This is a genomic window from Ensifer sp. Root954 (assembly GCF_001429005.1).
Taxonomy (GTDB): domain Bacteria; phylum Pseudomonadota; class Alphaproteobacteria; order Rhizobiales; family Rhizobiaceae; genus Ensifer; species Ensifer adhaerens.
Genome location: NZ_LMJM01000043.1, coordinates 1 through 44,573, shown reverse-complemented (window position 1 = coordinate 44,573; position 44,573 = coordinate 1). Strand labels below are relative to the sequence as shown.

The following is a 44,573-nucleotide window of genomic DNA, read 5'->3' as shown; positions in this document are numbered from 1 at the left end:
CTCCTTCAGGTAGCGGCGCATCGAGGTGTAGTCGGTGCCATCAGGCGTGCCGAGATTGACCAGGAGAACTCCGATGTTGCCGCGTTTAATAGTGGGGTGACCGGCAGTTTTTTTGAGCATCACATCCTTCTTCATTTATCAACCCAATTGAATACGGATGGAATGCGGGATGGATCAGCGGCGACTGAAAATTCTGAAGCGACCAGGGAAAGCGTTCTTGATTGAAAGCTGCGATACTGGAAGCGGAACACAGCGCCCGTTCATCTTTCGACATTCGCCTGCGGCCCCCGCGAAACCTTGACGAACATAACATGAACATCTAAAGTCGCGTCATGACACCTATGGCACTTGGAAAGAAGCTGGCGATCCTATCGGACGCAGCCAAGTACGACGCCTCATGCGCCTCGAGCGGTGGCGAGAAGCGAGATTCACGCAAAGGAGGAATAGGATCTTCCGGTGGGAGCGGTATTTGCCATGCCTACACGCCAGATGGGCGATGCATATCGCTATTAAAGATCCTGATGACGAACTTCTGCATCTTCGACTGTGCCTATTGCATCAATCGCGTCAGTTCCAATGTCGAGCGCGCGCGGTTTAGCGTCGAAGAAGTGGTATCATTGACGCTCGAGTTTTACCGACGCAACTACATTGAAGGCTTGTTTCTCTCCTCAGGTATCATCCGCTCGCCTGACCAGACCATGGCCGATATGGTCCGCATTGCCCGAACGCTGAGAGAAGTCCACGGTTTTAAAGGCTACATTCACCTCAAGACCATCCCCGACGCACAGGCTGAGCTCATTCGTGAGGCCGGCCTTTGGGCCGACCGGTTGTCAATAAATGTCGAACTGCCAAGGGATTCGAGCGTAAGGAAGTTCGCGCCGGAGAAGCGGCCGGAAACCATTCGTGCCGCCATGGCACAGGTTCGGCTGGAAGGTGAAGCCGCGCAAGACAAGACCCACACCGGCCGCAAGCCGCAACGCTTTGCCCCTGCCGGCCAGAGCACGCAGATAATTGTCGGCGCTGACGGCGCCGACGATACCGCCATCCTGTCCTGCGCAACCCGGCTTTATAGCGGTTACAAGCTGCGGCGCGTTTACTATTCGGCGTTCTCACCGATCCCGGACGCTTCCTCTGCGCTTCCCCTGGTTCAGCCACCGCTTGTTCGGGAGCACCGGCTCTATCAGGCCGACTGGCTTCTGCGATTTTATGGCTTTACGACCGACGAGATCGCGACCGGCACGCAAGGAGGCTTTCTGGATCTGGAGCTCGATCCGAAGACGGCATGGGCGCTGCAGAACCGGCAATTCTTTCCGGTCGACGTCAACCTCGCCTCCCGCGATACGCTTCTGCGCGTGCCGGGATTTGGGACGCGCGTGGTCGACCGCATCATCACCGCGCGACGCAATCGCCGCCTCCGTGTCGAGGATCTCGCTCGAATGGGAGCGCTGACACGCAAGGCTCGCCCCTTCGTTGCCCTGCCCGGCTGGAGCCCCGGCGGTTTGACGGACAGCAGCGATCTGCGCGCGCGCCTGGCGCCCCCGCCAAAGCAACTTCAGCTTCTATGACTTACGGGGTCTCACTTCCGGACAAGGGAACTTTTGATGCCTGGCGAAATGCCGCCAGGCGCGCTATCAGCCACCGGATCGCCCCCGACCAAATTGACTGGAACAGCGCGGGCGGCCTGTTCGACAGGGCCTTTCTCCCGGAGACTCCAGGCGAGCACGCAGCACGCGTTCCTCAAGCCTTCATGACTTTGGCGCAGTCCGTGATCTGGCATTCAGCACCAGAACGCTTGGCGCTCCTTTATCGCGCGCTTTGGCGCCTCGACAGGCGCGAGGGCGAGCCGCTCTCGCCCGCCGATCCGCTCGGTCGCAAACTGTCGCTTATGCAGAAATCCGTCGGACGGGACATTCACAAGATGCATGCATTCGTTCGCTTCCGCGAAATCTCAGCAGAGGGTCCGCGTCGACGCTTTGCCGCCTGGTTTGAGCCGACGCACAATACGCTGGAGCCGGGAAGCGCTTTCTTTGCCCGCCGGTTCGGCGACATGGATTGGATGATTGCGACGCCGCGCTTGACCGCCCTTTTTGTTGACGGCGCGTTGACCTTTGATCAGGGTGGCACGAAACCAGACCTGCCGGAGGATGCGGCCGAGAAACTTTGGGCAGCCTATTTCGTCAACATCTTCAATCCGGCCCGCATCAAGCTCGACGCCATGCAGTCGGAGATGCCGAAGAAATACTGGCACAACCTGCCGGAAACGCGCTTAATCCCCGAGATGCTCGCCGCAGCGGAAGCACGGGTGCAAAAGATGCACGAGGCAGGCATCTCCGCGCCGCGAACGGGCGCAGCCCCGGTGTCCGAGCGCTATCGGGCTTCAATGCCGCAGCCGCCCGAGCAAATTGACACCCTGGAGGAGGCATCGAAGGCAGCGGCACAATGTCGGCGTTGCGACCTGTGCGAATCCGCGACGCAGACCGTCTGGGGTGAAGGTGCCGCTGACGCGCAGCTCATGATCGTCGGCGAACAGCCTGGCGACCGGGAAGATATCGAGGGCCGCCCGTTTACGGGGCCGGCCGGGCAGTTGCTTCGGGCATTGCTTTCCGACGCCGGTATAGACGCAAGGACGCTGTGGCTGACGAACGCCGTCAAGCATTTCAAGTTCAGCCCACGTGGCAAGCGGCGCCTGCACCGCAATCCGGACCGCGGTGAAATTGCTCATTGTCGCTGGTGGCTGGGACTGGAACTGACCCTTGTCAAACCGAAGTTGACGGTGGCGCTTGGCGCCTCCGCGGCCTTCGCCCTCACAGGCGACAACCGTCCTATGGCGGAGCGGCGGGGGGAGATTGAAACCGGTCTTCACGGCGGCCCCGTCCTCGTGACATGGCATCCTTCTTATATCCTGCGTGCAGGCGACCCAGCAGCCGCCACGATCGCCCGAGATGATTTGGCGCGAGACCTGGCCAAGGCCATGGCAGTTATCTATGAAAGAGGAGTGTAGCAACTCAACCAGAGATCGTGCTGAGTTACCGAATATGCACCCTCCGGCCGAAGAGGGGATGGCGAGAGTGAAAGAGAGGCACGTACTGCTTGGTCGCTTGGCGCTTCCCAGCCTACCCTACTCTTGAGGATCTATCGGCCGGAGCTTCCATGATGTCCAGGTGCTTGGTGACCAGGACTGAAAGGCGTCCGATCGAGGGGTGGAGTTTCTTGCATTGGATTAGAAGCCTTCTAATATGTCCTCAGGTTTTAGGGACTGGGGCATGGCGAGAAGTCTGACGGTTACGGTGTCCAGAGCCGCGACGTTTGTCATTGCGGCAATGTTTGCGGCGCTTGTCGTGCTACTGAGCCTGTGGTTATACGAGAGCTACCATGCCGCGATACGGCGGACCGAAGAGCGCGCAATTGCCGCCTCGAAAATCGTATCCACGAACGCCTCATGGATAAACGCGCTCTCGGCACAGACACTTCAACGAATTGATGACGCTCTTGGACCGACGCTGGGCATTGCCACGGATGACGTCAAGAACATCAACGAGGCGGTTTCTAATCTTCCGGGTCAAGTTCAGGCCTACGTCGTCGACCGGAATGGCCGGACACTTCTGTCCACCGATCCCGATATAAAGCCCATCGACATAAGGGACCGCGAATACTTCGCCGCCGTCGAAAAGGGAGCGAAAACTTTCGTTTCCGGTCTGCTGGTCAGCAGACTCAACAATCAGCAGATATTCGTGTTCAGCCGACGCCTGGAACGGAGCGGCGTGTTCGTCGGCGCTGCAATGGTGTCGTTCCAAGGGAGCGACCTGCTGAAGGATGTTTGGGAGGCCGTCTCTCTCGGCACGAATTCGACTATCAGCATGATCCGCAAGGACGGAGAACTCGTCGCACGCTACCCCGCCCCCGGCGGTCCGTTGAACATGAGCAAGTACGTATTGTTTACAGACTATCTTCCCTCCTCGCCCAACGGGACTTACGAGGCAATATCTCCAACGGACGGCGAGCACCGTATGGTCGCCTATCGGGTTGTTGAGGGAACGGACATCGTTGCGCTCGCGTCGGCTGACTACCGTGTCGGGCTGGTCCCCTTCCGCAATGACGTCTTCATCGCGATCGCCGTTATGGCACTTGCTGCCGCTTCATCGCTTGCCGCAGGAGGATGGGTCAGGCACCTCGTTAAGCGCGATGTGAAGAAATCCGCCCAACTTGAGGCCGCACTTGAGGACAATCGCCTTCTGCTGCGCGAAATCCATCATCGGGTCAAAAACAACTTTCAGGCTGTGCAGGGCGTCATCCGCATGCAGCTACTGCCGCCCGAGGCACAGAAGTCGCTCTTTGACCGGATCGGCGCCATGATCGCGGTCCATGAGCAAATATATGATCGCGACCAGTTCAACGCCCTGTCCGCCCGTGATCTTATCCCGTCGATCGTGGACAAACTCGTCAGCGCCTATTCTGACAACGTATCCGTACGGTACGATATCGGTGCGTTTGACCTGACACCCGAACAGGCCACGGCCGTCGCGCTCCTGGTGAACGAGGTCGTGACAAACAGTCTTAAATACGCGTTCCCGGACGGCCGCCCAGGGAAGCTCGAAATAGCGTTCCACAAAGTGTCTTCGCGCCGCTCCCTGCTTACCATTTGCGACAACGGCGTGGGCTTCGACACATCGACTGTGCGCAAAGGCATGGGCAGCCGTATCATTCGCGGGGTCGTAAGTCAGTTGCGCGGTTCATTCGAATACAAGTCAACAGAAGGCACGCACTTTATCGCGCAAGTCGAGCTCGGTCTAACAGACTGAGGAGCAACCTCGTTAAGACTGTTTGCGTGACCTCATAAGATGCCGCGTGCGCCCCCATTTCGGAAAACCTTGAAAACACAAAACGCGCGGATAGATACCTATCATCTGCAATCCGTTGTTTGGGTGGCCCGCAACAGCCGACCTGGATGAGCAAAATGGCCGACGAAAACCACCTTCGTGACGCCCGTGATGCGGGCGACCGCCTCTTAGCTTCACACCCATCTGAAGATCCATTCGCGGCTGCGTTCAAGGCCACACGCATGCCGATGCTAATTACCGATCCAAGGCAGGACGATAATCCCATCATCTTCGCGAACCGAGCCTTCACCGAGTTGACCGGCTACAGTCAGAATGAGTTGGTCGGCCGGAACTGTCGCATTCTCCAAGGGCCGGACACGGACAAAGCGGCGATCGCTAAGATCAGGGATGCCATTTCAGAAGCGCGCGATGTCTCGGTCGACATCCTCAATTACCGTAAGGACGGTGGCAGCTTCTGGAACGCGCTGTTTGTCAGCCCCGTCCGCGATCAGGCCGGCGCAGTGATCTACTTCTTCGCGTCACAACTCGACTTCACGAGCACCAAAAGCAAAGAAGCCGAGCTGGCCAAGGCGCGCCAGCTTGCAGAAGAGGAAGTCTCAAGTCGCACTGCGGAGCTCATGGAAGCGCTGCGCGTGAAAACTGCCCTTGTCCACGAGGTCGATCACAGGGTTAAAAACAACCTTCTGACAATCGCCTCGATCATCAGATTGCAAATGCGGATGACCAGCAACGCTACGGTCGCACAGACACTTAAATCAATACTCGACCGCGTCGAGGCTCTGAGTGCCGCCCAAAGGAAGCTTCTCAATGATAACCGCGTTGGTCAGTTCGATGTGGCCGATTTCGGTCGAGACCTGATTACCGAAATCGTGGGTTCTCTGAAAAGGCCAGACATCATCTTAACTACGGACCTTCATTCTGTGACAGTCTCGGCGTCGAAAGCTTCGGCCCTCGCCCTTATCGTTAACGAACTCGTTGGTGATGCAGTCCGACGCGGCCTCAGTGATGGCGGGGGCGAAATACACCTCGAAATCCGAAGGCTCAACGGACACTTGCTCATACGAGTCCTGGACACGGTCACACCCGTCGAGGTCGACAAAGAACAAGAGTCCTTCAGCCGCGCCATGCTTGACGCCTCGATCAGGCAGCTAAGGGCAACCAGCGAGCGAGAGGTTTCCGGTCACCGCACGGAAGTTCGTGTAACGCTGCCGGTAGGAGATTAGGAAGGGCCGATATTTGCGAACCCTGATTGTCGAAGACGAAATGCTCCTGGCCCTGCAACTTGAACATGAGGTCGAGTCCAGCGGTTACAGGGTTATAGGCCTGGCAAGCGATGAAAGCGAAGCGATTGCGCTCGTCGAGCGAGAACAACCAGAGTTCGCTTTCGTCGATATCCACCTGCGCGATGGTCCGACTGGTATTGATATCGGTCGATACTTGGCCTCGAGGGGCATCCCCTTCGTTTTTGTCTCAGGCAACCTTAAACGAATTCCGGCGGACTTCGCGGGTGCACTCGGCGCTATCGAGAAACCTTACTCGGCCAACGGCCTACAAAACGCTCTGTCGTATCTGCGGGCGGTGTTATCTGGAGAGGATCTGCCACCACCTCCCTCAAGCCTGACAATCTTTCAATAAAGCATCTCCGGAGTAGCGCCGGCGCCGTCGATTATCTCACACCACTTGCTCTGATCGCATGCCTGTGCCCATCTCAAGTGCCGAGCAGCTGGTGTGTTTCGGCGACAGCGCCGCTCGCCCGCTCCGACCCTTACTGCACCGCCGGAACGTTCTGCCGGCCGAACTGGCCCTTATGCAGTCTTATCCGAGCCGCGGAACGCGGGCCTGCGCTTCGCTTGGACGCAGTCTGGTACGAGCCGCAAACGTCAGGCCAGCTTGAACGCGCCACTCGCCCCGCAGATGCTTACGGGGCGAGACATTCCTCGCATATGCCACAACCATCGACGTCCATACGTGAGGCTGGGAACTGCTTTTGACAACACTGACACGTCAAAGTGCTCCGCGCGTCCCGCTTTACGGGCGCAGGCGGGATGATTTCGATCACGCGATCGGTAGGGAGTTTTCGTGCCATCTGGTCCATCTCGAGGCTCCATGTCGAGGGTGGAATCTGAGATAGGAAGTGCTGAGGCTTGTACAAGATAATCCTCTCAAAGAGTCTTCGCTGACGCTTTCATCGGTCGTCCCTCGTTGAAAGGCCGATGGCTTCGACAACCAATCGCTTGTCTAACACCCGGCCGCTTCCGTTGCTCGGTCCGTCGAACCATCCATCGCGGCAGATTCAGCATGGTTCATTTCATCAAATGTCACGCGGTCAGATCAATTGAGAGAGTACATTTTGGACGGCCACACAGCTGGTCACGGAAGCGAGCCCGGGAGGTATACAGATCCGCTCTGGGGCGTGACGTCTTGTTCCCCATCGCAAGCACCACGTCCGGATGATTACCGTATTGCAGTTCAGCGACGAGGACCTTCTGATGTGCCCACAACTCCCGCATCTCGTGGACGTCGGTCGACGTTCCGAGCCACTCGACGATCCAGCCAGTTTCATTTCGAACCGGCGCGGCTCGGGAACCAGCGGTACTCGTCGAACCGTACACGACAGATGGGTGGCTCAAACTCAAGAGGTCCCTTGCTGGGACTGACCTATCGATCAAGCAGAGCCGTCAATCGATGTGAGACGGGTGCAGCCACCCACTCTCGCCGGCCCTCTCTGCTCGAACGACCTGTCGCTTGCTGAGGGCTGGAACCAGTTATTCGCCAACGCGGTTTGACAAGCGGCGACGGATACAGCTCTGCTCTGCAACCGAAGTCGCCCCGTCCAGCTGCTGTAGGGGCGAGGTAAGGAATCGTGCAGAGGTGCCCAAAAGCCACTCCGCCTGAACGAGGGTTCTGACTGGTTTCTACGGAGGTTGATTTCTCGTCTCCTACCCGGTCGCGTCGGCGACCGGGTCGATGACCCTCGTCTCTCACATGCCACTCCTGCGGCTAAAGCAGTCTGGCGCACGAGCGGCCTCGAGAAGTGGGGAGTCGGGCGCTTCGGGTTGCCCGGATTATCACATTCTAAATTGGGGAATGGTGGCCACCAGCATCGGGTTTGGCGCCGAACGGCCGCTCGGCATCTGTCGACATTCCAGCGTCTCGGCAGGCCTCAACGAACGCTTCGCGGGCGATGGCAACCGGCGTCATTCGGTTAAGCGCCCGACGACATGTCTGAACCGCCCTATTGTGCTTGCGGCCTCTATAAATAGTCCATTCGCCTTCCAGGAAATCGAGAACGTCGTTGACAGACGCAAAGACCTGCCGCGTGCCGTCCTTCATCTGAACCGAGATGGGTGCCATGAGCAGTAGTTCGGGATTAAGCATGGTGATCTCCCTTCGCCTTGATGCCATACAAAGACTTTTCAACGGCCGCGCCAGGCACGGTGCCGATCTCAAAAGCCGGCGGCGCAGATGGGATGCTCGCATCCATCGCTGGCGCTAGAAGATGGTGCCTTTCGGCGAAGGCGACGAAAAGGCCGCGCGCAGTCTCTGCTTCAACCTCTCCCCGTAATGCAGCCAGACAGGCCTTGATCGCCACCGAATGCACCGCATCCCCCGACGGGGCTGGCCAATCGACGAGGAGACGATAAGCGTCCATCACGGAGCGGATTTCACCGGGGAAACCAAGACCAACAAGGATGCTAACAGGCCGCTCGAACATATCGGGTTTCATCGTGCTCTCCTTTCCAACCCGGAATGCCGATGGGCGCCTTGAAACCGGCGCCCAATTTACGTCAGCTACGCGGCATTCGATGCTTCGATTTGCATCTGAGCTTTTGACTGCTCAACCGCCGCAGCTGTTTCGATCGCGATTTTGCGTGGCTTCATCTCCTCCGGGATTTCCCGCACGAGATCGATCTCTAGAAGGCCGTTGTTCAGATCCGCGCCCATCACTCGGACGTGGTCGGCAAGCTCGAACCGATGCTCGAACGGTCGGCCGGCGATCCCGCGATGCAGATAGGCTTCGGAAGAGGTCTCCTGCTTCTTGCCGACGACCGTCAAAAGATTGGTTTGAAACGTGATATCGAGATCGTCGCGAGCAAAGCCGGCCACTGCAATCGAGATCCGGTAGCTATCGTCACCGGTCTTGGCAATGTCGTAGGGAGGCCAATCACTGATCGAACGAGCGCGCTGCGCGTTTTCGAGCAAATTGAAGAGCCGGTCGAACCCGACAGTCGAACGGAACAGTGGTGCGTAGTCGTAAGTTGTTGCCATAACCATATCCTCCTTGAGCAACATGGGTACGGAAGCGCCGAAAGACGACGCTTCCAGCAAGGCCAGCCCTACACGAGCGGCTGGCGGCAAGCGATTTGGTTAGGATGGACCGCAGTTTCAAGGGCCCATAACAAAAAAATCGCGTGCGCTTTTCGACGTTTTTAAACGACTGCATCTGCAGACTCAAAACCCCAACAGAGGGCTCAGTTCAGTCGGAACTCGCCATCCACGCGTCGCCATTCATTCGGGCCGATCAGATGGTGATGCGTATAGCGAACGGAATGCAGCGGACCGTCAAGATTGGCTTGCCAGAAATCGAGGAATTTCTGCATCTCAGGAAACTCGGGAGCAAGATCATAATCCTGCCAGATATAGGTCTGCAGAACGGATTCGAAATCGGGAATGCGGTAAAGGATATGCGCGGTGGTCAGTCCGTAGCCGTTTATTTGACGCTCGAAATCCGATGAATATCGCATGTTTCATCTCCGTTGCCTCAACAAGCGCCAAGGTGGCGCAATTGTTCGCGGTCATCAACGAAATTCTAAACGGCAAGGAGGCTTTGTTGTTCCTTTACAGCATGTTAGCAGCCGCACGATGCGAGTGCTGATTTTTTTGATTTCACCCCTTGAATTCGAAAAATTGTGAAACCAGATGATTTGCGCAAGACGCTCATTCGAGGTTTTGCACCCGTCCGGACTGTCCGGTCCGGTGATGGGGGAACAACGTCAATAGTGTTTGTCCATTGGAGGAAAACATGTCTTTCCGACCGCTGCATGATCGCATTCTCGTCCGCCGGGTTGACTCAGAAGAGAAAACCAGGGGCGGCATCATCATTCCTGATACGGCAAAGGAGAAACCCCAGGAGGGAGAAGTCGTTTCCGTCGGACCTGGCGCACGCAATGAAGCGGGCCAAGTCCAGGCGCTCGACGTCAAAGCAGGCGACCGTATTCTGTTCGGCAAGTGGTCAGGAACCGAGATCAAGATCAATGGGGAAGACCTGCTGATCATGAAAGAAAGCGACGTCCTGGGTGTCCTCGAGGCCCAAGTCGAGCGCAAGCAGGCAGCTTGAGCCAACCACACCATAAATCCATCAGTCAAATAGCTGCCTATTGAGGAGTTAAGGAAATGGCTGCGAAAGAAGTCAAGTTTCATACCGATGCCCGTGAACGCATGCTGCGTGGGGTCGATGTTCTTGCCAATGCCGTCAAGGTGACGCTCGGCCCAAAGGGGCGCAATGTCGTTATCGACAAGTCTTTTGGCGCCCCTCGCATCACCAAGGACGGTGTCTCGGTCGCCAAGGAAATCGAGCTGGAAGACAAGTTCGAGAATATGGGCGCGCAGATGCTGCGCGAAGTCGCCTCCAAAACCAACGATCTCGCCGGTGACGGGACGACTACGGCCACTGTGCTTGCGCAAGCGATCGTCAAGGAAGGCGCGAAGGCCGTTGCTTCGGGGATGAATCCTATGGATCTGAAGCGGGGCATCGACCTTGCGGTTGACGCGATAGTGAGGGAACTCAAGACAAACGCCCGCAAGATCTCCAATAATTCGGAGATCGCCCAGGTCGGCACCATCTCGGCCAACGGCGACGAGGAGATCGGCCGCTACCTGGCTGAGGCGATGCAGAAGGTGGGCAATGAAGGTGTCATCACCGTCGAGGAGGCCAAGACTGCAGAGACTGAACTCGAAGTCGTTGAGGGCATGCAGTTCGACCGCGGCTATCTCAGCCCGTATTTCGTAACCAATGCGGACAAGATGCGGACCGAGTTTGACGATCCCTACATCCTGATCCACGAAAAGAAGCTTTCCAACCTTCAGGCCATGCTGCCCGTTCTCGAAGCGGTGGTGCAATCCAGCAAGCCGCTGCTCATCATCGCTGAAGATGTGGAGGGCGAAGCGCTAGCGACGCTGGTCGTCAACAAGTTGCGCGGCGGCTTGAAGATTGCAGCGGTCAAAGCTCCGGGCTTCGGCGATCGCCGCAAAGCCATGCTTGAAGATATCGCCGTTCTCACCGGCGGCACGGTTGTCTCCGACGACGTCGGTATCAAGCTTGAGAACGTCACCCTCGACATGCTCGGTCGGGCAAAGAAAGTTGCGATCGAGAAGGAGAACACAACGATCATCGACGGCGTTGGCGCCAAAGCTGATATCGACGGCCGTGTCGCACAGATCCGCGCCCAGATCGAAGAAACCACGTCCGACTACGATCGCGAGAAGCTCCAGGAGCGTCTGGCCAAACTCGCCGGCGGTGTTGCTGTCATTCGAGTGGGCGGGTCGACTGAGGTAGAGGTGAAGGAAAAGAAAGACCGCGTGGACGATGCGCTGCATGCCACCCGAGCGGCCGTTGAGGAAGGTATTCTTCCGGGCGGCGGTGTCGCGTTGCTGAGGGCCGTCAAGGCGCTCGACGATCTGCCTTCGGCCAATCGAGACCAAAAGGTTGGGATCGAGATCGTTCGGCGTGCGGTCGAGGCCCCGGTTCGCCAGATCGCTGAGAATGCTGGCGCAGAAGGCTCAATCATCGTCGGCAAGCTGCGCGAGAAGACGGACTTCTCCTACGGCTGGAACGCCCAGACCGGAGAATACGGTGATCTTTACACCCAGGGCGTGATCGACCCGGCCAAGGTCGTGCGCACAGCGCTCCAGGATGCTGCCTCGGTCGCTGGCCTCCTGGTAACTACCGAGGCGATGATTGCAGAAAAGCCGAAGAAGGACGCCGCGCCAGCACTACCGGCCGGCCCTGGCATGGACTTCTAAAGCGATGGTTCAGGCCCGTTCTCACGGGAGCGGGCCTGACGACTCCACCGATCGGCCCCGCCGGCTGGTCCACAGGTTGGTGGTGCCGCAGCTATTAAGTGAGGTAGAAATGCAAATGAAGATGTTTGACCGGCCACTTTACCTGCGTGAAAGGAAGGATCTGATCCTCGAAATCACAAACCTAGACGATGCGATCGATTTCCTTGAGGAGTGGTCCAAAGGAGACCGTGACATCATTCACGACGCAACCCTGAAGACGTGCTACCTCGCCCACGACGGACATAAGCCCCTTCAGGTGGCGCGAGACGCACTGCGCGCCTTCGCGAAGAAGAAGGGTATACTCGTGAAAACTCCCGCGGTTGCGCCGTGGATGATCAAAGCAAAGTCCGGCGGCGGGCGACTCTCGCCTTAAACCAACCTTCCCGCGAGAGGCTGCGAGGCCCGCTGGCGTCTAGCACGGACGCTTTTTCCCGAATTAAGGATATGGCCGTCGGACGGTTCGCTGTCCGGCGGCGGAGGAAGCGTCAGGCTGAACGGGTAACCTGCCGGCTTCGGGGTGGAGAGAAGATGGTTTGCCCGGGTCCCTTGTTTGGCGCGCGGGATCTCAGCGAGCCTAGTCTTGGTCTAGAGGCGACGACGCTTTACCCAGCTTCACCGACGGTTCTCGGGCCCAGACGCGCAGCTTGCCGAGCGTCGAGACGAAATCGGATATTCCCTTTTCGCCTGGAAGCTCGATTGTACCCTCATCGAGGCCATCGGCGATCCCGGCTTTTTCGATCAACGGCATCGCCGAGGGGTCGTAGCCGATGAACTTGCAATGCTGGAAGGCGTCCGCCACGAAATCGCGGGCGGTGGCTTCCTTTACGAGGTCGTCGATGGCGTCAGCCGAAGTCAGCAGGACGACGGCGTCGAACAGCACGGAGGGACCGCCATCGATCATGTGATGTGCTTCTATCCAGGTCCCGTCCGAGGCCGTAGCGCCCCCGACCTTCGGAGCGACAAGTTCGCAGGCCCCCTTTTCCTTGGCGACCGCCGCCGTCAGGCCGTTTAACAACGCTGCATCCAGACCGTCGGTGATCAGGATGCCGAGCTTGCGGCCCTCGAAGCGTTTCGGTCCGCGTTCCACGATGCTGAGCGCTGGGGACGGTTCAAGATCCTGCCGTGTTGGCATGGCCGCATCAGCCGGGCTTGGCATCGAATGGAAGCCGAGCTTCTGGGCAACGGCGGTTGCTAGCGTTTCGTCGATATTGAGGAGATGGGACACCATCCGTTCGCGGATAGCCGGCGTTTCGACCTTGCTCAGCTCGAATGTCAGCGCGGCCGCTATGTGGCGTTGCTCGGGAGCGGTCTGGCTGATGTAGAATTGGCGAGCCTGGCTGTAGTGGTCGGCAAAGCTCTCCGGCCGTAGCCGCGCCTTCGTCCCTGTCTCTTCGGCGGGGAAATGCCGGTAGCCGCTCATCGGCGATTCCCGTGGCCCCTCCGCAAAGGAGTTCGGCTGGTAGTTCACTCTACCGATCGGATTGCGCATAGCCATGTGGCCATCCTGCTGGAAATGCGCGAAGGGACACTTCGGCGCATTAATCGGAAGATGGGTAAAATTGGGACTGCCGAGACGTTTCAGCTGCGTATCGAGATAGGAGAAGTTACGCCCCTGTAGGAGAGGATCGTTACTGAAATCGATGCCAGGCGGAACGTTCTGCGTCATGAATGCTACCTGCTCGGTCTCGGCAAAGAAGTTGTCCGGCATGCGATCAAGGACGAGCCGTCCAATCGGCTGGGGCGCCAGGACCTCCTCGGGAATGATTTTCGTCGGATCAAGCACGTCGAAATCAAAGCTGTCTGCAAATTCCTGATCGAAAAGCTGAACCTGCAATTCCCATTCCGGGAAATTGCCCGACTGTATTGCCTGCCAAAGATCGCGGCGGTGAAAATCCGGGTCGGCGCCATTGATCTTCACCGCCTCGTTCCAGGCTACCGACTGGAGGCCCAGCTTCGGCTTCCAGTGAAACTTAACGAAGGTCGACTCGTCCTTTGCATTGACGAGGCGGAAGGTGTGAACGCCAAACCCTTCCATGAACCGGAACGAGCGGGGGATCGCGCGATCCGACATCACCCACATGATCATGTGCATGCTTTCCGGCGTGAGGCTGATGAAGTCCCAGAATGTATCGTGGGCGGATTGCGCCTGGGGAAAGGCGCGGTCCGGCTCGGGCTTCACCGCGTGAATAATATCGGGAAACTTGATTGCATCCTGGATGAAGAAGACAGGAATGTTATTGCCTACCAGGTCCCAGTTGCCCTCCTTGGTGTAGATTTTTACCGCGAAACCGCGGACGTCGCGGGCAAGATCAAACGACCCCTTGCTGCCGGCAACTGTGGAAAAGCGGACGAACGCCGGTGTCTTCTCACCTGCTCGCTGAAAAACATCAGCCCGGGTATAGGCGGCGAGCGACTCGTAGGTTTCGAAATAGCCGTGCGCTCCATAGCCTCGAGCGTGGACTACCCGCTCGGGGATGCGCTCATGGTCAAAGTGGAAAATCTTTTCACGGAAATGAAAGTCGTCAATCACAAGCGGACCGCGTGGCCCAACGCGCAGGGAATTTTGGTCGTCGGCAACGGGGCCGCCCTGAGCGGTGGTCAGGACGGGCGTATCGTCTTCCGCGATCTGGTGAAGCTCGCCTCCTTCCCCGCGGCGCACCTTTTGATCATGGATCGTCACAGTTTCCCGCTGCTTCAAGGTCGACTTTTCTTGAGATTTCTTGGCCATGGGGCGAACTCCGTTGTTTCGAATTGATTGGCCGGGTCACTACGCGGAGAGTGCGCACTTGCCTGTGCCGGAATGAAAAAGCCGCCGTTCACGGCGGCTTCTCCATGTCGAGTTGGACTACTCGGCGGCCTGCTTGGACGCCTTTAAGTTTGCCGCAGCTTCGCCCAGTGCCGTCAGCTTTTGATCGGTGGCGATCTCCTCCTGGAGATTGGCGTCGAGCAGTGGAACGGCTTCATCGAGACCAAGCTGGGCGGCCCATGATTTGAGCGTCCCATAGCGGGCAATTTCATAGTGTTCGACCGCCTGGGCCGACGAGATGAGGCCGGCATCGAGGGCGGGACTGTCACGGTACTCTTCCATGATTTCTTCGCCTTCGGCGAGGATGCCTTGGATGGCTTCACATGTCTTACCCCGCAGAGGTTTTCCGATAATCTCAAAAACCTGCCCCAGCCGCTCGATTTGACCTTCGGTCTCGTCCCGGTGCTTGAGGAAGCCAGCTTTGCCTTCTTCAGAGCGCGCAGCCCGTGCCATCTTTGGGAGTGCCTTGAGGATTTGCTTTTCCGCGAAATAGATGTCCATGAGGGTATCGTGGAAGAGATCGCTCAGGACTTTCGTCTTGGTAGCCATTTGGTGGCCTTTCTCTCATTTCGAGTTGAACTACGTCAGTTCACTCTTTGAACAGTTCACAGGTGAGGGTCACCAAGTCATCAATCCGCATGATCTCAGACCACACCAAACGTTGTGGCGCCGGCTATGTTCCGGTTTCTGTGAAAAGGAGCGTCGAAAACTCGCAGTGCCAAAGATCGGCGACGCAGTGAACTCATTCTTTCTTTCTGCAAGATGCCTTTTTCCTTCTGACGATCCCGTGTTCAGGGACGTTTGAAGTTCGGCTTTCGTGAGCAGAATCGGCGCCACCAATTGGAACTCGATTGACACCGGTGGTCCCGAATAGACGGGTTGGGAAATTTAAGTTGGCCAAAACTGGAACAAACAGTGTGCTCGGCGGTTCCAAGCCGAGACTATTAGATTCCTGACAAATACAACTCCGTTTCCCCAAACGCGGTGGTCGTCAAGACGTTCGCGACTGTAGATGTGCGAAGTGAGTAATGCGAAAGATTGTCGTCATCAGTGATTTCCAGGACGGCTGGCCACCGGTTTCAACAGTCCCGACTAAGTCAGAGCGCTTGGCGGCCTGGGCATCGACTTTCGCGGATGATTTGGCTGCTCGGCCAACCGCAGAAGACAATGTCGAGGTAAAGGGTAGCTATCTCGAACGAATGCCAATTGCCTGCGTAGCCGATGGCCTAGTCGATCGGGCGGAGATCTGGAGCCATTGGCTGGCCAGCGGCCCCCCACCAACGGTAAGAGAAAGTTCCTTCCTGACACGGCGCTCGTTCCACCTCGACGGTAACACCCCTCCGTTTTCGTCGGACGACATGCTTGCTCATATCGAGATCTATGGCGCTCCGGATATTCTCTGTGTCTGGGGCCTAGGGGTCGATGAGGAAATCCTGCAGGCTTGTCGAAACAGCTTCAAGATCTATAACTCGATCGACGCGCCGGCGTTACGGGTCCCTTTCGCCACGAGCCGCCACTTCGATCTGATCCTGACCGGATCAGAAGAGCAGAGCCGCGAGGTCGAGGCGTGTCACCCGGGCAAACGCACCGCGGTCCTTCCGATCGGTCCGGAATTTGCAGCACCGTCGATGTTCTACCCAATCGAGGGGGCCAAGCCTTACGACATAATTTATGTAGCCGCCGCGCAAGCCTATAAGCGTCACGATGTCCTGTTTCACGCGCTCGCCAAGATGCCGAAGACCGTGCGCGCACTTTGCGTTTTCGGCTACGGCGATCGATCGGATCAGTTGCGTCAACACGCGGCGGAATTGCAGATTGATGTCGACTTTGTCGGACCTCCAGGCGTCTCCTTCGCGGAGGTCAACAGGTTGATGAATCTCGCTCGCATGGGCGTGGTGTGCGGGGTCGATGACGGGGCCCCGGCGGTCCTAACCGAATACATGCTCGCAGGTTTGCCTGTACTTGCCAACGCCGAACTGCGATGCGGCCAGCAATACATAACCCCGCAGACCGGCGCGACCGCAACGTCGGACGAGTTTCATATTGCTATTGCCCAGATGTTGTCGCGGCTTACCGACTTTAGACCGCGCGACGCAGTCCTCCGATCTTGGACTTGGCCACACTCCATCAAGAAACTTCGCCAGCTCATTCGAGCCGAACAGTCAGCAAACAAGGAGGCGCGCGTCAATTGAAGTTGTTCGGGCCTACGAACATCTCAGCGCGGAATGAGTATGGATGTTCTAACCGCAGATCCGAAGAAAAAAGAGAGTTCTTCTAATGCTCGCGCGCCGGTGATTTGTTTTTCACACCTGCGGTGGGATTATGTCGTGCAGCGGCCACAACACCTCATGAAGCGGTTTGCTCGCGACCGACACGTCTACTTCTTTGAAGAGTTTATTCCGACAGACCACCATCTGGCCTATCTGGAAATCCATCCTTTCGCGGGCACGACCGTAAAATCCGTTAGGCCCCGAATTCCCAGGGAATGGACCGAGGCACAACGAAACACGGGTTTGGCCGGATTGCTCGACGAGCTTCTGGACCTTGTTGGTCATCCCAAGCCAGTCCTGTGGTTCTACACACCAATGATGTTTCCATTTGCCCGGCATGTCGATGCGGCCGCAATTGTTTATGATTGCATGGACGAACTTGCCAACTTCAGATTCGCGCCGGCAAATATGGTGAAACTGGAGCGTGAGCTGATGCATCGGGCTGATGTGGTCTTCACAGGTGGCCATAGCCTCTACGACGCCAAGCGCCTCCTGCATGACAACATTCATCCCTTTCCCTCCAGCGTGGATGTGGGGCACTTTCGGTCGGCACGAACGGTGCCGATCAGCCCACCGGACCAAGCGGATCTTGCTGGCCCTGTCCTTGGTTTTTGCGGAGTCATCGATGAGCGTCTTGATCTGGAACTGATAAGCGTCTTGGCGGCACGACGGCCGTCCTGGTCAATCGTTCTCATTGGTCCGGTGGCCAAGATCAGGGAGGAGGATCTTCCTCGCGCACCCAACATCCACTACCTCGGCCAGAAGGACTACAAGGTCCTGCCTGCCTATTTCTCTGGGTGGAACGTGGCTCTAATGCCGTTTGCCATGAATGAGGCCACCCGGTTTATCAGCCCGACAAAGACCCCGGAATACCTGGCAGCCGGGCTTGCCGTGGTCACTACGCCGGTTGTCGACGTCGTGCGTCAATACAAAGACATCAGCGGGGTCTTCTTTGCATCCGATGCGAGCGAATTCGTTGAGGCATGCGAAGCCGCAATGAATTTAAAGCCCCGGTCAGGAAAATGGCTGAAAGGCGTCGATGAATTTCTGTCGACGGTCTCATGGGATGAGACTCACCGGAAAATGGACGGATTGGTGCAGGAAGCGGCTGAAACAAATCTGCGCTCGATATCGCCCATTTCGCGAAAACCGGCAAAAATGAGATCTAAGCGCCGTGGTTATGATTTTTTGATTGTCGGCGCCGGTTTTGCTGGGGCAGTCCTTGCCGAGAGGCTGGCAAACAAAGGCAAGCACAATGTGCTCGTCTGCGATCGGCGATCCCACATCGCAGGCAATGCGTACGATTTCTACAACGAACATGGCGTTCTTGTTCACAAATATGGCCCGCACATCTTCCACACCAACAGCGAAATGATCTTCGACTATCTTTCGCGCTTTACCGCGTGGAGGCCATACGAACATCGCGTGCTTGCTGATGTAGAGGGCAAGCTCTTGCCGATACCGATCAATCGCACAACCCTCAATGGGCTGTACGGACTTGATTTGAAGGACGACGACGCGGCTGCCCAGTACCTCGCCTCCAAGGCGGAGCCGATGGACCGGGTGCGCACTTCGAAGGACGTCGTTATCGCGCAGGTCGGATTGGATTTGTACCGGACATTTTTCGAGGGCTATACGCGCAAGCAATGGGGACTGGATCCTTCTCAACTCGACAAGGCAGTTACCGCCCGCATTCCTACTCGCACGAACACCGACGATCGCTACTTCCAGGACACCTTCCAGGCGATGCCAAAGGAGGGCTACACGAAGATGTTTGAGAATATGCTGGATAGCGATCGCATCGATATTCGGCTCAACACCGACTTTAGAGACGTCCGGGATGAGTTCCCCGGCACGCATATCATCTTCACCGGACCGATCGACGAGTTCTTCAACTATCAGTATGGTCGGCTTCCTTACCGGTGCCTGCGGTTCGAACACACGACCTACGACCAGCGGCGAATTTTGCCCGTCGGGGTCGTGAATTTTCCCTCTGAAGAGATTCCTTACACGAGAGTGACCGAATTCAAGCACATCACCGGGCAAGTCCATCCCAAGACGAGTGTGTGTCACGAGTACGCGTGTTCAGCCGGAGACCCTTACTATCCGATCCCAAGGCCCGAAAATCAGGAGCTCTACAACCAGTACGCGCTTCTTGCACGCTCGCGCAGCGATGTGACCTTCGTCGGACGACTGGCGAGCTACCGCTACTACAACATGGACCAGGTTGTGGGTCAGGCACTTTCGACTTTCAAGCGATTTGCGGCCAGGGACACGGCGGACCATAGCTCGGGTGTTCGATGAGCCCTCTCATGAAGCCAAAACAAAAGCTCGTCATTGCGACCGATAGCTGCGATGCATCGGGCATGGGTGCCCACATGCTTATTCTCGGCGAGGGGTTGAGCGAACACTTTGAAGTTACGATGGTGTTGCCGCGAGGATGCGAGGGCAACCTTGCTTCGAAAGCCTTCGCGCTCGGCTTGGCGGTCAAAGAGTTCGACGACATCGCCGAGTGCGGCTTGTGGCTGAAATCGGTCGATGCCGATCTTATTCATGTTCACGCAGGCATCGGCTGGGAAGGCCATGGGCTCGCACACGCCGGAAAAGTCGCAGGTGTTCCGGTTATCAGAACGGAGCATTTGCCGTTTCTCCTCACCGAAGGAGAACAGAAGGCGGCGTTCTTCGAGGGCCTTGGCTTCGTCGAGCGACTGGTTGTCGTCTCCCCCGCGGCGCGGTCGACTTTCCCCAATGAGAGCGTCGATCCAAACAAGATCAAGGTTGTCCGAAACGGAATTCCACCGCTCCGCGATGGCATCGAGGTGCGGTCTGAGTGGGGTTCCCAACGATCAAACACCCTTATATCGATCGCGCGCTTCACACGGCAGAAGGACCACCTGACCTTGGTCAGGGCGATGCCTCGCGTCCTGCAACAATTCCCCAATGCTGTGCTGCTACTGGTGGGTACGGGTCCTGAAGTCGGCAATGTGAAGGATTTGGTCGCAGAGCTCGGACTTGAACGCGCTGTGTTGTTTGCAGGACAGCGCAACGACATAGCCTCGCTGCTGGCATCGGCGGACGTTTTCGTTCTCTCATCGCTGTTCGAAGGGCTGCCGCTGGCGGTTCTTGAGGCGATGTCGGTGGGGGTCCCTGTCGTTGCGACTGCGATCGGAGGCACGATTGACGCTCTTGGAGACGAGCATCCCTTCCTTGTCGAGCCCAGCAATCCGGAAGGGCTAGCTCAGGGGATTATCTCCGTCCTAGCCGATCCGGCAGGGGCAGCTCGCACGGGAGAGGCGCAGCGACGAAGGTTCAAGCAACAATTCACCGCAGCCCGGATGGTCGAGGAGACCGCAGAAATCTACCGATCCGTTCTCCATTCAGCGGTCGCCAACGAAAGAGAGCATCGAACCATGAAACGCACGCGCATCGGTTTTATTGGAGTGGGCGGGATCGCGTCCCGCCATCTCGATATTTTGGCGGAATTCGACGACGTGCAACTCGTAGGCTTTGCCGATCCCGCCATCGAACGGGCCCAGCATGCGGCAGGCCGATTTGGCGCCAGAGCTTTTACTTCCTCTGCCCAGATGCTGGGCGAACTGGAACTGGATGCCGCCTATATCTGTGTCCCCCCATTTGCGCATGGCGATGTCGAGCGAGAGCTCATTTCGGCTCGGATTCCATTTTTTGTCGAGAAGCCAATCAGCCTGCATCTCGATCTTGCCAGGGAGCTCGCCGCGGGCATTGCTGCGGCCGGCCTGATTACCGCGGTGGGCTATCACTGGCGATACCTCGACACCGTCGAGGAAGCGCGCCGATGCCTGGCTGAGAACCCTGCGCAACTTGTTTCGGGCTACTGGCTCGATCAGACTCCACCCCCGAAGTGGTGGTGGAAAAAGGAGACATCAGGCGGGCAAACCGTCGAACAGACGACCCATATCGTCGATCTCGCCCGTTATCTTGTCGGCGATATCGTGCGGGTATTCGGCCAGACGACGCATAGAAAAAGGGATGACTTTCCTGATCTCGATGTTGCCACTTCGAGCACGGCCAGCTTTTTATTCGCAACAGGTGCAATCGGAAACATTGCGTCCACGTGTGCCTTGAAGTGGGGGCATCACATGGGATTGAACCTCTTTGCCGATGGCTTGGCGATTGAACTGACAGACCATGACATCATGGTGGATGTCGGGGCGGGGAGGCCGGTGCGCCGGGCCGACGGAGACCCGGTGCGGCTGGAGGATCGCGACTTCGTCGATGCGGTGCGGGGCCGCGAAAATCGCATTCGTTGCCCTTACCATGAGGCGCTCGCGACCCACCGCATTGCTTTAGCTCTGAGCAAGTCTGCCGAAACCGGTCAGCCCATCGACCTCCACAACTTTTAGGAATTGTGCCGATGTTCAGCCGCACCATAAGATCCCTCGGCGTCGAGCGCCCTGGCAAAATGTACTTCCTGGAATATGAGGAAGAGGCGCCAGCCGACGGTCACGTACAGCTCGACACACTCTTTACCGGGTTTTCGGCCGGGACCGAGTTAACGTTCCTCAAAAACACCAACCCCTACTTTCACTCGCGCTTCGACCGCGAGCGTGGGGTTTTCATAGCGAACGAACCTGACCTGTCATATCCCGTTCCCTTTCTAGGCTACATGGAGGTGGCACGGGTCGCAGACACAAACGCCGCCGGCTACGCAACAAACGATATCGTCGCTGCAACCTACGCCCACAAGACCGGCCATGTAGCCGACCCGTTTTGCGACCTTCTCGTCCCACTTCCCACCACGATCGATCCGTTGCTTGGCATCTTCGTCGCACAAATGGGCCCGATAGCTGCCAATGGCATTCTCCATGCCGATGCCGATGCGTTCGGAACGGCACTGCCCTTCCTGGGGTGCGGTGTCATCGGTCGACGCGTATTGGTTATCGGAGCTGGGACCGTAGGCTTGCTCACAGCGCTCTTTGCCAAGACCCTTGGCGCTTGCCAGGTCCTCGTCGCGGATCCGTCACAGTTCCGCCGAGAAAAGGCAGAGGCGATGGGCATTCAGGCAATGTCAGAGGAACACGCCTGGCAACACGTGAAGACGCACTGGCACGACGGCGCTGCAAGCCGCGGAGCCGATATCGTGTTTCAGACCCGGGCCCATTCGGAAAGCCTTAACGTCGCACTCAAGGCCGTACGACCCCAGGGGAGCGTGATTGACCTGGCATTTTATCAGGGTGGAGCTGACAGGCTGAGATTGGGTGAGGAGTTTCACCACAATGGCCTTAACATACGCTGCGCGCAGATCAATCGTGTTCCACGCGGTCTTTCATCGCATTGGAGCCAACGCCGGCTTGCGGGCGAAACAATCGACCTGTTGGCCCGTGAGGGCGAACTGATCAAACAGCACATGATCACCCATGTGATCCCCTTCGAGGATGCTCCGGAGTTTCTTTCGGATCTGCTGCAGCGGAGGTTTGAGTTCTTGCAGATCGTCTTCAAGGTGGGGCCATGACGGGATCATGCCGCCCCAAGACCGTCCTCTTCGTCTTCGGCTGGTTGGTGGTGGGAGGAGAGGAAACCGAGGTTCGTCTTCTTGCGGCCAATATCGACCGTTCGCGCTACAAAATCGATGTGGTCGCATGTTTGCACAAGGACGGCATGCCCGCGCAGACGCATCAGCAGCTGCGGGCTTTGGGCATCGAAGTGGACACTGCGCCCTATTCCATGTCGCTCGAAGAGACCGTTGCCTATCTCGCCGACAAAATTCCTTCTTATGACGTGGTGGTTTCATGTCAGAATGTTGCAGACATTTACCCGGCACTTGAACGGCTGCACATTCGCCCGCCGTTGATCGAGCATGGTGGCCTGGTCCTGGAAGCTTTGAGCGGACCGAAACATTTGACCAGTCGCTATGTGGGTGTCTGTCGCTCCATTCGCGACGCCGCCGCGTCTCGAATGCCTGGGCGGGAATGTGATGCCCGAGAGATCCCATCTATGGTCGATCTCAAGGAGTTCGAGCCGAGCCGGCGGTCTGCAACGCGCCGGCAACTCGGCATCTACGACGACACGATCCTGGTCGGGTGGGTAGGGCGTCTTGATGCAAAAAAGAATGTCGAGACCTTCATCGAGGCGGCCGCGATTATTCACGCACAAGATCACACCATGCGCTTTGTGATCGTGGGAGGACCAGATGCATTCATGCCCGAGTATGCGCAGCATCTGAAGGCTCTGTGTAGCAAGCTTGGATTGGATGCCGTCTTGAGCTTCCTGGGTGACCGGGTCGACGTCGCGGACCTGCTTGCAGCGTTCGACGTGTTCGTCTGGCTTTCGCGGGATGAGGGCATGCCCCATGTCATTTCTGAGGCTGGGGCCGCCTGCCTTCCGGTCATTGCAACGGCCGACAACGGTTCACGACAACAGATCAAACACGGCCTTTCTGGCTATTTTGTCGGACATGACGATCCACTAGCAGTGGCAGAGGCCGTCACAATGCTTGCCGGATCGCCGGAGTTGCGCGCCAGCTTCGGTCTACAGTTGCGTTTGCATGTAGAGAAGACTTACAGCGTCGAAGCGGTGGTTCCGCAGTGGCAGGCGCTTTTTGACGAAGTCCTTGAGGAAAGGACGCCGTGCGCTCCGACCGGACTGTTCCAGTCTTTCTTCCAAGGAGGCTTTGAATGTTCCACCCACCGCGTCCGACCAAGGGATGGGGTGGGCCGGGGTCGGCGCCTGGATATGATAGCCTCGATAAAACACGAACAATATGCGGAAAATGATTACCGTCAGCTGGCGAGCCATCATATCCGCAGCGTACGGGATGGTTTTCGCTGGCATCTGGTCGAGCAACTGCCCGGAACATATGACTGGAGCAGTGTTTTACCGTTAATGCGCGCAGCGCGCACCACCGGAACGCAGGTCATCTGGGATCTTATGCACTACGGCTGGCCCGATGATATCGATATATGGTCGCCTGAATTTGTGAGACGGTTTGCGCGTTTTGCGGGGGCTGCCGCAAAACTCCTGCGAAGCGAAATCGCGGCCCCGCCGTTCTTCGTGCCTGTCAACGAAATCTCTTTCTTTTCATGGGCGGGTGGAGATGCTGCTTACCTCAACCCTTGGGCAGGGCGCAGGGGCTTTGAGCTCAAGGTGCAGCTTGCGCGCGCCTCGATCGCGGCGATGGATGCTATTCTTGAGGTCGAGCCTCGGGCCCGATTTGTCCACTGCGAGCCGGCCATCAATGTTTTGGCCGATCCCGAGCGACCAGGCGATCGACTTGCTGCTGAAGGCCATCGATTGGCACAATACCAAGCCTGGGACATGATTTCGGGACGCTTGTGGCCCCAGTTGGGAGGCGCGGAAAAGTATCTCGATATCATCGGCGTCAACTACTACCATAACAACCAGTGGATCCACGGCGGCCCGACGATCGACGTCCAACACCCTCTCTACAAACCATTGCGCAAAATTCTTGTCGAAACCTACGCTCGATATGGCAGGCCAATGCTGATCGCAGAGACGGGTACTGAAGGCGATCGCCGGTCCGATTGGCTGGCATATGTCGGCGAAGAAGTCAGGGCTGCCATGATGTGGGGAGTGCCTATAGAGGCAGTATGTCTTTATCCTATTGCCAATCATGCGGGCTGGGATGACGGTCGCCCTTGCGACAATGGCCTTTTGTCGGCTGAACCAACGCCACCTCTTCGCAATGTTTACAGGCCGTTGGCGGATCAGTTGTTCCATCAGGTCAAAACGATCGAGGCATTTCTTCAAGAAATTGCAAACAAACATGATGCTCCGCCCCGGAGTTCGCGTGCTTCACGGATGTAATGGCGCAAAGATGGATAGGTGTTTGGAAAGCAGGGACCAAATCCCGTCTCGAGACTTTCTGACCAGGGAAAACGGCGGATTGTCAGATGGTGGAGCGCTCTTCGGAAGAACTTGCAGAACGTCGCGCCCGTCGCGCGCAGCGCCGACAGAGGCAGCGGCTTGCGAATATAGGCCGGGCCGAAAAGATGCATGCGTTGAGATTGGCGCTGGGGACGAATGGAGGCGCGCTCACCATTCCGCGGGACCTGTTACACGGCCTCCATATCGGCTGCTCGGGTTGGTACTATTGGCACTGGAAAGGACAGCTTTATCCGGCAGATATTCCTTCGAGCAAGTGGTTTCCCATCTATGCCCAGCAGTTCCAAACGGTGGAGCTCAATGCGCCCTTTTATTCATGGCCGACGATCGCCGCGGTGAGGAATTGGCTGCGACAAGCAGGACCGAATTTTGTTTACACGGTCAAAGTCTGTGAGCTCATTACCCACGTCAGGCGCTTCGACGACACCAGCACCTTGGTCAAGGACTTTGGCTACATAGCCGACGTTCTCGGCCCCCAGATGGGCTGCTTTCTGTTTCAATTGCCTCCAAGCGTCCGTTACTCCGCCGAGATGTTGCACACCATACTGGCTCAGCTTGACCCTTCCCGTCGAAACGTTGTGGAGTTCCGCCACAAGAGTTGGTGGAATGACGACGTCTTCGACGCTTTTGAGAAAAATGGAACTATTTTCTGCTCCTGCAGTGGCCCTCGGCTGCCCGACGCCCTCGTGAAGACTTGCGATGACATCTATGTGCGGTTTCACGGGCCATATCAATGGTATAGGCACGATTACAGTGACGCCGAACTGAGGATATGGGCGGAACGCATCCGCCAAAGCGGAGCGAAAACGGTCTGGGCTTACTTCAACAATGATCGTGATGGTCATGCGATCAAGAATGCCAAGCGCCTGTCGGAGCTGCTGCTCGAGTAGACCCCCTTTGATCAGATTTTGCCTATAGCCCTATCTGGCTTGCCATCTCTATCGGAAACATTGGAGGGCCGCTGTGCGACCCCCCTTCACGATCTGGGACTATATGGCCTGTATTTTGGGGTCGAGCGGTGAGCTCCACCAGGACCTCCCGCCCGGGGCCTCCGACAATTGCCGTTCGTAGCAATGAGGCAGTTGACCGCCCCTGCGGGCATTCACTCAGCGCCTGAGATCGGCGCCGGGAAGGAGCTTGATCAAAGTGGCACGACGGAGAAGGCCCACAAAAGAGCGAGGTTCGCAGATGCGCCAGGATCTACTGAGCAGGCGCGCCGCGGCGGCTTGCGTTTGCCGGGTATGCGCTAGTGCATCGGCCTCACGAAGCAGGAGTTTGCGAACTCTCGGACTTGCTCGCAGACCGGCCGCGGAAATCGAAGGGCACAGCTAACCCGACGTTGGGCTGAACCGGCCATTCGGCTTCGTGTCGGAGCAACGGCAGGATCCCTAACCACGGTTCACCCTGGACTTGTGCACGCGCTTCCCGGAGGGCGGATGACCTGGGAGATCGCGCATTCATAGCGATGAGCGAACGCGATGTGCCGCGGCTTGAGGTTTCGTCGAAGTGCGAACGCCGAGCGCACTGGTGTCGGTGTCACTATAACGGAGCTGAGCACGCGCCACATCGTCGGTCGTTGGAGCGTTTCTTGCTGACGGTGCGCACACCCGACCTTCAGAGTGATCGGCTCATTCGGGTCTGCAGATCCCCGCCTCGGAGAGCGGTGCGCGAACCGACGTGGCTTTACGCGCCTAGTCGGCAGCTTTGCCGAGTGTGTCAGCAACGTAGGCGCCGCGTTCACCCATCGGGAGGGGTATACCGGTGGTGGAGTCGACGACTGTCTGGTGTTCGAGCTCCGCGTTAATCAGAGCACCTATGATGAGGATAACCGTCGAAATCCATACCCACATCATGAAACCGACTAGCGCGCCGAGAGCGCCGTAAGTCGCGTTGTAGTTCGCGAAATTCTGCAAATAGAAGGAAAAGAGCCATGAGGCGGCGAGCCACATAAACGTGCTGAATATGACACCCCAATTGAGCCACCGTAGCTTCGCCCGCTCGCGGCTCGGCCCGTACCGGTAGATCGAGGCCGTGCCGATAGCGACGAGGAAGAGGATCATCGGCCACCGCACCGTCCTCGTCAGGATTTCAGTCCACCGATCGAGCCACAGATACGCCAGCAAGGCGGGAATGACGCCGATTGCCACGATCAGGACCACCGCAAAAAGCAACCCGGCGAACGTGAATGCGAGACAAAGCAGCGTCCGGGTGACGAATGTCCTCTTCTCAGTTTCGCCATAGGCGACGTTCATGGCATCAAAAAGCGCCGAAATGCCATTGGCAGAACTCCAGAGCGAGATGAACAGGCCGCTGACGAAACCGAAACTAAGCGTTGTCGTCTTCTGGGATGTCAAAGATTTCAACTGGTCCGAAATCAAAGCGTAAGACCCGGGTGGCAACAGATCGTCCAGCACGCTCATATGGGTTCCGATGTCGATGGGATCGGCGATGAAGCCGTAAAAGGACACGAGGGCAGCAAGAGCGGGAAAGAGTGCCAACAGAAGATAGAAACTCACCCCCGCCGCGATCAGGAAAACACGCTCCTCGAACATTTCTGAAACAACACGCCAAAAGACATCGCGAATGCCTTTCGGCGGTATCTCTTCAGGCGTTGAAGCATTTCGCCCCCTGCCCGGTTCCACGGCTTCCCTTGACTTCGTCACATCGACCTCTTGCCGCTTAAAAGTTTATCGCCTGTGCGATTTCTTCGTCCGTCAATCTACGGATGCCAAGTCCCCTTAATCGTCATCGAAAAAATCAAATGTCTGCCTGCGTCGGGAGACAAGACGAAGAGAGCGATCCGGTTGAATGACATAGATCTCAGAAACGCGCCGACCGAATTGGTCTCGAAACTCGTGTGGCACGATGCTGCCCACAGGTGCTTTCGTCAGCTTGGTGCGAGGCTGGCCGCGATAGGTGATGCTACCGGGTATCGGTTCTAAGTTCGGCGAGAAGCCGTAAGTCGCGACGCCGGCGGTGCATCCGCCGAGCGAAACGCTGACAATGACCGCGGCAACTGAATTCCGCATCGTCTTTTTCCTTGATCTGGGCAGGCGGGCATCATCGCTCGACTGGCATTGGCCGCAAATCCGATAAGCGCGCTAAAAGACGGAAAGTTCCAATCGGCCCCGGACAGGTATCCCAAGCCTATGTGATGGAGTACCTCGCGCGCCGCTTTTTGATTCGTTGATTCCCATAATTGGCTCCTCTCTCAGGCCAAAACCGGCGAGAAGCTTGAACGTTCCGCAGGGCGCTCGTCGCTTTCGCCCCCAAGCGGACGCTTCCGCGCTTGTCGAGCGTAACTGCTGGAAGGGTCTCATGCCGCCGCTATCCCTCCGTGTGGCTTTCTTCGACCATTGACGGGCGAGAATTCGCCAAAAGCGCCGAAGTAAAATTCCCACGTTGCGCCGACGGGAGACACAAATGGACGAAGTCCTTGCGGACGTGATGATGGCCAGAATGGGCGGCGTGACAGGGCGTCGGACGTGTTCCGAATGCTAACCCGTGGGGCCCACGATTTGTTGGGGGAGGCACACACTCGGTTGGAACTATCGGACTTTGCTAGAGTTTCTTCGGTTACTAACCGATCTGCGGCCCGGATATAATGCAAAACCGGCCCCATGGCACTCATGGCACTACCATGTTCGAGGGCTTCAAACTTGAAACGATACCTGTAACAGCTGGCCAGCTGCGGGTGCGACATGGCGGAAGCGGTCCGCCTGTTCTATTGCTTCACGGCCACCCCCGGACCCACGTCACCTGGTGGAAGGTGGCGGAGCGGCTGGCAGACACCTTTCGGGTTATCTGTCCAGATCTGCCGGGATTTGGTCAATCCTATGTTCCGCAGGATACGCCTGACCACTCCGGCTCGTCGAAACGGGCCAAGGCTGCCGCATGCGTCGAGCTGATGGGGGCGCTTGGACATACTCAATTTGCCGTTGTCGGGCATGATCGTGGCGCCTACACCGCGTTTCGGCTCGCAATGGATCATCCCGACAGCGTCACGCACCTGGTCGTACTCGACGCTGTTCCAATCCTGGAAGCTCTCGAACGAACTGGTGAGCAGTTTGCGAGAAAATGGTGGCATTGGTTTTTCTTTGCCGTCCCTGATAAGCCGGAACGCGCAATCCTTGCCGATCCGGATGCGTGGTACGGCGGCGAAATGGAACCAATGGGTCAGGCTGCCTATGAGGACTTCCGAGCCGCCACCCGCAATCCTTCCGTTGTTCACGGTATGCTTGAAGACTACCGGGCTGGGCTGGGTGTCGATAGGCAACACGACCTCGCCGATCGGCGGGCCGGCCGGTTGATCGAGTGCCCGATGTTGTGTCTATGGTCCAGGTTGGACGACCTCGCGGATCTCTACGATGATGTTCTGGCGGTCTGGAGCCCCTGGGCAACGAACCTCGAGGGCCACTCCATCAGTTCAGGCCATCATATGGCTGAGGAAGCACCCGAGGAATTGTCGAAGGCACTTGCTCGCTTCCTAAGCCAAATCGAAATCTAGTCCTCTTCTGCAGCCTCACACCCGCCAGCCATCCCGCGAAGCGAAGCGGCCGTTATGTCGATCACCCTCCTCAAACCCCAATCTGGACGAACCGGTGAACAAAGGAGCCGCCAGGCGTTTCGCCGCCGGATCGCATGAAGGTAACTGCAAGCAATTCAAGGGAAAAATCAAGGAAAGTAGGGCAAACTCACCGACGACGATCTTGATCAAGTAAGGGGAAAAACAAGATCAGCTAGAAGTGAAGATTCAGGAAGCCTTACGGCCTCGAGAAGGATCGCGTCCGGCAAGAACATCGACGACTGGTATGGCCGGCAAACCTGGTGACGTTGTCTGCCCGCCTTGGCGGGGCGGACTATTTTGATTTAGGAGCGGCGGGAACCATTTGGAGCGAAGCTTTCCGCGTCCGGCACCAGATCAGAGGTCGAGGGGGCAGCTTAAAAGACCGCGTGGCACGAAGGCGACGTGGGCATTTTGAGACCCTCCGACTCCCTCGAGGGCCTCAAGTTTTTTTGAGGTGGCTGCAGCGCTCGCGCCGCTGGAGTCGAGCGAAAAGGAAGGGCAACCACTCCAATGCTCCGATATATTGCATCAACACTCCGTCTGGGCATGCAACAGGGCCGGTTTGAAAAGGGAGCCTCCGAATCCGCTCACCCATCACATCGGGTCATTGCCTTTCATCGCATTCGACATGTGCGTTTTGCATTTGTCGCTGTCGTTTGATGCAAGCGCGTCCTTTGCCATGGCTAGTTCTTTGTTGGCGTAGTCCTTCTTCATCTCGTCTTTGATGCTCTTTACGTCCTTCTCGAGCTTTGACATGTTCGATTGGTCACACACGATATCCGATAGGGCAAATGCGGGAGGCGTCGCTGCAACAAACAGCGCAGCTGCCGTTAACATTGTTTTTAGCATCGTGAATCTCCTCTTGATCCAGTAGATGTCGGACGAACCATCGAGCCAAACTCCCGTTCCTTTGTCAAAGTACACATCGTCGTGATCGAGATGTGAGCTTGCAGCAAGCCCCTTTCTGAAGTGACGCCTGAGCTCAGTCTGCCGCCGGCAGGTTCCGCGTGAAAGATTTCGCAGCGATCGTCTCCCCCCCACGCCACCCGCAGCTTCTTTGATTATCGTCAGCTGGAAATGTTGAAGTGGCTTGGCACGCGCGAGCTATGGATAGAGGCTGTCGCCTAGCGGCGTTCGGAAACGGTCATCCAAGCCGACGCGGCGGACCAGACATCGGCTGTGTCCTTCCCTTTTGGCCGTCTACTACTTCAACAGCCGCGAGAATTCCGAACGCTTCATCATTGCTGCGATGTTCAGCACGTGACGAAGTTCTCAAGCGGCTGTGGCCCGGTGGGCCACCGCGCGTCCGATCGTTGTTTGTAGTTCTTCCTGCGTAAACGGCTTTGTCATTCTCAAGAGCGCCTGAAGTCCCTCGTCGTCGGGCAACTCAGAATATCCCGAAGCAAGGATCACTGGGAGACCCGGATAGGACGAGAAAATCAAACGTGCCAGCTCCGCACCCGTCATGCCTGGCATCGCCTGGTCGCTGATAACGAGATCGAACGTATGTCCCGATCCAAGGATCTCGAGTGCGGTGGCTGCCGAAGATGCCTCCACAACGGTATGGCCGAGATCCTCCAGCATAGCGGCTGTCCCCATACTGACGAGAACATCGTCGTCGACTACAAGTACCCTCAAAGGACTTTGGACTTGGGAAACCTCGAGCGCGGTGGTTTCCAAGGGCGTGCTCGCCGGCACGGAATCTTCGGCGACGGGCAACCAAAGCGCGACGGTAGTGCCTTCGTCCTTTCTACTCGAAAGGCTCAACGCACCGCCGGATTGAGCTGCAAGGCCGTGGACCATCGACAAGCCGAGCCCCGTCCCTTTTCCCTGCCCCTTGGTGGTAAAAAATGGCTCGGTCGCGCGCGCCACAGTGGCCTCGTCCATGCCTTCACCGCTGTCCGAAACCGTTATTCGCACGTAGCGACCCGGCTTGAGGTTAACGGGCATCGATGTTAAATCCTCCTCAGCCGACACGACAAGCGTGCCGCCACCTACCATCGCATCGCGAGCGTTCACGAACAGGTTGAGCAAGGCAAGCTCGAGCTGGTTGCGATCGACGAGCAACGGCGGAAGAGATGCGGGAATGTGTTTTCGCACGTCGATGCCGGGGCCAAGAGCGCGGACGAGTATGTCTTCAATGTTTTGAAAAAGATCGAGGAAATCGATCGGTTGAGGTTTCAGTTCCTGACGACGGGCGAACGCCAGCAAGCGTTGGGTCAATGCGGCACCACGCTCGGCCGCCTGGATCGAGTTTTCGACCAGCCGCTCGCTCTTACCTCCCTGAGGGAGCTGCTTCTTCAAAAGCTTCAAACTGCCGAGGATCGCCATCAGCAGGTTGTTGAAGTCATGAGCAACACCGCCAGTCAATTGACCCACGGTGTCGAGCTTTTGCGCTTCGAACAGTTGCGCAAGCGCTGCCTCTCGTTCGCGCGTCCTCTGTTCGATGCGCTGTTCGAGTTCCTCATTGAGCTGCCGGAGTTCGGTCGCAGACGCCTCCAGCTCGGCTGTGCGCTCGCGGACTCGGTTCTCGAGTTCCGCATTGAGACGTTCGAGCTCGCGGGTCTTGCGGTAGAGATCCGCAAAGACCCTAACCTTGGCACGTAGGACATCCGGTACGATCGGGACCGAGACATAATCGACGGCGCCAGCGGCGTAACCGCGCAATCGGTCGGGTTCCGCCATCATGACGGCCGACACGAAGATGATCGCCGTGTTTTGGTATCGCGGATGCTCGCGGATCATGCTGACGAGTTCGAACCCGTCCTGTTCCGGCATGCACACATCGACCAGGATTACCGCGATGTCGCTTCGAAGAAGATGCTCCAGAGCTTCCCGTCCGGATTGCGCCTTCAGGAGATTTTCACCCAGATCCTGGAGGACCACTTCGTAGCTCAGCAATTTCGTCGGTTGATCATCGACAAGAAGAATGTTGACAGGATTCATGCCCAAACCCTCAACGATGAAGCCACATACGAAGAGCTGCCAGCAGTTGCTCAGTATTGACCGGCTTTGCAAGGTAATCCGAAGCGCCTGCCTCCAGGCATTTCTCGCGATCTCCCTTCATCGCCTTGGCCGTGAGCGCAAGGATGGGAAGCCTGCGGAATTTCGAATCCGATCGAATGACCTGCATGGTTTCATAGCCGTCCATCCCGGGCATCATGATATCCATGAGAACGATGGCAACGCCTGGTTCGTTTTGAAGGACCTCGATGGCTTCGCTGCCGGTCGTCGCTGTCAGCACCCGCATACCCCGCCGTTCCAGCACGCTGCTTAGCGCAAAAATATTACGCGCATCGTCATCGACGAGCAACACGGCCTCCCCGAGCAGATCCTCATCCGAACTGTGCAGCTTTTCGAGCATGGTTTGCTTCGCCGCGGGCATGTCAGCTACCACCCGATGGAGGAACAACGCGGTTTCGTCGAGGAGTCTTTCCGGCGATTCCACCCCCTTCACGACGACGCTGCGTGCCATGGAGTGTAGTCGTGCGTCTTCCTCCGGAGAGAGTTCTCGCCCCGTGAATACGACAACCGGCACTTCAACGATGTCATCGTCGTCCCGAATCTTCTCCAGAACCTCAAAGCCGGTCATGTCGGGGAGCGTCAGGTCTAGAACCACACAGTCGATGGGATCGTTACGGAGGGCGACCAGAGCCTCCGCACCGGACCCCACGCTCGCAATGTCGATGTCATGGTCACCAAGGAGTGCGGTGACGCTCAGGCGCTCGGCCTCGTTGTCTTCGACGAGAAGGAGGCGTTTGCGACGGGGCTCGGCGTAGTTTCTTAATCGCGAAAAAGCCTTGCCCACGCTATGTGCGGTGGTGGGCTTGGTCATGAACGCGAAGGCACCTCGCGCGAGGCCGTGCTGCCGGTCTTCATCGAGACTGATGATCTGGACCGGGATGTGTCGTGTTGCCGCGCTCTGCTTCAAATGGCTCAGTACGGTCCATCCGAGCATGTCCGGCAAGAAGATGTCGAGCGATATCGCGGCGGGTTTGAACTCATGGGCGAGATCCAATGCGTCGCTACCGCGGCTGGCGACCAGGACCTTGAAGCCGTTGTCACGGGCAAGGTCGACAAGAACCCGCGCATAGTGAGCGTCGTCTTCGATGATCAGAAGAACAACGTCGCCGGGTTCAATCACGCCGCGATCATCATCCATCTGTTCAGCCACTTTCTCGCCGCGCCATGCGGCTGCAGCCTCCGCCAGTTGCACCACATTGGTTGGAGCGGGAACAGATTTGAGCGCCGTCGACGCACCGATATATGTCAGCGGTAGAAAGAGCGTGAAGGTGCTGCCGATCCCGGGGGTGCTGCGCAACTGAATTTCTCCGCCAAGGAGGTTTGCTAGTTCTCGACTAATGGCGAGACCGAGCCCGGTGCCGCCGTATTTGCGGCTGGTCGAAGCGTCAGCCTGCTGAAATGCCTCGAAGATAATGCGTTGCTTCTCCGGCAAAATGCCGATCCCGGTGTCAGACACTTCGAACGCGATCACTGAGGGAGCGTGTTGGAGCGAGGGGTGATCCGAAGACCAGCCCTCCGTTGCCGCGGTCACCCGTAGCGTCACGCCGCCCTCTGCGGTGAACTTGAACGCGTTCGACAGCAGGTTCTTGAGGATCTGCTGCAATCGCTTGGAGTCTGTGATGACGCTTCTGGGAACGTCGTCGCCGATCTCCACCAAATAGCTGAGGTTGCGGTTTTCGGCCTCGTGGCGGAATGGCCTCGACATCATCTCCAGCAGGTTGTTGATGAATATCTCCTCAGCATCGACAGAAACGGTCCCGGACTCGATCTTCGAAAGGTCCAAGATATCGCTGATGAGGTTGAGGAGATCGGTGCCGGCTCCGTGAATTGTCTTGGCGAACTCCACCTGCTTACCCGACAGATTTCCGTCGGGATTGTCGCTTAGTTGTTGACCCAGAATGAGGATCGAGTTTAGCGGCGTCCGCAGCTCGTGGGACATGTTGGCAAGGAACTCGGATTTGTATTTCGATGTCAGTGCAAGTTCGGTCGCTTTTTCTTCCAGAGCCCGGCGGGCTTGCTCGATTTCCTGGTTCTTGCCTTCGACCTCGACGTTTCGCTCTTCGAGCTGCTGTGCTTTTTGTTCAAGTTGCTCGTTGGTCTGCTGCAACTCTCTCTGTTGGGTTTGAAGTTCCGTTGCCAGCTGCTGCGATTGCTTCAACAGTCCCTCTGTCTGCATGTTCGCTTCAATCGAGTTGAGCACAATCCCGATCGATGTCGTCAGCTGGTCCAGGAACGACAACTGCAGGTCTGTAAAATCGCCAGCCGAGGCTAGTTCGATGACTGCCTTGACCTGACCCTCGAATTGAACGGGCAGCACAATCGCGCTCTTGGGAAGTGCGGAAAACACGCCTGAACTGATCGGAACGACGTTGTCCGGCAGATTGGTAATGAGAATACGGCGTGCATCGCTCGCGCATTGTCCGATTAACCCCTGACCAAAATCCAGACGCGCCGGGTGGGTAGCATCGATCCCGTGGGCATAAGTCGACAAAAGCGAAAGTGTCGACCGGCGCTCGTCGCTATCAACCTTATAGATGACGCCCTGGTGTGCGCCGACCAGCGCTGCGAGCTCGGACAGCAGCATCCGCCCGACCAATGTCAGGTCGCGCTGCCCCTGCAACATATTGGTAAACCGGGCCAGGTTAGTCTTAAGCCAGTCTTGCTCGGTGTTGCGCTCCGTCGTGAGCCTTAGGTTGCCGATCATCGTGTTGATGTTGTCTTTCAACTCGGCCACCTCGCCGCGGGCCTCGACCTGGATTGAACGCGTCAGGTCACCTTTCGTCACAGCCGTCGCCACCTCAGCGATCGCTCTGACCTGCGTCGTCAGGTTTGCCGCGAGCAAGTTGACGTTGCCTGTGAGGTCTTTCCAGGTCCCGGCGGCGCCAGGAACGTTTGCCTGCCCGCCGAGCCGGCCCTCGACACCCACTTCGCGCGCCACGCTCGTGACCTGGTCGGCGAAGGTTGCAAGCGTACCCGTCATGTTGTTGATCGTCTCGGCAAGAGCGGCAACTTCGCCTTTGGAGGCAACCGTCAGGTTCTGCTTGAGGTCCCCGTTTGCAACAGCAGTCACCACCTTCACGATACCACGAACTTGCTCAGTCAGATTGGCAGCCATGACGTTTACCGTGTCGGTCAAGTCCTTCCAGGTTCCAGCGACACCCGGCACCTGCGCCTGTCCGCCGAGCTTTCCCTCGGTACCCACTTCGCGGGCCACACGCGTCACTTCGCCTGCAAAGGCGTTGAGCTGATCGACCATCGTGTTGATGGTGTTTTTGAGTTCGAGGATTTCCCCTTTGACGTCGACCGTGATCTTTCGGGAGAGATCACCGCGCGCGACAGCCGTGGTGACTTCGGCGATGTTGCGCACCTGGGTCGTCAGGTTGGCCGCAAGCAGATTGACGTTGTCGGTCAGATCTTTCCATGTGCCGGCGACACCGGGGACAACAGCCTGGCCACCGAGTCGGCCATCGGTACCGACCTCGCGCGCCACACGGGTCACCTCCCCCGCGAACGAGCGCAGCTGATCGACCATGGTGTTGAGCGTGTCCTTCAGGAGCAAGATTTCGCCGCGGACATCGACGGTGATCTTGCGCGACAAATCGCCGTTGGCAATTGCGGTCGCGACCTCGGCGATGTTGCGGACCTGGTCCGTCAGGTTGCCGGCCATCGAGTTGACGCTATCGGTCAAGTCCTTCCAGGTGCCCGCGACACCGGAGACCTGCGCCTGCCCCCCAAGCTTGCCCTCCGTCCCGACCTCGCGCGCCACGCGTGTAACCTCGCCGGCAAAGGCATTGAGCTGATCGACCATCGTATTGATGGTATTCTTGAGCTCTAGGATTTCGCCTTTGACGTCGACGGTGATCTTGCGCGAAAGATCGCCCCTTGCCACGGCCGTCGTGACTTCGGCAATGTTTCGCACCTGGCCCGTCAGGTTCGATGCCATGAAGTTCACATTTTCAGTGAGATCCTTCCAGGTGCCAGCAACGCCTGGAACCTGTGCTTGACCGCCAAGCTTGCCCTCGGTACCGACTTCGCGGGCGACGCGAGTAACTTCGGAAGCGAAACGGTTCAACTGGTCCACCATGGTGTTGAGCGTTTCTTTCAGTTGAAGGATCTCGCCTTTCACGTCGACGGTAATCTTGCGTGAAAGGTCGCCGTTGGCGATGGCGGTCGACACCTCGGCGATGTTTCGAACCTGAGCCGTGAGGTTACCAGCCATGGAATTCACACTGTCGGTCAAGTCCTTCCACGTGCCGGCAACGCCTGGGACTTGTGCTTGCCCGCCCAGACGCCCCTCGGTACCAACCTCACGGGCGACGCGCGTTACCTCCCCTGCAAAGCCATTCAGCTGGTCGACCATCGTATTGATGGTTTCCTTGAGCTCAAGGATTTCTCCCGACACGTCGACAGTGATCTTGCGCGAGAGATCTCCTCGGGCAACCGCGGTCGTGACCTGTGCAATGTTTCGAACCTGGGCCGTTAGATTGCCGCACATGGCGTTGACGGAGTCCGTCAAGTCCTTCCAGGTCCCGGCAACGCCTGGCACGAGCGCTTGGCCGCCGAGCTTTCCTTCCGTTCCCACTTCGCGTGCAACACGCGTTACCTCCGAGGCGAAAGAGCGAAGCTGATCCACCATCGTGTTTATGGCCTCTTTCAACTGCAAGATTTCGCCGCGGACATCGACGGTGATCTTTTTCGACAGATCGCCGTTGGCAACCGCGATCGTAACCTCGGCGATATTGCGCACCTGTGCCGTCAGGTTTGACGCCATCGAGTTGACGCTTTCGGTGAGGTCCTTCCAGACGCCGGTGACTTCAGGGACCTGCGCCTGGCCGCCGAGCTTGCCATCAGTGCCGACTTCACGGGCGACGCGCGTGACTTCCGAGGTGAATACGCTGAGCTGTTTGATCATTGTATTGACGATATTCGCGGATCTTAAAAACTCCCCCTTGAGGAGGCGACCATCGACGTCGAGCGGAACGGTCTGCAAAAGATCGCCTTTGGCGACTGCGGCAATCGTACGGGTTACGGCAGCCGTGGGCCATACGAGATCATCGATCAGCGTATTGATGGAGTCTTCCATATCGGACCAGGACCCGTCGGAAAGCCCGAAGCGGACTCGGGTGCTTGTGCGTCCGTCGCGCCCCACCACTTGACCAACGTGCGCTAGCTGCTGAGCCATCTTCTGGTTGGCGGCGACCAGGTCGTTGAAGGTATCGGCTATCTTTCCTGTGATACCATCCAGGTCAAGCCTCATCCTGACCGAGAAGTCTCCTCGCTTCATCGCGAGCAGTGCTTCGAACAAGGCGCGTGCGTCTTCGCCCGCCATGATTGCCGGGTCCAGAGGATCGACTGAGCCCATATTGTCACGCCGGACATCGCCACTTTGTCTTCCCACCTTGGTGTTCTCCGTTGAGGCAAGATAGATCTAGCGCTCGACCCACAAATTGCCATGGGCACCGCGCGGCTTGTTGGAACGCTCTGGTCCAATGGGACGCGATGCCTTCGACGAAGAAAAGCCAAGTTGCACAAAGCAGAAGAGGCGGGGGACATCCCGGTCAATGCCGGGCCACTTGTCTCGGCCCCCTTCTCAACATCAATGGGTGGAATGCAGACAGTACAAGGCGGTGGAAATTGTCTCCCCCGACCCAAGGTTGGTCGTAAGATGTTGGCGACGGTAACGGATTACATGATTCTACTCCTGAGTCGGCCGGATGTTGCCGACCGAGATCGCACCGGAAAGTACGCCCCTCCTGAGATCCGATCTTCCTCTTTCAATCTCGACCACGCTGTAAAGTTTTTCGGATCGAAACGCACTTGCCTGCAGCGTCGTTACGTCCTCCGCAGGAGCCGCGTCGACCTCCATGAAATCCAGCTCGCCGCCGGCCGCCACAACCCGGGCATCCCCGGCAGTGCGCGCAGCCACCACAACCACGCCGTGCGATGGAGCGTTTGCCCAGCGGGGATCATTTGCCTCCGCAATGGGAACAAGCCGGTAGACGTTGAGGGTTTCGACCGCTTCACCAGTCGCAACAACTCGCGCGTCCGCCATTTGCGCCTGGCTTTCGAGCGAGCGTCCGAACGTGGTTCCAGGTGCTGTTGGCTGGCTATTTCTGTCATCCGTTTCATTGTCGTTCGACATAGGATCCTCCCGATGTATTCACCGTGGCCTTTTGCCTGTAGGGATCAGATTCTGCCGTCACGTCGAGCCGTAAGCAACGGTAGGATCGCTGCACCCGGTGCTCCGGGACGAAAGTGTTGAACCACGCGGGCGAGTACGAGCGTTGTCGCCGCCGCTATGACGATCCTCAACCACAGATGGACGTCCCGGCGCGATGGAACGTCCAACCCCTCTGTTTTCGCATGAATTGGCACCAGCCGCGCCTGCAATTGAGCGAGCTCTCGGCGCAATTCTGCGATCTGCTCCTGTGGGGAAGGGGAGGCTTCCGGCACCTGCTCGTCTGCAGGGCTTTCTTCCTCGAGCTCAGCCAGATGTTCTTGCAACTGCGCGAGGTTTTCAAACCCCTTTGCTTTGATATTTACCATTGCAACTTCTCCATCGGAACGAACTTGGCGGCCGGCCATCAGTGAAACCCGCACGAGAGACGGTGGTTCCGTCCAAATGTGAAAAGACACCTGCGCTCGTTCAAGGGTTGATAGAGTTCATCGCGCCAGACGCCGGGAGGAGTTCAGGTGGCGAATTGCTTGCAAGCCTGGGCAAGGCAGTTCATAGGCGATGAGCCTGTGGTTAGAGGGCCCCCCGCGAGAGGATTGTTACGTAACCTGGGTGAAGCGCGCGCAACGACGTCGGCTGCACGGATCTTCAGGAGTTTCCGATCCTGCGGCAACGGCTCCATGTCACGCCTTTTTGCCTGGCCGACGACGTACCCTCCGTATGAAATTCCCAGGAACATTTTGAAAGGCCGAAGGTTTGCGCGCCAGTGATAGCGAATGCAGGTCCTTGCACTTCGCTGCCTGGTCGCTCCGTCAGATACGAGGTCCGAGATCATGACATACATTGCATCCCCAAGGACTGCGAAGGGCACGTTGGAGAGGTCGGCCGACTGTTACCAGTGCTTCTCGTCCATTCTTTCAGCTCATGAAGGGCGGGACAGTTGGCGAGACTTTGAAACCGAATTGGTCGCCGCGGCCGTCGAGGCTGGATGGGAAGAAGATGAGGTTCGCGCAGCTTTGAAGAGATTTCGCTCGGCCGATGAGGCCGCGAGCGCGAGTTCAGCAATGCCCGACGCCGAACAAAAGTCGTCCTCCGAGGCGCTCTCGGCTCAAAGGCCGACGGATGAACAAACCGAGGGCAACGAGTCTGCGCGAGGGCTTCAAGAGAGTGCCCAACGAGAGGAGCGCCGGATTGAACTCCAAAAAGGAAGCCCCCTGGCAAAAGGGGAGGAACGTTTCGAGGAGCGTTCGCGAAGCTCCGACGGCAAAAGCGCGGGAGAGAAACAAGACCCTAAGGCCTAAGGCATGAGGTGTCGCGATACGGGCGGGATCGAAGGGTTTGCAAATCCCATGTTGGCTCACCCTTACCTGTTCAATGTGGAAGCCTGCAAGCACGGACGCATGTCGAGCGGTATGAAAAGACTTACCAGGACAAGCATCGCTGCGGCCAAGCAGGAGGCGATTGAAGCCGCGGAAGTAGCAGCCGATACTGTTTCCGCAGGCGCATTTCTCGGTCCTGGTGGTTCAACGCGGTGCTTTGCAGGGTGGGTTGGCGGCGTCTGACGAAACACGGTAATGACTTTACGCGACGAGGGGCACAGGTCATTGACGATGACTGTGGCTTCGCTGGAAGAAACCACCTGGCAATTAGAGGATGGGACTGCTCGAAATCAAGGAACCGAACATGCATCTTATCCAGATCTTACTGCCTCTCAAACGACGGGATGGGCAACCGTTCGGTTCCCAAATGTTCGATACCGTTCGGCATCAACTTGCGGAGGCCTTCGGCGGCATAACGTTTTACAGGAATGCTCCCGCGGAAGGAAATTGGGTATCCGGAGCTGAAATGGAGCGTGATCAGATCGTCGTGGCGGAAGTAATGACAGAAAACCTCGACCAGCTATGGTGGCGGGTTTATCGCCATGAATTGGAGTGCGCGTTTGGCCAGCAAGAGATTGTCATTCGAGCGTTGCCGATCAAGCGGCTTTAAGTTCTTTCGCCGTCGCTGGATGCATTGTTGGTCAGGTTCACAAAGCAAGGATCGGACTGCCAAGGCAGGCCTGTATCGAGCTGAAACTCGCCCCTGCCCGCAGTGACAAAACTTGAACCCATCAATCGATGGGAGAATGAAGGTGGCGTAATTGCACACTCACCTTTTGAGCACTCCTTTTGAGGCTTCGTCGAAGCCCGATATGGCGCGCACTCCGCTCCTTTTTGCGAGGTGTCAGTGCGCATTCGGCCCAAACTCGCAATCCAAGATCTTGCCTTCACACGAAGGGTCTTCGAAACGGCTTGCGCCAAAACGCAACATTCCACGTACCAGCAGGCCCTCCTACTTGCAAACTTCATCGCGATGAGTATCGGTTTGGAAATACGGATGAAACCTCCCTACCAGAACGCTATCTGGTTCGGAACCGCCGGGTTGCGCCTGCTGCTGAGGGCAGCTCACCCAGCGTTTTCAAAAGCGAAGCGAGACAGGCTCTCGATTCCGCCATCGGGCTTCAGGGAACATTCCGCATCGGCAACCGTTCTCGAATACCGATGATCGATTCCCGCAACGGATCAAAGGCAGGGCTTCCATCGATAGTTTTAAGAATGGAGTCCTATTGTGTAGCACGGTTCGTATACCACGCGCGCTCTAAGACCCTGAACTGCCCCCACTTTCGACCGGACACTCAGCATAAGCAGGAAGGCTCAAGCACAGGCTTGAGGATAGGCTTATGTCTAACGAGTTTCGACAGGTTGACCTGATGATCGGTGACGTCCGGCGGCGGCGCTGGACAACGGAACGCAAACTGCAGATCATCGAGGAGAGCTATGCCCCAGGGGAGACGGTTTCCTCTGCGGCTCGGCGGCATGGAGTTGCGCCAAACCTTCTCTATCGCTGGCGTCGGCTCTTGAGCGAGGGAGGTGCGGTGGCGGTGGACTCCGACGAGCCGGTAATCGGCAATTCTGAGGTGAAGAAGCTGGAAGATCGAGTGCGCGAGCTTGAGCGCATTCTCGGACGCAAGACGCTGGAGAACGAGATTCTTCGCGAAGCCCTTTCCAAAGCCCAGTCAAAAAAACCGATATCGCGGCCGATATTGTTGCCGAAGGGCGGTTCCCGATGAAGGCGGTGGCGGAGGCCTTACACGTGTCGCGTTCTAATCTCTCCGAACGTCTGAAGGGCAAGTCCAAGCCTCGCGGACCCTACCTCAAAGCGGACGATGCCGAGCTGCTGCCTGCCATTCGCAAGCTGGTGGATGCCAGGCCAACTTATGGCTATCGGCGGATCGCTGCCCTTCTCAACAGGCAGCGGCGGGCCGCCGATCAGCCGGTCGTCAACCGCAAGCGGGTCCACCGCATCATGGCCAACCACGCCATGATCCTTGAGAAGCACACCGCCGTGCGCAAGGGCCGCGTCCACGACGGCAAGGTCATGGTGATGCGGTCGAACCTTCGTTGGTGCTCCGATGGCCTGGAGTTCACCTGCTGGAATGGCGAGGTGGTCCGCCTTGCTTTCATCATCGACGCGTTTGATCGAGAGATCATCTCGTGGGCGGCCGTCGCCAATGCCGGGATCGCCGGTTCTGACGTCCGCGATATGATGTTGGAAGCAGTCGAGAAACGCTTCGGTGGCACGCGTGCCCCACATGCCATCGAACATCTGTCCGATAACGGCAGCGCCTACACAGCAAAGGAAACCAGGCTGTTTGCTCAGGCCCTCAATCTGGTCCCGTGCTTCACGCCGGTCGCCAGCCCTCAATCAAACGGTATGTCGGAGGCTTTCGTCAAAACCCTGAAACGCGACTACATACGCATCTCACCCATTCCCGACGCCGACACAGCGCTCCGGAACATCGATGGATGGATCGAGGATTACAACGAAATCCATCCGCATTCAGCGCTGAAAATGGCATCCCCAAGGGAATTCATCAAAGCATTGTCTCAATAGCTGACTTGTCCGGCGAAATGGGGGGCACTCCAGACCCCGTCCAAAGGGACGCGGTCATTTCTTTTGGCGCGCAGGTACTATTTCAAGATGCGAGCGTTCTCACTTTGTCTTGATACCGTTTCCCCGATAGAGGGTTAGGCGCAGGGCTTCCACAAATGTCCCCAGTGAAGTCTCTCGACAAGATCCCCTAGCCTCGTCGCGCCCCGACGGAGCCATTCCTTTTCATGTCCCCAAGATTTCGCGGAAGCAGTTTGCTTCGTTTAGACACGACGGTCGCAGCATCTCGTTGTTCAACCGGAGGAACTAAAGCTCGCCCCTAAACGGCGCCCAAAACACTCAGGATAGTACCCTAGCCCTGCAGGCAAGTTTTTAAGCCGAGTCGTCCGACGGAACCTTTCCCCTCACCAAAGATTACATAACATATAGCTAAATTAGTGAGGTCGAAATGAACACGATACATAGACTTCTGATAAGCACCGGTCTGACCGTGGTGTCGGCAGGTTTCTTATCCATAGCCGTCCCGGCGCAAGGGCAAATCGCCGAGCGCTCCATTTTCCCGGGTCAGTGTGGCCCGATTGGAGACGCAAACAAGATCAATGGAGCCGGAGGAGCACAATGTGAGCGATTGCCGGCGACAAACGCAATCGCCCCGACAACAACGAATGGGAAAACGGATCGGACCGGCACCAGTGCGGGCGGTAACACCAACCCGGGTACTCCTGTTAGCGGCGGTGATCCCGGCACCGGCGGCGGCGGTGATCCCGGCACCGGCAGCGGCGGTGATCCTGGCACCGGCGGCGGCGGTGATCCCGGCACTGGCGGCGGCGGTGATCCCGGCACCGGCAGCGGCGGTGATCCTGGCACCGGCAGCGGCGGTGATCCTGGCACCGGCAGCGGCGGCGGTCCTGGCACCGGCAGTGGCGGCGATCCTGGCACCGGCAGCGGCGGTGATCCTGGCACCGGCAGTGGCGGCGATCCTGGCACCGGCAGTGGCGGCGATCCCGGCACCGGCAGTGGCGGCGATCCTGGCACCGGCAGCGGCGGTGATCCCGGCACTGGTTCGACGGGTGATTGAATAACAATCAAAACCCCGCCCCCCGCGGGCCGCACTTGCCCGCCCTCTGGAGGCGCTGCCTTTTACCGTGCCTACCACTCCAAAAACTATGCGCCTGATGCGCCTTAGCGAAACTGCCATCGCCGCAACAGAGACAGGAACCGATTAAGGTCGGGAAGCAGAAGCCCAATTCGGGCCCAGCGCTTTTCCAACCTCCTGGCCCAACAAAGCACACTGTCCCGGCCCCGTCGTTGACTTCAGGACCGTTTCTTATTGGGAGGCCAGGAACCTTTTCATAACGCAAGCGTTTCTCAATTGTTCTGATCCCGTTTCCCCGATCGAGATCAGGCCCGAGCTTCACGATCGTCCCCAGTGAAGTCTCTTCGATAAGCGCCTCTGGCCTCGTCGTCCCGCGACGGGGCCATTCCTTTTTGTGATCCCTCGGTCGCTTCCAGGCTCCGTCTCCGTGCCAGCCCCTAGCAATAGACTATTCGAGCAGCGATTTCCCCGCCCTGGACTGACAACGACACCAGACCAGCCCTTCCGTCCCTGCGGTTCGCTTTCAGACGCGGGGCCAAGATCCTCCACATATCAAGCGGCATCGTGAACTGGTCCTTAGGCGACACGCAAATCTGGTCCGCCAAGGGTGTTTAGTTACTCTCCATACCGGCTGCCGTCGTGGACTTTCTGTAGAAGCCCGCTACGGCGCTTTTCTCGTAGCCTGTAGCTGTCGCCACGGATTGTGATGACGTGACTGTGATGCAGCAACCGATCAAGGATAGCAGTTGCCACGACGGGGTCGCCGATACCCGCGCCAGCCACCCGTCTCGATGTATCGCTGTACCGTCGTGCGCGAGCATCCCAGCTCCGCCGCGTGCCCCACCCCAGCTTCTTGAGCCACAGCATCGCAGTCACCTCGTCCGGTTCGAGCATCGCTTCTCTCCGCGCCAATCTCGCGGAGAT

30 protein-coding genes and 4 pseudogenes are annotated in these 44,573 nt (G+C 57.7%); 19 read left to right on the top strand and 15 right to left on the bottom strand.

What is annotated here, in order from left to right; all coding sequences use genetic code 11:
• Positions 1 to 135: pseudogene (hemH, locus tag ASE71_RS37115) on the bottom strand (ferrochelatase); the annotation flags it as partial.
• 206 nt (positions 136 to 341) lie between these two features.
• Between hemH and ASE71_RS24940 the strand changes: the two are divergent.
• From ASE71_RS24940 to ASE71_RS24920, 5 genes are all read left to right on the top strand, one after another.
• Entirely contained in the window at positions 342 to 1,565 is a 1,224-nt protein-coding gene (locus ASE71_RS24940; RefSeq protein ID WP_060520790.1) for a putative DNA modification/repair radical SAM protein, read from the top strand.
• Positions 1,562 to 3,001, top strand: a complete 1,440-nt coding sequence (locus ASE71_RS24935) for a UdgX family uracil-DNA binding protein (RefSeq protein WP_060520791.1) — start codon at positions 1,562 to 1,564, stop codon at positions 2,999 to 3,001. The genes ASE71_RS24940 and ASE71_RS24935 overlap by 4 nt, the downstream gene beginning before the upstream one ends.
• Positions 3,002 to 3,263: 262 nt before the next feature.
• Positions 3,264 to 4,799: a sensor histidine kinase gene (locus ASE71_RS24930; protein WP_060520792.1), complete on the top strand. Its 1,536-nt coding sequence runs from the start codon at positions 3,264 to 3,266 to the stop codon at positions 4,797 to 4,799.
• 155 nt (positions 4,800 to 4,954) lie between these two features.
• Positions 4,955 to 6,061 (top strand): PAS domain-containing protein, encoded by a 1,107-nt coding sequence (locus tag ASE71_RS24925; RefSeq protein WP_034799995.1) that lies wholly within the window; start codon positions 4,955 to 4,957, stop codon positions 6,059 to 6,061.
• A 13-nt stretch (positions 6,062 to 6,074) separates the two neighbouring features.
• A complete protein-coding gene (locus tag ASE71_RS24920; protein ID WP_060520793.1) occupies positions 6,075 to 6,473 on the top strand; it encodes a response regulator in 399 nt (132 codons plus the stop codon).
• 1,440 nt (positions 6,474 to 7,913) lie between these two features.
• On the opposite strand, the gene ASE71_RS24915 is transcribed toward ASE71_RS24920, so the two are convergent.
• From ASE71_RS24915 to ASE71_RS24900, 4 genes and pseudogenes are all read right to left on the bottom strand, one after another.
• Complete coding sequence (locus ASE71_RS24915; protein ID WP_034800027.1) at positions 7,914 to 8,216, bottom strand: DUF982 domain-containing protein; 303 nt, start codon at positions 8,214 to 8,216, stop codon at positions 7,914 to 7,916.
• A 100-nt stretch (positions 8,217 to 8,316) separates the two neighbouring features.
• A pseudogene (locus ASE71_RS24910) lies at positions 8,317 to 8,565 on the bottom strand (DUF982 domain-containing protein); the annotation flags it as partial.
• Positions 8,566 to 8,630: 65 nt separating this feature from the next.
• Complete coding sequence (locus ASE71_RS24905; RefSeq protein WP_060520794.1) at positions 8,631 to 9,107, bottom strand: Hsp20 family protein; 477 nt, start codon at positions 9,105 to 9,107, stop codon at positions 8,631 to 8,633.
• A 203-nt stretch (positions 9,108 to 9,310) separates the two neighbouring features.
• Positions 9,311 to 9,583, bottom strand: coding sequence for an usg protein (locus ASE71_RS24900; protein ID WP_034799997.1), 273 nt, complete (start codon positions 9,581 to 9,583; stop codon positions 9,311 to 9,313).
• Positions 9,584 to 9,861: 278 nt separating this feature from the next.
• Between ASE71_RS24900 and ASE71_RS24895 the strand changes: the two genes are divergently transcribed.
• The 3 genes from ASE71_RS24895 to ASE71_RS24885 all read left to right on the top strand — a co-directional run bounded on the left by ASE71_RS24895 (position 9,862) and on the right by ASE71_RS24885 (position 12,273).
• Positions 9,862 to 10,176: a co-chaperone GroES gene (locus ASE71_RS24895; protein ID WP_034799999.1), complete on the top strand. Its 315-nt coding sequence runs from the start codon at positions 9,862 to 9,864 to the stop codon at positions 10,174 to 10,176.
• Between the two features lie 56 nt (positions 10,177 to 10,232).
• On the top strand, positions 10,233 to 11,861 hold the full coding sequence (gene groL / locus ASE71_RS24890; protein WP_034800000.1) for a chaperonin GroEL: 1,629 nt from the start codon (positions 10,233 to 10,235) through the stop codon (positions 11,859 to 11,861).
• Between the two features lie 109 nt (positions 11,862 to 11,970).
• A complete protein-coding gene (locus tag ASE71_RS24885; RefSeq protein WP_034800001.1) occupies positions 11,971 to 12,273 on the top strand; it encodes a DUF982 domain-containing protein in 303 nt (100 codons plus the stop codon).
• Between the two features lie 201 nt (positions 12,274 to 12,474).
• Here the strand turns inward: ASE71_RS24885 and catE are convergent, their stop codons facing one another.
• Positions 12,475 to 14,628, bottom strand: a complete 2,154-nt coding sequence (catE, locus tag ASE71_RS24880; protein ID WP_060520795.1) for a catalase C — start codon at positions 14,626 to 14,628, stop codon at positions 12,475 to 12,477.
• A gap of 117 nt (positions 14,629 to 14,745) precedes the next feature.
• On the bottom strand, positions 14,746 to 15,255 hold the full coding sequence (locus ASE71_RS24875; protein ID WP_034800002.1) for a ferritin-like domain-containing protein: 510 nt from the start codon (positions 15,253 to 15,255) through the stop codon (positions 14,746 to 14,748).
• 479 nt (positions 15,256 to 15,734) lie between these two features.
• On the opposite strand from ASE71_RS24875, the gene ASE71_RS24870 reads away from it, so the two are divergent.
• The 5 genes and pseudogenes from ASE71_RS24870 to ASE71_RS24850 all read left to right on the top strand — a co-directional run bounded on the left by ASE71_RS24870 (position 15,735) and on the right by ASE71_RS24850 (position 25,747).
• A complete protein-coding gene (locus ASE71_RS24870; protein WP_113080337.1) occupies positions 15,735 to 16,898 on the top strand; it encodes a glycosyltransferase in 1,164 nt (387 codons plus the stop codon).
• Positions 16,899 to 16,937: 39 nt separating this feature from the next.
• Positions 16,938 to 19,280: a UDP-galactopyranose mutase gene (gene glf, locus ASE71_RS24865; protein ID WP_060520807.1), complete on the top strand. Its 2,343-nt coding sequence runs from the start codon at positions 16,938 to 16,940 to the stop codon at positions 19,278 to 19,280.
• Between the two features lie 8 nt (positions 19,281 to 19,288).
• A pseudogene (locus tag ASE71_RS24860) lies at positions 19,289 to 22,467 on the top strand (glycosyltransferase).
• Complete coding sequence (locus ASE71_RS24855) at positions 22,464 to 24,779, top strand: glycosyltransferase family 4 protein (protein WP_060520796.1); 2,316 nt, start codon at positions 22,464 to 22,466, stop codon at positions 24,777 to 24,779. The pseudogene ASE71_RS24860 and the gene ASE71_RS24855 overlap by 4 nt, the downstream one beginning before the upstream one ends.
• An 86-nt stretch (positions 24,780 to 24,865) precedes the next feature.
• Entirely contained in the window at positions 24,866 to 25,747 is an 882-nt protein-coding gene (locus tag ASE71_RS24850; RefSeq protein WP_034800004.1) for a DUF72 domain-containing protein, read from the top strand.
• Positions 25,748 to 26,548: 801 nt separating this feature from the next.
• Here ASE71_RS24850 and ASE71_RS24845 read toward each other — a convergent pair.
• Together ASE71_RS24845 and ASE71_RS24840 are read right to left on the bottom strand one after the other, a co-directional pair.
• Positions 26,549 to 27,520: a YihY/virulence factor BrkB family protein gene (locus tag ASE71_RS24845; RefSeq protein WP_060520797.1), complete on the bottom strand. Its 972-nt coding sequence runs from the start codon at positions 27,518 to 27,520 to the stop codon at positions 26,549 to 26,551.
• A gap of 75 nt (positions 27,521 to 27,595) precedes the next feature.
• Complete coding sequence (locus tag ASE71_RS24840; RefSeq protein ID WP_034800005.1) at positions 27,596 to 27,886, bottom strand: hypothetical protein; 291 nt, start codon at positions 27,884 to 27,886, stop codon at positions 27,596 to 27,598.
• A 611-nt stretch (positions 27,887 to 28,497) separates the two neighbouring features.
• On the opposite strand from ASE71_RS24840, the gene ASE71_RS24835 reads away from it, so the two are divergent.
• Together ASE71_RS24835 and ASE71_RS37515 are read left to right on the top strand one after the other, a co-directional pair.
• Complete coding sequence (locus ASE71_RS24835) at positions 28,498 to 29,364, top strand: alpha/beta fold hydrolase (RefSeq protein WP_060520798.1); 867 nt, start codon at positions 28,498 to 28,500, stop codon at positions 29,362 to 29,364.
• 94 nt (positions 29,365 to 29,458) lie between these two features.
• Positions 29,459 to 29,688 (top strand): annotated as a pseudogene (locus ASE71_RS37515) (CsbD family protein).
• A gap of 330 nt (positions 29,689 to 30,018) precedes the next feature.
• Here the strand turns inward: ASE71_RS37515 and ASE71_RS24830 are convergent.
• The 5 genes from ASE71_RS24830 to ASE71_RS24810 all read right to left on the bottom strand — a co-directional run bounded on the left by ASE71_RS24830 (position 30,019) and on the right by ASE71_RS24810 (position 38,994).
• On the bottom strand, positions 30,019 to 30,273 hold the full coding sequence (locus tag ASE71_RS24830) for a hypothetical protein (protein WP_034800008.1): 255 nt from the start codon (positions 30,271 to 30,273) through the stop codon (positions 30,019 to 30,021).
• Positions 30,274 to 30,696: 423 nt separating this feature from the next.
• Complete coding sequence (locus ASE71_RS24825; protein ID WP_060520799.1) at positions 30,697 to 32,370, bottom strand: response regulator; 1,674 nt, start codon at positions 32,368 to 32,370, stop codon at positions 30,697 to 30,699.
• A gap of 10 nt (positions 32,371 to 32,380) precedes the next feature.
• Entirely contained in the window at positions 32,381 to 37,810 is a 5,430-nt protein-coding gene (locus ASE71_RS24820) for a HAMP domain-containing protein (RefSeq protein WP_060520800.1), read from the bottom strand.
• Between the two features lie 333 nt (positions 37,811 to 38,143).
• On the bottom strand, positions 38,144 to 38,590 hold the full coding sequence (locus tag ASE71_RS24815) for a hypothetical protein (RefSeq protein ID WP_060520801.1): 447 nt from the start codon (positions 38,588 to 38,590) through the stop codon (positions 38,144 to 38,146).
• 44 nt (positions 38,591 to 38,634) lie between these two features.
• A complete protein-coding gene (locus ASE71_RS24810) occupies positions 38,635 to 38,994 on the bottom strand; it encodes a hypothetical protein (RefSeq protein WP_034800013.1) in 360 nt (119 codons plus the stop codon).
• Between the two features lie 693 nt (positions 38,995 to 39,687).
• On the opposite strand from ASE71_RS24810, the gene ASE71_RS24805 reads away from it, so the two are divergent.
• The 4 genes from ASE71_RS24805 to ASE71_RS24785 all read left to right on the top strand — a co-directional run bounded on the left by ASE71_RS24805 (position 39,688) and on the right by ASE71_RS24785 (position 43,635).
• The gene (locus ASE71_RS24805; protein WP_060520808.1) at positions 39,688 to 39,924 is read left to right on the top strand and encodes a hypothetical protein; all 237 of its coding nucleotides are present in this window, start codon (positions 39,688 to 39,690) and stop codon (positions 39,922 to 39,924) included.
• Positions 39,925 to 40,276: 352 nt separating this feature from the next.
• The gene (locus tag ASE71_RS24800) at positions 40,277 to 40,612 is read left to right on the top strand and encodes a hypothetical protein (protein ID WP_244496933.1); all 336 of its coding nucleotides are present in this window, start codon (positions 40,277 to 40,279) and stop codon (positions 40,610 to 40,612) included.
• A gap of 730 nt (positions 40,613 to 41,342) precedes the next feature.
• Positions 41,343 to 42,556 (top strand): IS3 family transposase gene (locus ASE71_RS24790; protein WP_113544754.1). Its coding sequence is split into 2 segments (ribosomal slippage): positions 41,343 to 41,679 and positions 41,679 to 42,556, totalling 1,215 coding nucleotides; the frame shifts between segments, so codons are not numbered across the junction.
• A 596-nt stretch (positions 42,557 to 43,152) separates the two neighbouring features.
• The gene (locus ASE71_RS24785) at positions 43,153 to 43,635 is read left to right on the top strand and encodes a hypothetical protein (RefSeq protein ID WP_156400744.1); all 483 of its coding nucleotides are present in this window, start codon (positions 43,153 to 43,155) and stop codon (positions 43,633 to 43,635) included.
• 629 nt (positions 43,636 to 44,264) lie between these two features.
• Here ASE71_RS24785 and ASE71_RS37110 read toward each other — a convergent pair.
• A partial coding sequence (locus tag ASE71_RS37110) for an ATP-binding protein (RefSeq protein ID WP_244497385.1) occupies positions 44,265 to 44,573 on the bottom strand: 309 nt, incomplete at its 5' end.

Coding starts and splice junctions, on each gene's coding strand:
- ASE71_RS24940 (WP_060520790.1), top strand. CDS start 342: ATGGCACTTGGAAAGAAGCTGGCGATCCTATCGGACGCAGCCAAGTAC.
- ASE71_RS24935 (WP_060520791.1), top strand. CDS start 1,562: ATGACTTACGGGGTCTCACTTCCGGACAAGGGAACTTTTGATGCCTGG.
- ASE71_RS24930 (WP_060520792.1), top strand. CDS start 3,264: ATGGCGAGAAGTCTGACGGTTACGGTGTCCAGAGCCGCGACGTTTGTC.
- ASE71_RS24925 (WP_034799995.1), top strand. CDS start 4,955: ATGGCCGACGAAAACCACCTTCGTGACGCCCGTGATGCGGGCGACCGC.
- ASE71_RS24915 (WP_034800027.1), bottom strand. CDS start 8,216: ATGCTTAATCCCGAACTACTGCTCATGGCACCCATCTCGGTTCAGATG.
- ASE71_RS24905 (WP_060520794.1), bottom strand. CDS start 9,107: ATGGCAACAACTTACGACTACGCACCACTGTTCCGTTCGACTGTCGGG.
- ASE71_RS24900 (WP_034799997.1), bottom strand. CDS start 9,583: ATGCGATATTCATCGGATTTCGAGCGTCAAATAAACGGCTACGGACTG.
- ASE71_RS24895 (WP_034799999.1), top strand. CDS start 9,862: ATGTCTTTCCGACCGCTGCATGATCGCATTCTCGTCCGCCGGGTTGAC.
- groL (WP_034800000.1), top strand. CDS start 10,233: ATGGCTGCGAAAGAAGTCAAGTTTCATACCGATGCCCGTGAACGCATG.
- ASE71_RS24885 (WP_034800001.1), top strand. CDS start 11,971: ATGCAAATGAAGATGTTTGACCGGCCACTTTACCTGCGTGAAAGGAAG.
- catE (WP_060520795.1), bottom strand. CDS start 14,628: ATGGCCAAGAAATCTCAAGAAAAGTCGACCTTGAAGCAGCGGGAAACT.
- ASE71_RS24875 (WP_034800002.1), bottom strand. CDS start 15,255: ATGGCTACCAAGACGAAAGTCCTGAGCGATCTCTTCCACGATACCCTC.
- ASE71_RS24870 (WP_113080337.1), top strand. CDS start 15,735: ATGCGAAAGATTGTCGTCATCAGTGATTTCCAGGACGGCTGGCCACCG.
- glf (WP_060520807.1), top strand. CDS start 16,938: ATGGATGTTCTAACCGCAGATCCGAAGAAAAAAGAGAGTTCTTCTAAT.
- ASE71_RS24855 (WP_060520796.1), top strand. CDS start 22,464: ATGACGGGATCATGCCGCCCCAAGACCGTCCTCTTCGTCTTCGGCTGG.
- ASE71_RS24850 (WP_034800004.1), top strand. CDS start 24,866: ATGGTGGAGCGCTCTTCGGAAGAACTTGCAGAACGTCGCGCCCGTCGC.
- ASE71_RS24840 (WP_034800005.1), bottom strand. CDS start 27,886: ATGCGGAATTCAGTTGCCGCGGTCATTGTCAGCGTTTCGCTCGGCGGA.
- ASE71_RS24835 (WP_060520798.1), top strand. CDS start 28,498: ATGTTCGAGGGCTTCAAACTTGAAACGATACCTGTAACAGCTGGCCAG.
- ASE71_RS24830 (WP_034800008.1), bottom strand. CDS start 30,273: ATGCTAAAAACAATGTTAACGGCAGCTGCGCTGTTTGTTGCAGCGACG.
- ASE71_RS24825 (WP_060520799.1), bottom strand. CDS start 32,370: ATGAATCCTGTCAACATTCTTCTTGTCGATGATCAACCGACGAAATTG.
- ASE71_RS24820 (WP_060520800.1), bottom strand. CDS start 37,810: ATGGGCTCAGTCGATCCTCTGGACCCGGCAATCATGGCGGGCGAAGAC.
- ASE71_RS24815 (WP_060520801.1), bottom strand. CDS start 38,590: ATGTCGAACGACAATGAAACGGATGACAGAAATAGCCAGCCAACAGCA.
- ASE71_RS24810 (WP_034800013.1), bottom strand. CDS start 38,994: ATGGTAAATATCAAAGCAAAGGGGTTTGAAAACCTCGCGCAGTTGCAA.
- ASE71_RS24805 (WP_060520808.1), top strand. CDS start 39,688: ATGCCCGACGCCGAACAAAAGTCGTCCTCCGAGGCGCTCTCGGCTCAA.
- ASE71_RS24800 (WP_244496933.1), top strand. CDS start 40,277: ATGGGACTGCTCGAAATCAAGGAACCGAACATGCATCTTATCCAGATC.
- ASE71_RS24785 (WP_156400744.1), top strand. CDS start 43,153: ATGGAGCCGGAGGAGCACAATGTGAGCGATTGCCGGCGACAAACGCAA.